This window comes from Geomonas diazotrophica, assembly GCF_019063885.1.
In the GTDB taxonomy this organism is placed as follows: domain Bacteria; phylum Desulfobacterota; class Desulfuromonadia; order Geobacterales; family Geobacteraceae; genus Geomonas; species Geomonas diazotrophica.
On sequence record NZ_CP077684.1, the window covers coordinates 3286454 to 3344124 of the forward strand.

The 57671-nt window shown below is 53.5% G+C and carries 45 protein-coding genes and 1 tRNA gene (1 of these 46 cut by a window edge); 24 read left to right on the top strand and 22 right to left on the bottom strand.

All coding sequences use genetic code 11. From position 1 onward, the window contains the following. From KP003_RS14230 to KP003_RS14250, 5 genes are all read right to left on the bottom strand, one after another. Positions 1-1715, bottom strand: the 5' portion of a protein-coding gene (locus tag KP003_RS14230) for a hypothetical protein (RefSeq protein WP_217299750.1). The gene continues 1345 nt to the left of window position 1, outside the view; the window shows 1715 of its 3060 coding nt (coding positions 1-1715); the start codon lies at positions 1713-1715; its stop codon lies beyond the left edge, outside the window. A gap of 597 nt (positions 1716-2312) precedes the next feature. Further along, positions 2313-2642 carry a hypothetical protein gene (locus tag KP003_RS14235; RefSeq protein ID WP_217299751.1) on the bottom strand — a complete coding sequence of 110 codons (330 nt, stop codon included), beginning with the start codon at positions 2640-2642 and terminating at the stop codon, positions 2313-2315. Positions 2643-2715: 73 nt separating this feature from the next. After that, positions 2716-5427 (bottom strand): CHAT domain-containing protein, encoded by a 2712-nt coding sequence (locus KP003_RS14240; protein ID WP_217299752.1) that lies wholly within the window; start codon positions 5425-5427, stop codon positions 2716-2718. Further along, on the bottom strand, positions 5427-6119 hold the full coding sequence (locus KP003_RS14245) for a hypothetical protein (protein ID WP_217299753.1): 693 nt from the start codon (positions 6117-6119) through the stop codon (positions 5427-5429). The genes KP003_RS14240 and KP003_RS14245 overlap by 1 nt, the downstream gene beginning before the upstream one ends. A 58-nt stretch (positions 6120-6177) precedes the next feature. Beyond that, entirely contained in the window at positions 6178-7200 is a 1023-nt protein-coding gene (locus KP003_RS14250; RefSeq protein WP_217299754.1) for a hypothetical protein, read from the bottom strand. A gap of 180 nt (positions 7201-7380) precedes the next feature. Between KP003_RS14250 and KP003_RS14255 the strand changes: the two genes are divergently transcribed. From KP003_RS14255 to KP003_RS14265, 3 genes are all read left to right on the top strand, one after another. Further along, positions 7381-7602 carry a hypothetical protein gene (locus KP003_RS14255; RefSeq protein ID WP_217299755.1) on the top strand — a complete coding sequence of 74 codons (222 nt, stop codon included), beginning with the start codon at positions 7381-7383 and terminating at the stop codon, positions 7600-7602. Positions 7603-7723: 121 nt separating this feature from the next. Continuing rightward, positions 7724-10567 (top strand): type IV secretion system DNA-binding domain-containing protein, encoded by a 2844-nt coding sequence (locus tag KP003_RS14260; protein WP_217299756.1) that lies wholly within the window; start codon positions 7724-7726, stop codon positions 10565-10567. Further along, positions 10564-11289: a PP2C family serine/threonine-protein phosphatase gene (locus KP003_RS14265; protein WP_217299757.1), complete on the top strand. Its 726-nt coding sequence runs from the start codon at positions 10564-10566 to the stop codon at positions 11287-11289. Before KP003_RS14260 ends, KP003_RS14265 begins: the two co-directional genes overlap by 4 nt. 2 nt (positions 11290-11291) lie before the next feature. On the opposite strand, the gene KP003_RS14270 is transcribed toward KP003_RS14265, so the two are convergent. Together KP003_RS14270 and KP003_RS14275 are read right to left on the bottom strand one after the other, a co-directional pair. After that, positions 11292-12182, bottom strand: a complete 891-nt coding sequence (locus tag KP003_RS14270) for a Swt1 family HEPN domain-containing protein (RefSeq protein WP_217299758.1) — start codon at positions 12180-12182, stop codon at positions 11292-11294. A 189-nt stretch (positions 12183-12371) separates the two neighbouring features. Beyond that, complete coding sequence (locus tag KP003_RS14275; protein WP_217299759.1) at positions 12372-12740, bottom strand: hypothetical protein; 369 nt, start codon at positions 12738-12740, stop codon at positions 12372-12374. A 629-nt stretch (positions 12741-13369) separates the two neighbouring features. Here KP003_RS14275 and KP003_RS14280 point away from each other — a divergent pair. The 7 genes from KP003_RS14280 to KP003_RS14305 all read left to right on the top strand — a co-directional run bounded on the left by KP003_RS14280 (position 13370) and on the right by KP003_RS14305 (position 17557). Then, positions 13370-13483: a relaxase domain-containing protein gene (locus KP003_RS14280; protein ID WP_217299760.1), complete on the top strand. Its 114-nt coding sequence runs from the start codon at positions 13370-13372 to the stop codon at positions 13481-13483. 165 nt (positions 13484-13648) lie between these two features. Next, positions 13649-14014: a helix-turn-helix domain-containing protein gene (locus KP003_RS14285; protein ID WP_217299761.1), complete on the top strand. Its 366-nt coding sequence runs from the start codon at positions 13649-13651 to the stop codon at positions 14012-14014. Positions 14015-14136: 122 nt separating this feature from the next. Further along, positions 14137-14631 carry a hypothetical protein gene (locus KP003_RS14290; protein ID WP_217299762.1) on the top strand — a complete coding sequence of 165 codons (495 nt, stop codon included), beginning with the start codon at positions 14137-14139 and terminating at the stop codon, positions 14629-14631. Between the two features lie 17 nt (positions 14632-14648). Beyond that, the gene (locus tag KP003_RS14295; protein WP_217299763.1) at positions 14649-15905 is read left to right on the top strand and encodes a YfaP family protein; all 1257 of its coding nucleotides are present in this window, start codon (positions 14649-14651) and stop codon (positions 15903-15905) included. A 60-nt stretch (positions 15906-15965) separates the two neighbouring features. Next, the gene (locus KP003_RS21510) at positions 15966-16097 is read left to right on the top strand and encodes a hypothetical protein (protein WP_275423195.1); all 132 of its coding nucleotides are present in this window, start codon (positions 15966-15968) and stop codon (positions 16095-16097) included. A gap of 57 nt (positions 16098-16154) precedes the next feature. After that, positions 16155-16769 carry a hypothetical protein gene (locus tag KP003_RS14300; RefSeq protein WP_217299764.1) on the top strand — a complete coding sequence of 205 codons (615 nt, stop codon included), beginning with the start codon at positions 16155-16157 and terminating at the stop codon, positions 16767-16769. A gap of 146 nt (positions 16770-16915) precedes the next feature. Beyond that, positions 16916-17557, top strand: coding sequence for a hypothetical protein (locus tag KP003_RS14305; protein ID WP_217299765.1), 642 nt, complete (start codon positions 16916-16918; stop codon positions 17555-17557). 597 nt (positions 17558-18154) lie between these two features. On the opposite strand, the gene KP003_RS14310 is transcribed toward KP003_RS14305, so the two are convergent. The 6 genes from KP003_RS14310 to KP003_RS14335 form a co-directional block, all read right to left on the bottom strand. Beyond that, positions 18155-19441, bottom strand: a complete 1287-nt coding sequence (locus KP003_RS14310; RefSeq protein ID WP_217299766.1) for a helix-turn-helix transcriptional regulator — start codon at positions 19439-19441, stop codon at positions 18155-18157. 435 nt (positions 19442-19876) lie between these two features. Beyond that, on the bottom strand, positions 19877-24103 hold the full coding sequence (locus KP003_RS14315; protein ID WP_217299767.1) for a protein NO VEIN domain-containing protein: 4227 nt from the start codon (positions 24101-24103) through the stop codon (positions 19877-19879). Positions 24104-24668: 565 nt separating this feature from the next. Then, positions 24669-27815, bottom strand: a complete 3147-nt coding sequence (locus tag KP003_RS14320) for a UvrD-helicase domain-containing protein (protein WP_217299768.1) — start codon at positions 27813-27815, stop codon at positions 24669-24671. Continuing rightward, a complete protein-coding gene (locus KP003_RS14325; protein WP_217299769.1) occupies positions 27815-30598 on the bottom strand; it encodes a PD-(D/E)XK nuclease family protein in 2784 nt (927 codons plus the stop codon). The genes KP003_RS14320 and KP003_RS14325 overlap by 1 nt, the downstream gene beginning before the upstream one ends. Positions 30599-30617: 19 nt before the next feature. Then, positions 30618-31958 (bottom strand): hypothetical protein, encoded by a 1341-nt coding sequence (locus tag KP003_RS14330; protein WP_217299770.1) that lies wholly within the window; start codon positions 31956-31958, stop codon positions 30618-30620. A 921-nt stretch (positions 31959-32879) separates the two neighbouring features. Continuing rightward, positions 32880-33989 carry an XRE family transcriptional regulator gene (locus KP003_RS14335; protein ID WP_217299771.1) on the bottom strand — a complete coding sequence of 370 codons (1110 nt, stop codon included), beginning with the start codon at positions 33987-33989 and terminating at the stop codon, positions 32880-32882. 207 nt (positions 33990-34196) lie between these two features. Between KP003_RS14335 and KP003_RS14340 the strand changes: the two genes are divergently transcribed. The 3 genes from KP003_RS14340 to KP003_RS14350 all read left to right on the top strand — a co-directional run bounded on the left by KP003_RS14340 (position 34197) and on the right by KP003_RS14350 (position 36878). Beyond that, positions 34197-34430, top strand: coding sequence for a DUF2188 domain-containing protein (locus tag KP003_RS14340; protein ID WP_217299772.1), 234 nt, complete (start codon positions 34197-34199; stop codon positions 34428-34430). A 187-nt stretch (positions 34431-34617) separates the two neighbouring features. Next, positions 34618-36378, top strand: coding sequence for a ThiF family adenylyltransferase (locus KP003_RS14345; RefSeq protein ID WP_217299773.1), 1761 nt, complete (start codon positions 34618-34620; stop codon positions 36376-36378). A 26-nt stretch (positions 36379-36404) separates the two neighbouring features. Then, positions 36405-36878 carry a Mov34/MPN/PAD-1 family protein gene (locus KP003_RS14350; protein WP_217299774.1) on the top strand — a complete coding sequence of 158 codons (474 nt, stop codon included), beginning with the start codon at positions 36405-36407 and terminating at the stop codon, positions 36876-36878. A 27-nt stretch (positions 36879-36905) separates the two neighbouring features. Here KP003_RS14350 and KP003_RS14355 read toward each other — a convergent pair whose 3' ends face one another. Then, entirely contained in the window at positions 36906-37169 is a 264-nt protein-coding gene (locus tag KP003_RS14355; protein WP_217299775.1) for a hypothetical protein, read from the bottom strand. Between the two features lie 75 nt (positions 37170-37244). Between KP003_RS14355 and KP003_RS14360 the strand changes: the two genes are divergently transcribed. After that, positions 37245-38408 (top strand): hypothetical protein, encoded by a 1164-nt coding sequence (locus tag KP003_RS14360; protein WP_217299776.1) that lies wholly within the window; start codon positions 37245-37247, stop codon positions 38406-38408. Positions 38409-38674: 266 nt separating this feature from the next. Here KP003_RS14360 and KP003_RS14365 read toward each other — a convergent pair whose 3' ends face one another. The 4 genes from KP003_RS14365 to KP003_RS14380 form a co-directional block, all read right to left on the bottom strand. Next, a complete protein-coding gene (locus KP003_RS14365; RefSeq protein ID WP_217299777.1) occupies positions 38675-39376 on the bottom strand; it encodes a hypothetical protein in 702 nt (233 codons plus the stop codon). A gap of 113 nt (positions 39377-39489) precedes the next feature. Next, entirely contained in the window at positions 39490-41406 is a 1917-nt protein-coding gene (locus tag KP003_RS14370) for a class I SAM-dependent DNA methyltransferase (RefSeq protein WP_217299778.1), read from the bottom strand. A 3-nt stretch (positions 41407-41409) separates the two neighbouring features. After that, positions 41410-42627, bottom strand: a complete 1218-nt coding sequence (locus tag KP003_RS14375) for a restriction endonuclease subunit S (RefSeq protein ID WP_217299779.1) — start codon at positions 42625-42627, stop codon at positions 41410-41412. Continuing rightward, complete coding sequence (locus KP003_RS14380) at positions 42624-45032, bottom strand: DEAD/DEAH box helicase family protein (RefSeq protein WP_217299780.1); 2409 nt, start codon at positions 45030-45032, stop codon at positions 42624-42626. Before KP003_RS14380 ends, KP003_RS14375 begins: the two co-directional genes overlap by 4 nt. A 335-nt stretch (positions 45033-45367) precedes the next feature. Between KP003_RS14380 and KP003_RS14385 the strand changes: the two genes are divergently transcribed. After that, the gene (locus KP003_RS14385; protein WP_217299781.1) at positions 45368-45901 is read left to right on the top strand and encodes a hypothetical protein; all 534 of its coding nucleotides are present in this window, start codon (positions 45368-45370) and stop codon (positions 45899-45901) included. A 121-nt stretch (positions 45902-46022) separates the two neighbouring features. On the opposite strand, the gene KP003_RS14390 is transcribed toward KP003_RS14385, so the two are convergent. Continuing rightward, the gene (locus KP003_RS14390) at positions 46023-46343 is read right to left on the bottom strand and encodes a helix-turn-helix domain-containing protein (RefSeq protein WP_217299782.1); all 321 of its coding nucleotides are present in this window, start codon (positions 46341-46343) and stop codon (positions 46023-46025) included. Between the two features lie 148 nt (positions 46344-46491). Here KP003_RS14390 and KP003_RS14395 point away from each other — a divergent pair, with 148 nt between their 5' ends. From KP003_RS14395 to KP003_RS14415, 5 genes are all read left to right on the top strand, one after another. Beyond that, positions 46492-46926, top strand: coding sequence for a hypothetical protein (locus KP003_RS14395; RefSeq protein WP_217299783.1), 435 nt, complete (start codon positions 46492-46494; stop codon positions 46924-46926). 77 nt (positions 46927-47003) lie between these two features. Beyond that, positions 47004-47366 (top strand): hypothetical protein, encoded by a 363-nt coding sequence (locus tag KP003_RS14400; protein WP_217299784.1) that lies wholly within the window; start codon positions 47004-47006, stop codon positions 47364-47366. A 363-nt stretch (positions 47367-47729) separates the two neighbouring features. Beyond that, on the top strand, positions 47730-48098 hold the full coding sequence (locus KP003_RS14405; RefSeq protein WP_217299785.1) for a hypothetical protein: 369 nt from the start codon (positions 47730-47732) through the stop codon (positions 48096-48098). A 104-nt stretch (positions 48099-48202) separates the two neighbouring features. Continuing rightward, on the top strand, positions 48203-48853 hold the full coding sequence (locus tag KP003_RS14410; RefSeq protein WP_217299786.1) for a hypothetical protein: 651 nt from the start codon (positions 48203-48205) through the stop codon (positions 48851-48853). A 907-nt stretch (positions 48854-49760) separates the two neighbouring features. Then, positions 49761-50072, top strand: a complete 312-nt coding sequence (locus KP003_RS14415; protein ID WP_217299787.1) for a hypothetical protein — start codon at positions 49761-49763, stop codon at positions 50070-50072. A 172-nt stretch (positions 50073-50244) separates the two neighbouring features. On the opposite strand, the gene KP003_RS14420 is transcribed toward KP003_RS14415, so the two are convergent. After that, positions 50245-51336: an integrase domain-containing protein gene (locus KP003_RS14420; protein ID WP_217299788.1), complete on the bottom strand. Its 1092-nt coding sequence runs from the start codon at positions 51334-51336 to the stop codon at positions 50245-50247. Positions 51337-53205: 1869 nt separating this feature from the next. On the opposite strand from KP003_RS14420, the gene KP003_RS14425 reads away from it, so the two are divergent. The 4 genes from KP003_RS14425 to KP003_RS14440 all read left to right on the top strand — a co-directional run bounded on the left by KP003_RS14425 (position 53206) and on the right by KP003_RS14440 (position 55882). Beyond that, complete coding sequence (locus tag KP003_RS14425; protein WP_217299789.1) at positions 53206-53607, top strand: hypothetical protein; 402 nt, start codon at positions 53206-53208, stop codon at positions 53605-53607. Between the two features lie 409 nt (positions 53608-54016). After that, the gene (locus KP003_RS14430) at positions 54017-54976 is read left to right on the top strand and encodes a hypothetical protein (RefSeq protein WP_217299790.1); all 960 of its coding nucleotides are present in this window, start codon (positions 54017-54019) and stop codon (positions 54974-54976) included. Between the two features lie 259 nt (positions 54977-55235). Next, positions 55236-55307: a winged helix-turn-helix transcriptional regulator gene (locus tag KP003_RS21635; protein WP_367620870.1), complete on the top strand. Its 72-nt coding sequence runs from the start codon at positions 55236-55238 to the stop codon at positions 55305-55307. Positions 55308-55528: 221 nt separating this feature from the next. Next, a complete protein-coding gene (locus KP003_RS14440) occupies positions 55529-55882 on the top strand; it encodes a hypothetical protein (RefSeq protein ID WP_217299792.1) in 354 nt (117 codons plus the stop codon). A 183-nt stretch (positions 55883-56065) separates the two neighbouring features. On the opposite strand, the gene KP003_RS14445 is transcribed toward KP003_RS14440, so the two are convergent. Both KP003_RS14445 and KP003_RS14450 read right to left on the bottom strand, forming a co-directional pair. Beyond that, positions 56066-57286 carry a tyrosine-type recombinase/integrase gene (locus KP003_RS14445; RefSeq protein WP_217299793.1) on the bottom strand — a complete coding sequence of 407 codons (1221 nt, stop codon included), beginning with the start codon at positions 57284-57286 and terminating at the stop codon, positions 56066-56068. Positions 57287-57457: 171 nt separating this feature from the next. Next, positions 57458-57534: transfer RNA gene (locus KP003_RS14450), tRNA-Met, on the bottom strand. Positions 57535-57671 lie beyond the last annotated feature (137 nt).

Sequence of the window (57671 nt, forward strand, 5' to 3'; positions counted from 1 at the left end):
CTCTCGGCTGCTGTCTGCGCTTCTTTCAACCCCGCCATGAGAGATTTCCTGACACCGCCTATGTCAAAGCCTGGAAAGGATGCGCATACAACTGAGAGCTGTAGCCCTGAGCAGTCTGCGATCAGCCGGTCGATTTTATCCTCGACGTCGATCAATGTCTGCCCAGTAACGGTACCCTCACTGCGCTGAGTCGATGGAGAAACGGGGGTGCAGAGGACCAAAAGACGAACGATCGCCTGTACCAGCTCCCGCGCCCTTTCGTTGCGCCTCATGGTGAAATCTGCCAAGAGCAGTTGGTCGATGACAAGCTGTGGTCTCTGCCCGTTGCCGCAATCGTGATCCGCAGACAGTCGGTATTCCTTTTCCCACTCAGCTATGAGAGTCAGCCCCTTAACCGGATCCGTGCCGAGCGTTTCCTCGGAGATGGCGCGCAGTTTTGACCATCTCGGATCCGGTGGGCGGTGCTGCGCTACCAGATCGATCTCAGCAATCACCGCCGCGATCAGCCGTCGGAACTCGCACCGGATCTCCAGGATCTGGGCTCCCGTCCGTTCGCCCCCGGACACCCCATCGATCTTTTGCGAAATGATCTCAGTCGTCTTGAAAAGGTCGCAGCCAGGTACGAATCTCTCCTTCAGATCGACCACACGGACAGCCTCAATCTCGGAGTACGCTTCCAGGATGTCCTTTGGATCTTCGTCCGTAATTGTAATGTCCAGTTCCATTCTGAGCTTTGCGAGTGACCCGACCGAAGCGCCTCCTGCGACGAGTTTCAACCAGAGTCCGAGTTCTTCTGCAGATTGTCGGCAAAGCCACTTCCTAACGATATGCGGCTCGTTCTCGAAACCCATGATGACAGAGACAGGCGTAATAGGCACTTTTACCTTGGCAAGGTCGTATCTGCGCAAGGCTTCCGCCATCTGCGGAAAGGCCAGGAGGGACTCTTCCAATTCGGGTCTGGCGAGGTAGTTTCTGAGGGATGGGAGGATTTTGCGCCGCTTGTCTCTTTTGGCAGATTGGGTGAAGGAGTGGAAGAAGGCCCGCAGTATTGGGTCGGGCATGTCCTTCAGGATCTGCACCAAGTCGGACTCATTGAGAGCCTCGGAGAGACCGACCGAAGCAAGGTGCTCCACGAGACCCGGCTTCTTTCGGCATAGATCCTTGATAGAATCCGAAATTTGGACACATGTTCGAGTCAGGAGATCACGGTGGAGGGAGGAAAGCTCCCCGGTATCATAGGCAGAAAGGTCGACTTTATCGCGTACGGTAGGCCAGTTGAGGGGATCTTCGGCAACCCCCACCACCCTCGTCAACTGCCATTCGACGACGGCCTCACCGATGGGGGCCGCTCCTCTGCCATCGTTGGAGTGATTAGTGACTGTCACGTTTGACGGGGCTAACACCGCAAACCGATCTTTCACGTTCGGCCACTCTATGGTGACTTCCGGGCCTCTTTCCCATCGGACCGGATCGACGGACACACCATTGCTATCGGTGCTGATGCTCATCTTGCGTCTAACGATCCATATTGGGGGAGGAACGTGTCCCGTGTTGACCAATCGGAGCTGAATTTGTAGGCGAGACGGCAGGACCTTGAAATTCACGTCTACACAGCAAGCGCTGTTATTTGTGACCAGCACATGAGATGGGAGCACTTGATCGGCAGCATTGCTGGCGATGATCCATTCCCTGGAGTTGGTATCTATGTCCTCCAAGGAGACCTCTGCCTCGCAAGAATGGCGCCTAATTAAGCTCGGGTATTCTTGGTGCCAGTCAGTGGAATATATGGTGTCAATGACGGGAATCGAGCGAGACGATCTCTGCGAGAACGTCTGGGAGATATACGGTATCTCTGACGATTGGGTACAGATGTTTAGCTGGAAACTCGGGGCATCGGGAGTGGGAAAAGACGCAAAGCGTGCGGCCTTGGGGATCTGCAGAATCAGGTGTGGGACACTACTGTTCTCATGAGTACAGTAGACCAGTACGTTATCCAGAAGCGGAGTCCGGAAGAAAATCTGCCCTATACGCAGCTCTCTAAAGTAGAGGAAGTCCATCGGTCGCCCAGAAATCAGTCACTCCAATCAATCCCGCTTATTAGTGGGTGGAAACTTATACGATATTTTTAATAAAATGTCAATAAGATAGATCCTAGGAAAGATCTCTTCTCGACTATTCTCAGTTGTCCGCGGGGTTGAGTCTGCCCCATAGTCTTAGACCTAAGCGGTAGCACAAGACTGGGTCCCTCGCACAAGGTATTGCAGCAAGGAATTCGATTCGCCCCGCTCTCGCATAGCTCCTCGCCTCATCAATCATCTGACCCTGAACAAGGCCCTGACCATTCCCGTGAAAATACGGATAAATGAGGAGAATATCGCGGCCAGAATGCTACCAGTAAAGGAGTCAGCTGCCCTTCTTCCAAAGAGTACACCCAAGACCGCTCTCAGCAGACTGATGGCGATGATTGCCACCACACCGAAGAATGCCGACGTCGGGACGTATTGAGAATATTTCCCAGCGGAAGGCATTAAAGCAACCGCAAGCGCAACAAACCCGATCAGCATGAATGCAGCCTGAAGTCTGAGAACCCTGAACATAACTCCGATGCCGACCAGCGTTATGGTTAGGACAAATATTTCCATGAATCGTTACCTTCATTTTTCAACATCATGTTTACCTCTAACGACACTATCGATAAAAAATGACAGAAAAGGCTTATCGCCAGTCTCCCATCACCACAAACGGCGCCCAATAATAGGGGTGCGCATACTCAGGCCGCGCCTTCACAGCCTGCATGGCCAGTTGCAGGGCTGAGGTCTTGCTCTTCCGATTCTTCACATAATGCCAGTAGAAGTTCTCCATCAGGTAACAGGTGGAAGCATCCGACACCTGCCAGAGGCTCAACATGACGGAAGCCGCACCCGCATAAAAGAGTCCGCGGCTGAGTCCTAGTAGTTCATCTGCGTTGGTGATGCGATTAAGACCAGAATCACACGCGCTCAGAGTGACCAAGCTGCAGTCAAGCTCCTGGTGGAAGAAGTCAAGCAGATAAGTCCTCCTTTCCTCCCCTTCACCGGGCGGCAGGTCCAGACCCGATAGAAACGGCTGCTCGTGGTCGAAAATACCGTGACAGGCGACATGGACAACGTCGCACCCGCCTCCCCTTTTTCTCAACTGCCCCAGGTGGGCCTTCTCGCCCCGATAGAGCTCCCCCCCAGGGTGAAACGCCCCGGCCAGCAACTCCCCTTCCCTCTCCACATGGGGCAGGTCGCCATTGTTCCGGGCAAAGATGAGCGCGCTGTCGCGACGGAGGCGGTTCTTCCGCAGGCAGAGCCGCAACACGGACGCAGACGGGGAATAGCCGATCTCGAATCGGTCGCAGAGAAACGCCTTCCCCTCCCGGTCGTAGAGCGCCTGGAACGGGAAGTAGTGCCAACAGAGATGGGGGGAGATGATGAGCCTGCGGCTGGAAGCAATATACGGCTCAAGGGGGCGGATCAGTAGGTCGTAAAGATCGGCCAGGGGGCGCCGCACTTCCCGGATGTAGTCGTGGGAGCGGACGTCCAGGGTCCGCCCGTCCCGCATCGCGGAGAGTAGCCCCCACACGCCGTCTCTAGCCACATTGAGCGACAGGTCGACCGCCACGGCCATGACCGGGCCGGTAGGGCCAACAACCCAGATAGTGAGGCCGTCACTGTTCTGGTAGAGGTCGAGGAGCAAAGTGTCGGGGGGGAGGGTATCCCTGATCTCTTCAGGCGTCAGAGGCAGGACCCTGGCGAGCGACCCGTTGTCCGGTTCATGGAGGTCCAGTTCGGCACAGGCTGCCTCAAAAGCCCGCTCCTTTTCGGCAAGTAGCTCCACCAGCGGGTCCTGCAGATCGTCGTAACCCGCACCTGCGCCGCGCTCGCCTGGCAGCTCTGTCTCAGGCGGTTCTGTCTCCTGCTCCTCCTGCCGCTGCATGGCCTCCAGAGTCTTCCGGATCTCCTCTATTTCGGCCAAGACCTCATTCGCTCGACGAAACGCCGCCGTGCCCCTCCTGGCTGGCAGCTCGTCGCGAAGCTGTCGCGATAGAAACTCCAGAAGCGCCCGCGATTTGGCCCTTTCCACATATGTGAGGGCTTCTTCGGGCCTGTCGAGCTGAAGGAGCGCCTCGATCATCATAAAGTAAGGCTCTCCCGTCGTATCCGCATATCCGATGCGGTGGGCCTCCCGCTTCAGCCCTCCCCTGATCACCTCCACAAGGTTGATAGCCTCCCGGTAGGCCCGGCAAGCTGCGTCCAGATCACCCGTATGCTCCTTCAAGAGGTGCCCCAACTGGTGCAAGGCCGCCGCTTCGCTGGACTTCGCTCCGATCCGATGGTAGATCTCCGCCGACTCCCGGAAGGCTTCCCTGGCCTCGGCGATTCTGCCCGTGAGCTGCCGGATGATCCCCAGGTTCCCAATGGTCTGGGACAGAAGGCTCCGCGACCCGGTCTCCCTGCTCTTCGCGAGTGCAGTTTCCAGAAGGTCCAAAGCTACCTCGATACTGTCTGCGGCTTCAGACTGTCGGAGCATGCAGATCGCCAGATTGTTAAGAACAAGGGCTTCCCGGCGGGCGTTCCCTTCCTGCTGGATAATTGCCAGTGCCTCCTCCAGAGCTTCCCGGGCCGTATCGTACTCATCAATATCCATGTAGATACCGGCCAGGTTGTTGAGCGCCATGGGGAGCGTCTGGCGTTCGCTGATGCAGTGATCCACCGCCTTCCCCGCATACTCAAGGGACTTGTCGTACTGCCCGATCTCAGCATACATGGTGCCCAGCGAGGACAACGCCCTGTTTATCGTGTTCCAGCGGTCATCTTGGCCATCAAGAATTTCCAGCGCCCGATTGCAAAGGGTCAGTCCCTGCTCAAGGTCCCCGAGGTCCCAGGAATAGACCCCCAAGCCCTGTAAAGCTTTCGCAATCGTATCGAGGTCGCCGGTCTCTTCGGCAAGTTCCAGGGCCTGATTGTAGTAGTCACCTGCCCTATCGGAGTTGCCCAACTCCCATTCGACATCGCCCAGCAGACTGCAGGAGAGGGCTTGGACACGCTTGGTTACAAACTCCACAGCGCTGTTCAGCCCGACAGACATGGTGTTGCAGCGGTAGTTGTAAAGCTTCAGGGTGTTTACCAGCAGGTCGCGTGCCTCGAAAAAGCGGCATTGTCTGTACAGGGCGAGCGCTTGTTGAGGTGTTTCGAAGACGGCAGTCAGGAAGGGTAATGCGGTGTCTTTTTCAGACGTTGGCAGCAGCTTTACGGCGTTGGTGAAAAACGACTGGTCGGATAGGATGGCCTCTACAAATTCTCTTTCGTACTGCGGAAATGAGGCGATCAGGTTCCTGAAGCCGGAATCCTCCCTGACGAGCTCCTGCATCTCTTCAGTTGTGTAGGGAGGCTTCAGGGGCATCAGCCCATCTCCACCGTGAGGGAGATTTCGCCTATCCGGCGGGCGCCGGAAGAGAGATTCACCTTGTATTCACCCTTTCTTTCTATCCTGAAGGAGACTTCACCATCCTCATCGGTGGTCATCTCCTCCAAAATCTCGGGTCCTGCCAGTTCTATCGCGATGCCGGGCATGAACTCCTCTTCTTCCCGATCATAAACGGATATCTTCAGATCAAGGCAGCCTTCTTTTCGGCATCTTTCGAGTGACGCCTGCAGAGAGATGGGAGGCGTTCCGAATTCCTGCATGATGCGAAGGGGCTCAGCCCTTTCCTCCGCTGCTGATTCCCCCCTTGCCGGCACGAATGTCGGCGTCCTTAACAGCTCCCCCGTGGTCGACACCAGTTCGAGTAGTTTCCCGGAAGCCCTGGCGACGATCTCCAGAAGGTTCCCGGTCTTGGCTCTGCCAAACCTGTCGTGCAGGGTCATCGACCTTCTGGCGAACTCTTCATCTTTTTGTCTCTCCCGTTCCACTTGGCAGCGGTAGAGCATTCTCAGACATTCATCACATTTGTCGGCATGCGCTTCAAAACGCTCGGCTTCAGGACCGGTCATCGCTTTGCCGAGATAGCGGACAAAGTCCTCTTCCCCGTAGCTCGAACAGCCAGGCTCCCTCCGTTCCATGCCGCCCGAAGATGTCTCTTTTCGCTCTGTCATGTCATTGCCTTATATGACGTATCTGTAAATGTGTTCACGCGTTTCGAAACAAAGTCGGTCATTCCCGCTTCCGCGCGAAGGGTACACCCTGTTTCTTCGCAAGTGCGTCGCGCACCCTCCCCAGGATGGTCGTTACATACTGCTCTTCAGTTATCCCGACCAGTGCGGCGATCTCCCGGTTGGACGGACGCGGAATCTTCTTCCCGACGGCAAGAATCTGTTCCCGCCTTTTCGTCTTTCGGGCGATATTTTCCCGCAGATCCTCGCACTTTCGCACCGCCTCCGGCGAGGAGTCCCGCAACGCCGCCCGCAACTCGCCTTCGAGCCGCCTCAACTGGTGCCAGAGTAAGACACCGCGTCCGAGATCCACGGATCTCTTCGCATCGCGCTCTTCCACCGAGGCGACGATCCTCTCCAGCATTTCCCGCACGGTTTGTTCGGGAAGCGGGCTGAACGCCGCGAGTTCCCCGGCCTCTTCAGGGATAAGGGGCATCGCAGCCATCAGGCTAAGACGCATGATCCAGAAATCTCTCCTGTTGTCGAGCCGGTCGATCTCGTCCAGTACGCTTCCCAGGTAACAGCGCAGGGCGCGGTCGATATCCGTCTCGTCGCATATCGTCTCTCCCAGCGTTGTCTCGGAGTCCTCATACAGAGGCTCGTCAAGAGAGCGCATCCCCTGCTCCGTCTGCTGTTTCGGCAGATTTTTCAGCCGTCCCCGCTCCTTCAGCCAGTCCCGTGCCTGATTGGCGGCGACCGTCTTCAGCCACGGGCGGATACCCGAAGGATCGCTGCACTTGGAGAGGAATCCCTCCTCACAGAATTTCCTAACGATATTTTCGTTTATGTCCCACACACTCTCTTCGAATTTGCAGTCGAAGGAATCCAGGTCAGACGAGAAAAGAAGCGTATGTTCAATGGCCTTTCTGATGTCGGGCGCAAACCTGGCGTAGAACTCTTCCCAGGCGTCCCGCCGCCCCGCGAGGCAGAGGCCAGCCACTTCCTGGTCGGAACTCCCGGAAAGAACCGTCCGGTCGACTTTTGGCTGTTCATTCAGTTTTCCGCTCTCGCCCGTTTTCTCCATCTGCCCCATCCACTGTCCGCATTGCTCAGGTTGGTTTATCCAATCCTCGCGCCATTCTAATTATTTATCTCTGTCCGTCAACCTTTTTTTGGAGTCTTTTTGCCTGTCGGCTCCTCCGCTGTCGTCTTGTTCTCTATTTGTCGTTGTTATATTCGTATCCATTCTCTCAGGAGGTCAAGTATGTCGATGTTCGAAAGAAGTTTTCCCGGCTGCGGCTGCACCGAAGCCCACTTACTCGAAGGATTCCATGGTTCCTGCCGGGAAATCCCCCCCTATCCTTACCGGCATCCGGCCTTGCTCGTCAGGAACATGGAGGTCAAGAAAGCCATGTCCCGCGAGTTGCTTGCTCAAGGGCTTTCGCATGAGGCAATCGACCACATCCTGAACCTTGAACAGAGCTAGCTTTTCCGGTTACTTCTCCCTTATTTCTCTTTTCTCATACAACGGCTTGCCATATCATGAGCGCACTGCAATTCAATGGGCACCACCTTTCAAATCGCCCGTCTTTTCCAGGAGGCCACTGATGCACCATTTCCCCTTCATGCTAGCATCCAAGCTTATACAAGGATTCGAGACCCTGGCGGCGCTCCGCGTCTCCTCGCTGGTCAAGAGCGATCTCCTCGCCGGTTCGTACTACAACGCCGCCGACAACCTTACGGCACCGCGCATCGATCCGGACCAGCTGCGCTATGCCCGGGAGTCGCTTCTTGCCGCGCTCGCCTCCTGGTCGCCGGACATCACCCAGGAACTTCGTTTCACCGTCTCCCCCGACCTGATGCACAAGGCGCAGGGGAAAATCGACATCCACCTCCTGATCCGCTGTCGCGCTAAAACGGAGGTCAAGGCCAAGGAGGCCGTCGCCTCCCGCTATCTGGCCCTCATGCCGCTTCTCGGCGCCTATCTTCCCGAAGCGGGCTGGGCGCCGGTCACGGCCGAAGACGAACTCCGCGCCTGCATCGCCCCCTTTGCCCCGAGCCACGCCGTCTCGATTCATCGCAACCGGGAGCAGGTGGTACTGACCGCCCCTCTCAGGCAGCCTTCCGTTGGCTTCACCGACAACGGCAACTTTTCAGCGAAGGGAGACGACAACGCCATCGAGCATCTCTTCCCCTGGCTCCCCTCCCACGACGACTGGCTGCGGCTCCTGGAAGCGCTGACCGGCCAGCTTGACCCGGTCCAGATCGTCATCCGCATGAAATCCGGTGCCGACGCCGCCTCCGAGAACGCTGCTCTCTTCGATCTGGTCCGGCGTTGCGAGGGGTTTCTCCTGGGGGTCGGCACGGCGCAGCTCACCCTCAACAGGCTCGTCGGCATCCTGCGCGACATCTATGTACAACGGCTGATCGAGCTTAAGGAGACCGGATTCAACATTGGCGTGTTCCTCCTTGCCACCCGTCCCATCGACTCCTCCCTGGCAAACGTCCTGGGAAGAGCGATATCGGGGATACGGCATGACAAGGGTGACAGCTCCGCCTTCCTTGGAGGGTTCGCCTTCGGCGAGGTATCGCCCGGCGAAGTCCTCGCCGCCGACTACTACTTCGACACGACTCCCTTTACCCTTGCCGAGGCGGCCTGTGCCTTCCGGCTCCCCGCCCCTCCGTCCCGTGACATCCCGGGGCTTCCCGTCAAGCGTTTCAGGACTTCGCTCGCCCAGCTCCCCCCCACCAATGCAGCCGGCTCCGGCACCGTCAGGCTCTTCGTCAACGAGCACCAGGGGATGTCGCAGCCGGTATTCATCGATGCCGAAGACAGGATGCGCCACTGCTTCATCATGGGGCAGACCGGCACCGGCAAGTCCACGCTACTGGAAACGATGATCCTGCAGGATATCCGGGCCGGGCAGGGACTGGCTGTCATCGACCCTCATGGTGAGATGGTCGATGACATCCTGGCGAAGATCCCCCGCGAAAGGGCTGAGGATGTGATCCTCTTCGACCTTCTCGACCGTGAGCGTCCCATCGGTTTCAACATCATCGAGTGGCGCACCATAGAGGAGCGGGACCTGATCATCGACGAGCTGTACCGGACCCTCGACCACGTTTACGACATGCGGCAGACCGGAGGTCCCATGTTCGAGCAGCACTTCCGGAACATGCTAAAGCTCCTCATGGGTGATAAACCGCGAAAGGGGTATGTGCCGACGGTGCTGGATTTCGTCAGGTGCTATCTCGACGAGGATTTCAGGCACTGGCTGATGAAGACGATGTCCGACCAGCAGGTGCTCGATTTTGTCCGGGAGATGGAGGCAGCGCGGGGCGAGGCCTGTATGCAGAATATGTCCCCCTACGTCACCTCCAAGTTCAGCCGCTTTGTCAACGACACCACGCTGAGGCGGATCATCGGTCAGGGACGGTCGCAGATTGATTTCGACGGGATCATGAACTCCGGTCGGATACTTCTTGTCAAGCTCGGCAAAGGGAGGTTTGGCAGCCAGGTGAGTGCCCTTCTGGCCAACATGTTCGTGGCGCGCTTCAAGTTCGCCGCCATGAGGCGTGGGGAGATGGCGAAGAAAAGCCGGCGGGATTTCTACCTCTACGTGGATGAGGCCCATAACCTCCCGCAGGACAACTTCACCGAACTTCTCAGCGAGGCCCGCAAGTACCGGCTCGGCCTCGTGCTTGCCACCCAGTACTGCTCCCAGTTGGGGGACGTATCGGGAAGAACTGGAAACGACCTTCTGGCTGCGATCTTCGGCAATGTGGGGACGACCATTCTTTTCAGGACCGGGGCCACCGATGCCGAGCGGCTGGCCAGAGGGCTCACCCCCTATTTCGACCAGCTCGACATCCTCGGCCTCCCCAACTTTCACGGCTACTCCCGAATGAACCTGAACAGGGAGGCGATAGCACCGTTCAGCTTCAGAACGGAACGGGATGAGAGCCCGGAGGACACAGAGCTTGGGGAATATATCCGCGCACTCTCACAGCTGAAATACGGGCGGGACGTCAAGATAGTGGATGCCGAGATACAACGGCGCACGAATGTAAAGCAGATGGAAGCTTCTGGCAGCGACACCTCAGATCCCACTTCGTCTCAGGATGCGGCCGACGTTCAGGCTGGAGATGCCCCTTGGAGCGGCAAACCGGAGCCTGCGTTCGTCAATCTCATCGTCCTCGACCTGGCGATCAAAGACATCGACCTCTCACCCACGACCCGCAAATGTCTCGAGTTCATGGAGATACGAACCATTGGGGACCTGGTGCGCTGGACCAGGTGCACTGTGAAATGTGAAAATGGCATGGCCGGGGACTTTGTGCGTGAAGTCGATGAAATGCTGTCCGCTCTCGGGGTATGCATGCAAGAGCCTTTGTCGGTGCGGGAGACGCCCCCCTTGCCGTCAAAAGATGTCGGGGGAGAATGGGAATGAGGCAAACCGAAACGAGAGGGTGCGCCGCAGTGTCCTGGCTCAAGAGCCCGAAGCACCCCTACGAGGACCGCTACCGGCTCCTGACGAGTGACATTGCGCTCGTCAGCCGGGCCCACAGGGGAGAGCTGTTCGGGGTATTCGACGGCATCGGCAGCGCCCCCATGGGAATGGCGGCGGCACAGGCCATGGCCGACTCCCTGGCCGACTTCTTTCGCCACGGTGATCTTTACGCTACCGAGTGGCAGGGGCTCTACAGGCTCTTGCAGCAGACGAATGTGGCTATCTTTCGCTGGGGCTTCATAGAAGGGACGGACCGGCCGCTGGGAGGGTGCGCCGGCACGGTTGCCTGGCTCCGTGAGAAGCAGCTCTCGTTATTTCATGCCGGTGATACCGTTTGCATGCTCATCAAGGAGGGACAGGAGCCGCGCCAGTTGACAAGGCTCCATGAGATACACGGCGATATTTATCGTTATTTCGGGTTGGGTAAGACGCTGGAGATCGAAGTGCAAAGCTGCAGCGTAGAGGAAGGCGACCTTATCCTGCTGATGTCCGATGGAGTTACCAAGGCCTACAGCACGACCGAGGCGGCCAATCTGGTGATGGATGTCTACAGTAAAACCGGGGATATCGCCGCGGCGGTAGAAGAGCTTGTCACCAGGTCGCGCGGCAGGAAGTCGAACGACGACATCACGGCACTGGTTATCGAGATCGCCGAGGAATGATTTTATTGTTGTTGGGATTTGGAGCTTTGATCTTCTTGCTGTTTGCCATCATCGGCTATAGAACTAACGATCAATTCTGCAAGCGTATCGATTTTTCCTATGTCGAAATTATAATTATCAACAAGATCATTTAGCTTATCATATATCTTCTCCAAAACTGCTCGTTTAACACCTGCCTCCACAAAATTATTTATTGAGTTTATCGAAAACTTGTCCATACTTCCTGTTTTTGCAGCTGTTTTAGCTAACTCATCTTCGTAGTGCTGTTTAAAAATAATAGCATATTTTTTGAATACATTAAACACATTTAGCGGGATGCCCAGAATTGCTCCATCTTTGCCAGTAAACTCATTGTTGTTTCCAAAACTACTGTTTTCTCTGAACTCTTTGTCATTCTTAAAACCATCTCTCTGCTTGGCCTCTTCCTGTCGGCTGCCCTCCTCCTGCTGCCTAGCCTTGGATCTCAAGCCTTCCTCCAGCTTCCTTCTTTCAGCAACCCTGGCTATAAGAGCAGAATCCGCTTCAATATGCTTTAGAAGCCGTTCCAACGTATCTAGAGAACGACATATGTCCTCTTCAGGATCAACTTCACCCGTGGGATGTGCCCATTGGTTGCGTATAGCTTGGATTTCTTTTAGGTACGTTCGTACAGTTGGGGGCAACGATCTTCTTTTCGAAATTTCCTTCCAATTTCTGTCAAAGATAATAATAAGTGGCTGGAGATCGAGCCCGCTTAGATCTTTCACCCGGCTTTCCTCAACTTGCCGTTTTTGATCTGGGCTCAGCACATTCAGAACACACTTGGTCCACCAAATGTCTGAAATCTCAGAAAGCACACCATGGAGAAAAACTCGTAGACTTCCCGTAGTCTCTTTGAATAGTAAATTATACATGATGCCTCCATCCGGCTCAGCAGATTCCGATGATATAGTTAGTTGAAGCTTGAATTTAGGTGCCTTGTGGGCAGTTGGGGACAACGCAATAAGCAGACCGCCTGTTTTTTGGGCCGGTCTTGGCGCTGGTTGGAAACTTCTTATCTGCTTTTTTTCAGCCTTTCACAAATGAAATACACACTCCGTAGCTTACCAGCAATTTTTAAGTTCCTCTTCGCTAAATTGCTTGTTCGATTGAATTTTGTTAAAAGGGTTATATGTGCAAACTTCAAAATAATTGTTGTCAAAAACACTTACTTTAATGCAAATACCGTAATCTGTGTCATCTGAACTCGTTACTCTGAATTTATTGCTCAAGTACCAACTGCCGCTATAAAAGCTGGTATAGTATTTTGCTCCAAAAAGACCTCGGCCCCATAGTGTAGATCCAAGTTCGTTAAGTATACGCATTATTATCGGTCCAATGTTTTGATCACGTTCAATACGCCAGCTTTCAGTAGCCTTTTTCTCAGCATCAATCTTCGCACTTGCCTTTATAATTTCATCTGTCCAGACCATACTATGCCACCCAACTTGTTTACATCAGAAGTAATATTGCCTGTTATTGAACAGTTAGAGAAGTCACCTATATAAGAAGCCAAGGCTGGTTTCCTATAAAAATAGCTTTCGGATTAGAAAGAGTGACAACTCTTGTTCATTGATGGAGGGAACTATCTCTCAATATCCTCTCCACCAGTTCAGACCCCTAACGCTTCTATCCCGGTTTCAGGTGGGCTTGCGTTCTGATGTCCCTGAGCATGATGCTGCGATAGCGCCGAATGGCGCGCTATAGGCTACCATGTACGTTAACTCCGATCAACGTAATTTTCTGCTCTTAGCTTGAAAGATTGCCGACTTGTCATCCCCTGTGACGAAGTCGAATCGGCAAGGACGGGGCAAGTCATGATTACCTTATCCAAAGGGATGACCGCAGGGCACGCGGGTGGGTACTTCTCCAGGGAGGACTACTACCTGCGGAGGAACCCGAAAGCAGCCTTTGTTGCTGCAAGGGCGCTCAGGCGCTCGGGCTCTCAGGCCCGGTCGGCCCCGAGGATTTCCGGGCTCTTTGCCGGGGGGGGGTGCCGGACGTGGGAGTGCTGGTCGCGGCGGGGCACGGGAGCGACCCATAGACTCTGAGACTTGTCAAGGTGCGCCGGGCGGGAAACGACGCCACCGTCTACGCCCCCAAGTCGGTCTCCATCGCCTACGTGGCCGGTGTCAAGGGGCTCAAGGAAGCACACGACGCGGCGGTGCTCTATTGAGAAGCACTACTGCCACTACCGGCAGGCCAAGAGCCCCCCCTTGAAGTCTCCCCACAAATAATCCTTCGTATATTTTTTTCACTGCCCTTTGTTAATTCCCCTCCGTTCCGTCGTTATTGATCTCAGATGATTTGCATTGCCTGATTCCGTGTGATGGGAAGGGATATGGACCGCAAAAAGATCGTAAGCAGTCGTGAGATCGGCAAAAGAATCAAATGCCGCAGGCTGGAGCTGTCGCTGACTCAGGAGATGCTCGCCACCATGCTGGATGTTTCCTACCAGCAGGTCCAGCGCTACGAAAGCGGCAAGGACAGGCTCAACGTGGAAAAGCTCCAGGTTGCCGCCAAGGCCCTTTCAGTGCCGATCTGGTATTTTTTCCGTCCCTCTGGCGATGAAGAAGGTTCGTTTGCGGACGACCAAGAGAAGGAGTTGGTCTGCCATTTCAGACACGCCCGCCGTGAGGTTAAGGAGCTGATGATAAATTTCGCCGTGATGGTCGCCCACTGGGACAAAGATTGGCAAGACACATGACGCCGCCACAAGTCACGCAACCCTTGCATTTCCCGCCAAAGATTCAAGCCTGGCATTGTAGTGATTTAATTATTTTCCTGTTAGCTTCTTCGACGATCTGCCCCCAACAAAGGAGGACGAACATGGTTAATCAAGTAAGCAGGATTTTCCTCTCAACTGCTCTGGTCGCGCTTTCAGCGTGCAGCAGCGGTGGCGGGAACTCAAGCAGCCCTTCCCCCAGCCAGGAGACTGCCACTGTCGCAGGCGTTGACACAAACCGAGACGGCGTAAGAGATGACATCGAGCGTCATATTTCGACGGCCCATCCGGACTCGGCAAAGACTCGCAGCGCTCTCAAACAATATGCCAAGGGAGTCCAAGCGTCTTTTGTCAATGTCTCCACGGCCAGCCAGGCAACTGCGCAGGAGTCGCAACTTCTTCGCGCCGGGGCCTGCGTCGCCGCCGCGACGGGCTCGGCTGCGGCCATGGCAGAAATTGATGCCCTAATGGCCAACACACCGGATCGAATAAAGGCACGCGAGGAGTACGAGAGGCATCTCGAAGGCAAGGTATTCACCATTCCTTCAGGGGACCCCGCGACGCTCTGCGACGTCGACCCTGCTTCGTTACCAAATTGAATGTAAAGGAGGGGTTTATGCAAATCCTGGTTCGTGCGATTCAAATTGCCGCAGTGCTCATTACTGTATTCGCCTCCGTTATCTCAGCTCCAGCCGTTTCTTCGGCGGCTGTCTCAGCCTGCGCCGCTGCCAACTACTCGATCATTTACATCAACGGCATTTGGACAACGGACGCCAGGCCTGCCGCCCTTGATCTTCAGAGGGCGGTCGGCACGACCCACAACGGGCAGACGGTGAAAGTATCGATCGCCTACAACAAGACCCACGGAAAGACGTCCGATCTTGCCGACGTATTCCGTCAAAAACTCAATGAGTATCCGGGGGTGGCGGCCGAACTGCTGATCAAAGCTCTCACATCCGGTATCGGCTCAGGGCTTCCCGACGCACTGGTCGAGTTCGCTCGCGCCTATAACATCGACAAGATTCGTGATGCCGAGAGTATCGGCTACAGCGATGAGGACCTGCGCGATATCGTCGGCTTCATCCGCGGCTCGATCACCGAGAACCAAAAGATTCTGCTCGTTCCACATTCCCAAGGCAACCTGTACGCAAACTCCGCCTACGCAGCCCTCACCTCAGGTGACGACGCGATACCGACCAGTTCCATCAAGATCTTCGGCATAGCCTCGCCGGCAGCCCACATAGCAGGTAACAGTGACTACCTGACATCAACCAATGACTTGGTGATAAACGGCCTGCGCGCGGCCAGTGGCCTGTCAGTTCTCCAGGCGAACTTCACGGTAAGCCTTACTACGAGCGACCTCAGCGGACACGGCATGACGGAGGTGTACCTCAATCCGGACCGCGAGGGCCGGGCAGAAATCATCGCCCGCATCAAGAGTGCCCTCTCCTCCCTCATTGAACCCGGTGGACAGGGGGGACAAGGACCGATCACGGTGACTCTGACCTGGGGAGCCCAGCCCGACGTCGATCTTCATGTCCTCGAGCCTGATGGCAACCATGTCTTCTACCTGAACAAACAGGGGACCGTCGGCATGCTTGATCTGGACATTACCAGCTCTTATGGCCCGGAGCATTACTTCACATCGTGCAGCACACTGCAGGAAGGTGCCTACAAGATAGCGGTCAATTACTTTAACGGAAGCAATCCCGAAGTGGCCACCGTTACCATAACCACGCCGCAGGGATCGGTGACTCGCAAGGTGCCGCTTTATGCTGCGTCCGGTGCATCTGGGGATTCGTCACCCATTATGGCCGGCACCGTGGTAGTGACCCGCAATCCGAAAGGATACTACGATTTTCAGGTCATCTGAGTGCAATAGAAACAGACTTAAGCGGGAAGGTGACTATTTCGGTAAAGGAGGGAAACGGACATGAAACAAAGATCTTTGTTGTTGCTGATTGCTGTCACGCTGATTGCGATGCTGCTCGCCGGATGCGACGAAAGCGGCGGCGGGAACCGAAACGGCACGATCCTCGACGATTCGGCGGCCACCCGTCGCTAACGGAATCGGTGAAAACGAGTCCCATCACGGAACCAATACACCCATCGGAGGAAGAAAATGAAACTGTCAAGACTTTGCGCAATTCTGCTCATGTTCACGGTGCTAAATCTGTTCGGCTGCATGACCACCAAGAACGGGAATCATGTCGACAACGCGTTCCCCTCACAGGAAACCTTCAGGGACAAGACGGTGGCAATACTCCCTGTCAAGTCACAGACCAGCCTTTCCACCGACTCTCACACCCCTCTGAAGAAGGCGTTGAACGGCAAGATCGTCGCAGCCGTAAAGACGAAGCTCCCCGGCGCCACCGTGATCACTCCTCAAAGCAGTCTGGACACCTTGAACGAGGCCGGCAAGTTGGAGGTTCTCGAGAAGCTGATGAGCGGCTATGACAGCACGGGGGCCTTTGACAAGAAGCTGACCAGCGCGATCTGTTCGGCGCTGAAAACGGACTACGTGCTCCTGCCGAAACTCAAGATCGAGCAGATGGACGCGGTGGTCGCCAAGACCTTCATCTCCTCCCTGGAAGTTTTCCTGCTGGGCAGAAACAGCGGCGACCCCTTATGGAACGGGATCGGCGACTTCAAACGGTACGGCATCTACGGCTTCGGCGGCACCGAAACCGACGAGGCGGCAAAGGAGCTGGTGTCCCTGACATTCAGCGGCAATTGAATAAAGGCTGGTTGGAAAATATCCTGTGGAGGGACGCGATGAGAAAAATTGTTATGGTAAATCTGATCGGATTTTGCTGCCTTGTCAGCACACTCTTTGCTGCAACCGGACACGCGGAAGAGGTGGCGAATTCCAGGCTGATGTTTATGGCATCTTCCAAGCCGACCAAGAGTATCATGGTGGACGGCGTGGAATACGTGCCGAAGGGAAGCGAGAAAAGTGCAAGGAACGACGACTCCGACCGCCCCAAACCGCGCCGTTCCAATTCTGACCGGTCGGGATCGGATGGCGAGATCAACGGGAAACTGGAAAACTTCGCCATGAAGGGAAAGTATGGCGCGGGGCTCGAAGTTTCCGTCGTCAACCTCGGGATCGGACCTTCCGCCGAGTACTGGATCACCGACAACTTCGTCGCTTCCGGACACTTGGGGCTGGGTAGCTTTACCACCTATGGCATTCGCGGCGATTACGTCTTCGACAAGCCGATAAAGCTCTACCAAACTTACACCGCCGAACCGTACGTGGGGCTCGGCTACACCTTCATAAAAGGGCCTGAAGAGTCATTTGCCGGCGGTTCGGTGAAGACCGAGGGCTCCGGCTTCGACGTCCATGCCGGCTTATTCATGCCGGTGCAGCACCTCTACAAGAATCTCGCCCTGCGCACCGAGATAGCCTACTCCACCGCTACAGTCGAGGCCACAGCCACAGTCGGCTCGACAAAAGCAACGGTATCTGGTGATTTCAGCTCATTCGGGTTCGGCGTCGGGATCTATTACTTCTTCAATTAGTTAACCGGGAGGGAACCAGGTTCCATAAAAGGGAGAGCCGCAGATTGCGGCTCTCCTTTTAGCGATGTTTAGCTACAATTTTTCGCTCAACCACATGCTTGCTCCGCCCCCTCATCAGCATCGATGTCATCGAAGATACTGCGTTATTTGTAGTAATTGCCATCCTAGTGCGAAGAGCGCATTAAGCCGCAAGACGCGCTGTTATTTAAGTCATGGCTAAACGTTATAGGGGCTCCTTGTTCTGCGCTCGCTGACGATCCTGGTTGTCCATATTAGAAAACCTGCTATGCGCTAGCCTTCTTGAGCTACTGTTTCGTTTTCCCCTAGAGTGCCTACAGCACTTGGCTAGGAGCCTGTGGTACCTGCCTGCTTTACCAATTGCCCCCCCCTTGTTAGCAAGACGCAGCTCCCTTGACCTCCCAGGGCGCTCGGACAATTCCCCGGACGAGACTCTTTACACCGTTAGATTAAACATGCTTGAAACATCATCGGCTTACTCTCTAGGGACTTCGAAGTCTCACCAAGGTGTAATGGCCGTCTCTTGGGCAGGTGGCTTAAGTCCTGCGTATGTATATTATGGGCAAAGCCCATAGCCTTTTAGCTTCTCAGATAATACTCTACTGCCCCCCGAGATATCCCCATTGTAGAGGCTATTTGCCTTTGGCTTTCGCCTTTCGCTCTGCGCTGAAGGATCTCGTTTTTGCGATCTTCCGCCTTGGCCAGATAATCGGCTCTGGTTACTTGCTTCCGGTTTCTCTCACGGTGACGCTCTGCCGCTTCTGCCTCGGATATAATGGTTTTCATCTGTCGCTCTTCGGAAGAACTGATTTGTAGCCAGTCGATGAGTGTTTGATTTCTAAACCGGTACCTAGGATCAACTTGCATCCCCTGGTAGTTTTGAAGTATCCCCGCATGGGCGTCTTTAGCTCTAGCAATGGCTGTCGATGAGTAGTTGTGAGCCTCTGCTAAACTCAGCCCTGGCGAGAATTCATGACAAAGCGCACGGATCTCGTCATAGACATCAACGACGAACCACGAAACAAAGCATGTGGCGAGGAAAAGGAAGGTATCGCGGTAGCCGATCTCTACACCACCGCGCAGTTCAGCAAGGGTACGGAGATCGTGAAGCCTGTCCCAATTGAGTTGCTTAGGGGAGAGTTTTTGAAGGCCTGTAGTGTTGCCTTTGCCGGTGACTCCTTGTGGTCGCGACTGTGCAATTTTCTTTTGGCGATGCTCCAAGCACAGTTTTCGGCATGCAGGAAGGATCTCCCTCGCAAGATCCTCAAAATCATGCGTTTGCCCACTTTGATAAATAACCCGAACGATTTCACCTGTTCGCTCATTTGTTGTGCCCTCCAAACGTAACACCCTGCATGCATCTTTTGCTCTAGTGTCCGCTGAAAATTTTGAAAACAACGCAACTAGATGGCCCATTATTGCATTCCAGCGAGGAAGCGCTTTTGCAGGAACCGGTTTTATCAAATACCACTTTAGATACACTCCCCTCCCGCTTGAGACTATGGCACTCGGTTCAGGGATTCCTTCAAAGTTGCAGTACTCTAATACCTGCCCTGCCACCTGCTGGGGAGTTAGATCCTTTAGTTCTGGCTGGTTGTAGTAGTCCAGGTCCAGAAACAGGAGTCCAAGGCGAGCCAAGTTTACGAGCAGGCGATTTGGCTTATAAAATTCTCCTTGCGAAATGTAGGTATCTTTTCGCGGATCTATAAGAGTCCGAATCTTGGGCAAAAAACTGAGCGGGTAACTGTGCTGTTTTTTGCCATGGTCATTGTTAGACAGGATGGAGAAGAAGCCGAATTTACAGGCATCGTGGTAGTGATCATGTTCCTGTAATGGTACAAATGATTGTAATTGCCCCAAGACCATACAGTCGGCTTCCCCCTTTGAGGCTAGAAATCCCGACAGCTGGGAATACCTCCCAGATGCGGTATTTAGGGGAATGCCTGGCGAGGCAGACAATTTTTAGGTGACGCGTGTGTGGAAGAGCGAACTTGTTTTAGCGAAGAAAAAAAAAGCCAACAGAAATGGTGAAGTGTTCAATGCTTGAAGAGGACGTATCCAGGGTTTCAACTTGGGGCACAACTTTGTGATACTTCGGAAAAACAAATCCCCGACTGCGTTTTGGAACGCAGACCGGGGACAGTTTTGAAAGGTTGGCTGTAACTACTTGACCTATTTTGAGTGTAACGAGAGATGGTTCAAATGTAACTGGCTGAGAAGGGAAGTAATTTAGCTAAAACAACGAAATCAACTCGTTGAAATTCACCTTCCGAGTGGTTCCAGTCCAATGTTTATCTAGGATTAGCCATTTACCATTTCTTGGATACCGCCGATTAGAGAAAATTTCTGAGTTTCGTTCGCACGATTCAAATCAACATAAACGGCAGGCTCAAGTGCTTCTTTTTGCCCGAGAGGATCCTGCAAAATACTCAATTGGTATTCGCGGACTCCGGACTTGTACAACCTGTAAATGAAGTACTTGCTCTTGTTATTAACTGCTGAAGTGCGTTCGTTGCCTTTCAATTCGATTGCGCCGCTTTCATGCTTGCGCCCCTTCACCTCGATAAATCGAAGTACTTTGTCGAGACCTCTGTTCGCCCCTGACTTGAATGCCTCCCTGTCCTCAACACTTCTGAAACTTAAGATATCGCAACCGAACGCCGACGTTCCAGTCAGTTGCCCAACTTGAAGCGGATATCGTGGTGGGGTGTCAGCCTCTTCAAACTCCATGGCCTTCTTCTCGCAGAACGCACCATCTGTTATACGATGAGCTGCCGTATACGTCCTCGGACCTCCCGTCATCTTATTAACTTTGAGATCCTGACGTTTCGGAACTCCAGAGGGAACGTGCGTTTCCTGATCGACCCGTAATAGGCTGTCGCCGTTTTGCTGATCAGTCGGAGAGGTTTCCTTATCAGGTTGAGCTCCGGGTTTTGAATCTGTCACATGATCAGTTGGTTGATCTTCATTTTTTAGCTCAGGCTCGCGAATCGGTAGATTCGTCGGCATAGCGGCAACTCGCGCCAAAGCATCTGTGCCTCCGAATTCTTCTATAATCTGCTCCATATTTTCGTCTGCTTCTTCTCCCCTCATCTTTTTCAAGAGGCTTTTCCTGTCCTTTCCTTTGCATAGAAACATCCTGGCAAATTCACCGCCATCGCCGATGCGAAAGATTGATGCGATAGCAGCGCCTACCGAGTCGGCAAGGAGGTCAGAAGCTATATCAAGAGGATCAGCAGGATCTGAACGTACATAAATGACATTATTTTCGATTATCCAGCCCCACACCGGCGGCACAAACTCAAAATCTCGGTCTTCATAGCGAATCACGGCGACCAATTCGAAACAGACCTTGAGAGAAAGAAGCTTCAAGGCATTCAAATGCTGGGTCTGGCTCGTTTGAGATGTGCGCAGACGGTATAAAAATGGTTTTGCTTTTTGGAAATCTTCATCTCTATCATCTGCCAGCTGAAAGCTTTTCACCCGTTGTTCGATGCCCATACGATCAATCGCTTTGACGCCGAAAACGCGATCAACCTTATCTGGACCGACCCTGAATGGTAGATCGACTATTTTCAAATTATTCAAGAGGCTGGGGGGCAAACCCTCAGAATCGGCATGTCGCAAATCGGAAACCGGGTAATAGTTCGACGCGCCTCCCGCATGTCCCCACATCTTGCCGTGTTTTATAAACTCCTCTCTTGCTAGTTGCCCATGCCCCATAGCGGAATCTGAAGCGTCCAATAGCCAGCGATATAAAGCTTTGGCCTGTCGCCCCTCAGGATCGCGCTTTGGCATTTCAACAAGACGCGCATATATGTCATCCAGTTCGAGCTCCGCCAAACTCGTCACAACGCCCGATCTGCGCCAGCCATCAAGTAAATCGGCATCCGAAACACCAAAAGTATGCATAGTCTCCGATGAAGGCTTCGGTGGGCGTGGGAAGAGAGCCTCTATGGCACGCTGCCCAACTACGCAGTCTCTCGGCCTCAACGCATCCCCTGACTCATTGGGAATCCAAGTGGAATTCTCGATCTTCCAGCGAATATAGCAGGGCAACGGTTCCTTATACTGCCTGCGGACTCGATCGGAGCTGTAGATGCTTGTCAATTCAGCGTGTGACGATTGCGGTCTGCCCCATTGATGTATGCGAGTATCAAGAGCGAGCCATGCTATCACTGCCGCATAATCGGCATCTCTGACAATCTCATTCAAACCGTCAACGCTACGAACTTTCCTGAGTGAAGCATTCTGCACCTTATCCTTAGATTGGAAGATATAATCTTCGAACCTGGCAGGGTATGCTATCTTCCCTAGTACATATCCCCTAAACCCTGTGTCCACCTCGTCAATTAATATTTCTCTCGGCCATTCAGCCACCCCAAGCCAGGATAGAAAATGGCTCAGCTCAGTAGTCTCGCAAGGGGATCCCAGTTCTATAGGATCAACTAACAGCTTTTCCGGTGCCCAGCTTTCGAACAAAGCTTGTACAATATTTCCTTGCGCACCGAACCCTCGCCCAAAGTACAGTTCATCTGCGGGACTCGCCGTCCCTGCCTGATTCGGCAAAGGAAGCGGAGATTTGTCAGGATATTCCGGTCTCCTACCCGTTTTCCCTTCGGACTGATACAAACCATACACCGTACTCCGCAACTCTTTATCGATGCTGGGTGACAGCGCAGGGTTATCCCGTTTACGCCGATTCGAAGCGGCGATCAACCTCCGAATGAGATTGGCGAGAGAATATTCCTGAACACCAAATGACGAGAGTTTTGTCTGAAGATCGCGTACATCTTGCGCTTCGAGTTGGCGCATCAACTCGATGCGCAATTCGTCATGCAGAAATCTAAGCGAAAGCCATGACGGGAGAACCGGAGGCACCCCGCTACTGGGGGAGGGAAATATTCTGACAGAATCGGGGACTGGAGTACCATTGCTGTCCAAAAGCAAAGAAGAACTGTGAGCCGATCTATCAACGCAGTTCTTGATGAATCCGGAGATTATTGCGGCTCGATCTTTTATTCGAATGTCGTTGACACCTTGAATCCTGGCCTTCAGATCAGTGCCATGCATTTCTGGCACTCCCAAAGTGGCAAAAAGCTCTTTTTCCTCCTGCTCCGAATATGAGACCACATCTGAGAACGAAGTAACTGGCAGCCACTCAGCACTTGCCCCGGTCACCAGACGCGCTTCATGCGGATAGCATGCAGTACCACTGAGAGTCGGAACAACCTTTCGACTCCTCGCAGCAGCCATCAATTGCTCCGGAAACTTCTCTCGGGTAAGATCGTTCGGGTAGCTTTTCAAGGGGAGAAGTAGCCGAAAACCGGCATTCGGTCCATCTGGATATTTTTCGGAGCGGATTTCTGCAACCGTTGCGATGAATGTCGCTAGTTGTTCGAGAACGTAACTGTTGCTACCGCATTGCTGGGTATGGTTCCGGCTTTGGTTGAGAACCAATGTCGCATGGCAAACCACGGGGAGAGGGAGATCCATCTCAGTGGGGAAATGAGAGAAAAGGGGTGACGATTTCAATTCGCTCTTGCTTTCAACATCGGGGACCGCAATCATTATTTCGAAATCCAACGGACCTTTTTGGTCTGAATCCAGCTTTTCGTCCGGGATGGTTCCAGATGTGCGGTGAACCTTCCACAATCCTAATGGCTCATCATTTTGCGTTATCATCGACAGGTTTGCATCACCTTCGGATCTCCAGGTCCTCTCCGGGCAATCTTCAGTTATAAACCGTACTTCTTTCAAGTTGGAAACGAAGAGAAGAATCTCCGGCCGCAAATTGTCAAGCTGCTTACGCGCCGCATAAAAGGCATTAGGTTGATCGAACGGCATCCCCATGACCGTGTCATATCCCTCTTCCCTCCATAATTTGCACCGCTCGAGAATCAACTTTTCCGCAGCACCACCCGCCAGATCATCGACCCTCCCGGTTTCGCAATAACTTGGAAACGGTAGAATAGGAAGGATGAGATCCTGTGGATCGCCCATTTCCTCAGAAATTCGATCGGCAAGTTCCTCACTCTGGGTTATCAACTCCGACAGTATCCGCTCAGAAAATGATCGATTGTAGGAGATGCCAAGTGCACCACTCAGAATGATGGGAGAACGTGACCAATTTAGGATGGACCGAAATCCCAAACCTTTGTTGCCGATGAAATTTCTCCGCCTGCGCCATTTTGGACTAAGGTTTGCCGTTGCCAAGGAAAGGACCCCGCCGACGGAAAACGTCGCGCCCGTATTTGCGACAACAAGCCCTTCCGGCAACAATTCTAGAACCACGCGTCCCGCAACTTGACTTTCCTGAGCCTGATCCGCTGCATTCTGCAGCAACTCAAGAATCTCTCGACCTTCATAATCGCGGGTGATTTCCTTCTCGTGTCTGTAATCCGCGATCAAATTGGCCGGCTTCGCAAGATAGGAAGCACGCGTTTTGCGCTCTTCTCCGGTAAGCCAGACAAACCACTCCTCCGCAGATCCCGGTATCCAAGAATCGTTAATGGCAGCATTCTTCATCGTTGAGTCTCCGCCCGGTGCATTTCAGAAATGACTGCTGACAGCCAGTTCTCGTGACTCTTTGTGTCGGATGATCATTTATCCAGTGAGTGCCCGTCTGCTGAGTAAGAATCTGAGTGAACATAACTATCAGGCGACTATGAAAAAAAGGCAAAAGCGGTGAGGTTCCGAAAGGACTGTAAACCGCCTTGACGCATGTCTGGATCTAACACACAACTAAATTCGCAAATATCATGCTAAAACATGGCGGTCAACCATGTTGCAAAAACATCACATCCTACAGCAGATTTTGTATCAATTGACCGTCCACTTAAACAGGGACTCTTGTTCATGCCACACACGGGGCATGCTCGGCACGATCATCGCCGGATGAAGGAGCTTGAGCGTAAACTCAGGTGCAAAGACAAAGGTCTTGCCGAAACTGCGGCGCTACGGTACCGGGTGCACCATCGTGTTAGTACAGTGGGCGCCGAAACGTAGGCCGGCCTGCCACCTCGGGGGGGCGAGTGCAGAGGTGGAGGCCACCGACGCGTCCAGCATTCAGCGTACGCACAGTTTTAGCACCCTACCCGGACATGCTTACCTTCCCGTGGCTCACCCAGTTGATGACGATACCTAAAACCTTCTTATCTGGCCACAGTGAGTACACCGCTTCACGATAAACCTCCAGTTGTGGCCGATAAAAAGCAAAAAGACTGTCAAATTCCTCGGATTGGTCACTCTTATGATCCACTATCCACAGACCCGCGGGGGTCTCTACCAGCAGGTCGATGGAACCGGCCACCACGCTGCCCTCCGCATTCTGGGCCAGGATCGGCACTTCCACATGGGCCCTTTCAGCCACCAAGAAATCTTTGAGCCAGGTACGGAAGGCTTCTATCCCGATACCGATAGCAGCTCTTCCCGCATCGCTTAGTTTTATCCCAAGAGAATCCGCCACAAGCTGCAGGCGATCGGGAGTATCCACGGAAGCTTCAAAACAGCGGTGCAAGAAGGTCCCGCGGTCAAATCCCTTGATCCCCAGATCCACACGGAGCGGTTCACCATAAGTAATGGTGTTTATCATCCCAGCTTCTGCTCCATGCTGCGAGGAGGGTGTCACGACTTCCGGTGTCAACTTACAGTACTGCGCGCCCTGCCGGATCGCCCGCCTGCCGAAGAATGGAAGTTCCGTTGTGCCCTGAGAGGTCTCATCTTCAAAACCCTCGGGGGCATGCTTTCCGCACTGCACCACGCGACAGTCGAACTTCTCCCCAAGCACGATCATCTTATTACCGTCAATCTCGACCCGGCCCGCTTGCTGTAGAATGGTCCAGTACGACGACTTTTCGGGTTCCTGGTACCGGCGGCACTCCAGGATCACCTTCTCGCGCGCCCTCGTGATGGCGACATAAATAAGGCGAAGTGCGGATTCCCGAAGTTCCGGCATCAGCGGCTCGGCAAAACGCTCCTGCGTCTCAGGAGCCACAAAGGCGGGGCTGATCTCCATACTGGCTTTATCGAGAACTGCAGCCAAGTCGTCAAAATCCTCGTACACAACCGACATTTCGGGGAAACGGGAATAAACCTCCGTGTCGGTGGCGCACACCGCGACAACCGGCCATTCCCTCCCTTTGGAGCTGTGCCAGGTGGTGAGCACAACGGCGTCCTCGTCCAGTACCCGTGGTGCCGGCTGCTTGTTATCCCGCTCCACCTTGCCGCGTAGCCAGGCAAGGAAAGTTTTCAAGCCGGTGCCATAGTACCTGCCGCTGACCAGAGCATCGACGTTCGCGCCTTGGAATTCCGCAGCTTCTCCCTGCAGCCGAAGCAGGTTGGCACGTGCCGAGGCGGCATCGGGCCAACAGCTGCAGCCATCATAGAGATCCAGTGCCTCCAATGCCGCGGCCACCAGTTCTGTCACCGTGGCCTCGACGGAAGATGGGACCAGTGCATCCAGTCTCGCCAGCACCGGGTCGTCGAGCTTCCGGCCGTCTAACAGTTCCGCTACGGCGCTCTGGAGATCGTGCCTCCCCAATTCTGTCACCGCCAGATAAAGGGCTGCATGACGATCCGTATGGTCGGCAAGGTAGCTGAGGGCATGAAAGGCGATCTGCACGGGGCGGGAATCAAACCAACCGTCCTCGTCCATGCGTGTCTTGATGCCCAATTGCCGCAGGGCCTCGGCGTACCTCTCAAGCCGCTCCTTGGCGGGACAGAGAACCGCTACATCTCCGCCGCGGATCCTCCTCTCCTTCTTGAGGCGCTTGTCGTAGATCTTCTGCTCATCATCCGCTAAAAGATCACGGATTCTGAGCGCCGTGTACTGAGCGGGTATCCGCGTGCTTCCCCGGTACGGTCCCTCCTCGAAGTCCATCACCTCCAGCGCCGTCTGATGGCTGGGATAGTTCGCCATGGGAGTGAGCTCGGTATAGGCATCCCCGAACAGCGCCTTCCCCACCTGGTTCACCCACTTCATGACTTTCGGAGTCGAACGCCAGTTACCGGTCAAAGGCCTTGTCTCATTGCGTGCTGCCAGGTTCTCGAGAAGACGCGGGTCCGCGTTCTGGAAGCCCATGATGGCTTGCTTGAGGTCCCCGACGATCACCGCAGGGACACCGCTTGAGAAAAGTGCCCACACCAGAGCGAACTGCAGGGGGTTCGTGTCCTGGAACTCATCGATGACCAGGCAGTCCACCCGCGTCTTCAACTCCTGAAGGACGTCCGGCCGCTGGGCGAGGAGGCGCTGGCTTATCGCCAGCATGTCGCTGTAATCCACGAGTCCCTTCGCCTTCTTGCCCTCGGCATACTGATTCAGGCATTCCTGGCTCACCTCCAGCAACCCCTCGACGTGTTTCATCGCCTGTTCCCGGGGGCCCGGGTGAGTAGGAAGCGCCTCGGCGGCCGCCATCACCACTTCCGCCAACGCATCGTAGCCGCCCGGGGTTTGAGCCCCCCGCTTGGAGAGCCTGAGCTGTCGCAGGCGCTGCCAGGTCTGCCAGTCTTGGTCCAGGTTCTCCGGATTTGAGGCGCGGGCCAGAGCCAGGAAGTCCTCCCTAAACTCCTTTTCAGCCGTCTTGTTCCCGGCAAAAAGAGGAGCGAGGCTCTTGGGAAAGGCTTGCAGGAGGGACGTCACCGCCCGTTGCAGCGCCTCCTTGAGAGGCTTGGCCTGCACCGTCTGCCCGTATACCCTCTCGACCATCTTCAGCGCATGCGGCGTGATCCGGGGATCCTCCTCCAAACGCCCTATGGAGCGAAGCTTCGCTATCAGTTGCAGCACCCGCTCCTTGAACTGGTCCTCGGCACCGGTACCGGTGTTGAAGTTGTAACGGTAGCCGTAGGCGGCAAGGTTCGCCAGCACATCCTCTGCCCGATCGGCTGCCGCAAGAGCGGTGCGTATCAGGACCGCCTCCTCGTCCTCATTCAAGAGACGTGGCGCCGGGGAGAGCCCGGCATCGAAGGCGAACTCGCTGAGCACCCTAAGGCCGAACCCATGAATGGTGGAGATATAGGAGCGCTCCAGCTTGAGAGCGTCATCGAGCCGCCCCCGCGAGACCAGCTCCTCGCGAATGCGGTCCTTCAACTCCCCGGCTGCGGCTTCAGTAAACGTTACGGCCACAATGCGATCCGGTTCGACCCATCCCTTGTTCACCCACTCCGCCAAAGTCTTCTGCAGCGTATAGGTCTTTCCCGATCCGGCTCCCGCCGGGATGATCGTAAGCGGCGGTATGGTCATCAAACGTTCCCCTTTTGTCGAACTTGGTCGGTGGTATCCTCACCTGCGTCTCCGGAGTCGTTCTTCATGAATAATGGTATGAGCGGAGTGTCGTCCAGGGCGTAGATGGTGATGCCAGCATTAGACTTGAACCACTCCGGATCATTCTCGTGATTTAGAGTCACCTTCCCCTGGCGCAGTTCGGCAATCCTCTCCCTGATCAACTCCATGGCCTTAGCGGAGATGCCGGCGCCCAGTTCCTCCATTCCTGCCACCTTCCCGTCGATCCAGCCACTGCTATCCGCAAGAGCGGTCTGATCATTCATAAGGTAGTACACCACCCCTATCTCGCCAGCTTGCTCCAACGCCTCCTTAAGGGCACCATCAGCAGACTTGCTGCCGCCGGTCTGGATCATGAGACGATACAGGGATGCCTGACTGTCGTACCCCTTTTTCATACGCTCGCGCCGCTGTCCGCTCCCGGCCTTCTTGTAATCGACTACGTAGAGCTGCCCTCCCGGAAGCCTCAGCAACAGATCGGCGCTGCCATGGATGGGTAGGGTATCGAGCACCCCCTTGAGCCAGACTTCATTCCCCAGAACCTCCGCCCCGATCTGGTCTAACAGCCCCCTCCAGTGCAGCGCAGCCACCTCGACCTCCTTTGCGAGGTGACGACGTTCCACATGCCACTCCGGCTCCAAGAGAAGCGGCTTCTTCCGTTCGATTGCCTGGTCGAGCAGGATAGGCACCTGCGCCCTTACCTCCGCGGGGCTCGGCAGCGGTTGGCCGGGCCTGAAGAGGTGCTCGAAAACGTGATGGGCCAAGGTTCCCTTGGAGGCGACATCCAGGGACTCCGGGCTCCACTCCCGCGGCTGTAGGCCGGCTCGGCTGAGGAGCCATGCCAAGGGCGAGACCATAAGGGTGTCGAGACTGCTGGGGGATTGCGGTTTGGGCGAGCCGTCCTCGTAACAGTGGATCGCCAGGAGATCCCGCTTGAGGAAGAGATCGTCCTTTTTCAGCTCGCGCTTCGGCAGCGGATAAGCCAGCGGGGCGGTCGGCAGAGAAACCACCTTCATTCGTTCTTCTTCCCGGTCCAGTTCCAGTACCAGCTCGTCAGGTTCGTCCGCTCCGAATACCTTGGCCAGGTAGGTGAGGGTCTGGGAGGGGCGCAGCGGTTTACCGAAGGGATCACGACGGGACATTAACAGGTTGAGTCGCTGCGACGCACAACCGATCTGCTCCCGCAGATGGGAACGGCGCCGCAGTGCCCCTGCACCGGGGGTCTCGATGGCGTAACCAGCGACCGCAAGAGCTTCGAAATCTGCGTCGGAAAAGACGGATGACACCGAGTGCTCCCGCGGATAGCGGCCGTTCACGAAACCGAGCACGAAAAGGTGTCGCACTTGGCGCCACGGGAGTTCGTGGTCAAGGAATACCGCTGCTCCCTCCCGCACCAGGGTCCCGGCCGCAGGACCAGTTACCGTTTCTGGCGCAGAGATCCTCATGAGGTCCCCCCAAGGCACCGCCCCTTCCTCCGTGAGCTCCGCTCGGCACCGTTTTATCGTAGCCAGGGCCCGCGCCACATGGACTTCCATCCCCTCAACACTATGCAGGAGCGCAGCGAATCGAAGCAGCGCTTTGGCCAAACCAGCTGCATCATCACTGCGCTTGGCCAGAAGGCGCAGCATCCGCTTTCCTTTTTCCGTCATGCACTGAGGCGCCCGCAGATCAGGTGCCCCCTCTCCTACTGCCTCCTGGGCCAAATCGTTACCGGTCTCCCGGCTCCAGGGCATGAGCGGAGAGGAAAGGAGCGCAGCAAGGGCCAGTGCGGGGGGCGGTTGTCGGCGGGTAGCAAGAAAAGAGAATACCGCCTCCTTCCCCAAGTCGCGCACCGGCTTCTCCACGGGAAGGCCAGACAGCGGCAGTCCCGCGCGGCGACACAGGAGATCAAGAGCGTCAAGATAGCACCGCTCGTCCGGTACCAGGAAGCCGAGGTCGGACGGTGCAAGTGCGGGGTCATCAGACAGGGCCTGCTGGGCCATCCCCACCGCCACCTCAACCTCTTCCAGAAAATCCCTCACCGCCAGGCACTGCACGGAAGGGTCGAGCGACGCGGTTGCCTCACCTGCTCCGAAAATGTTGCGCTGAAGAGCACCGAGTGAAGTTTCCGGTTTGGCGGCAGGAACACAAGCCATCACAGCGGTATGGAGCGCGGCAAAGCCCCCTCCGTCCGCAGAACAATCACGTGAAAGCTTCTCGAGGAGCGCCTCCTGCCAAGGGTCGAGTTTCAGGCGTACCGGATCACGGTAGACCCGCAAGAAACGGATCGCCTGTTCCGGCCCTGCCCCTAGAATCGATGAGATCACCTCAAGGTGGGGCGGGAGTAGGAAGCCCATCCGTTCATGGAGTCGGCCGAGATCGCGAAGGTGCCGGTGAGCGCGGGATGGAAGGATGCCATCAGCAGGAATGGTGAGTCGGCCGGAGGGGCCCGCGCCCTCCAGGAGAAGAGCGAGGGTCGAGGATACGGTCTCTATTGTCTCTCCAGGAGCCACTGCGAGGCTGGCGTTCCAGAATGAGCCGGAGAGCTCGCCTGCGGCGCTTTCCAGCGCATCCTGCCATGGCGATCTTGGTTCCGGCAAGAGGTACGCCTCTCGGGCGCGCTCCAGGAGCTCCTGCCAGGTGCCCACGACGAGCCCAGCAGCGCCTCCATGCTCAGCGACTGCTCGCCGTGCCGCGCGGGCGGAGGTCCTGTCAGGGAAGAGGAAAAAGTGTAGCGTCGCGTCGATGTTGAGAGGCATGGACATCTTGAATCTCCTTGGACCTTTACTTCAACATGCGTAGAATGATTCTGTCCTTGCCCAGGGTAGCCACTGAGATATCCAGTGGCTTCTCCCCGACCTTTTCCTTCAGTCGCACCCTGAGTCCCAGATCGTTGAGCTCGGAAGTGGCATCACTCTTCAGCTTCACGACGTCGAGCAACTGGGGGGCGGAGAGTAGACGCCGGTAAAAACCACGCGTTCCCTCCTTGGCAGATGCCACGAACCGCTCGATGACCTTTTCCCTCAACGACGCATGCTGATGTTGCCGAGCCAGCGCCGCAACCTGGGAGAGCTGCCCGGTGATGAAGCTCGGAAGTCCGTCGCGCCCGGCGATCCGGAACAGCTCCTCTGCCAGCTCGCCACACTGGTCCTCGCTCTCTTCTGCCTCGAGCTTGGCGCGAAGAAGAGGCTTGAGGTCGAGTCCATCGTCTCCAGACAGTCGCGGCGTCATGTTCCTGGCACGCCCAAAGAGCGCGATGAACCAGTCGCACAAGTCCTCCAGTTCCTGTTCGCTGAATCTGGACAGGAACAGGTCCACTTCCTCCCCTCTCCTGTTCCGCACCGCCTCCGGATTGCCAGCATCACAGCTTAGCCGGCTGAGCACGTCGAAATGCTCCTCGTCGTTCAGATACCTGGCCAGACCGTACATCGGCACAGGCTCCTTCTTTTCTTGGCACCGGTCCGATTCGGCATTTAGCTGCAGCTGATGGTAGGCGTCGCGCCAGGCGTGCTGGAAGTAATCGTTCTGGATCTTTTCAAAATGGGGAGCAAATTCTCCCCACACGATGAGGCCGGTATGGGGAAAGCTCTTTCGGGTCTCCATAACCTCAGCCTCCGCAAGGCTCCCGACGCCCAGGGTGGAAAGGAGGAGAAACTTCCTAGCCGGGGACTGCGGCTGGCGGATTATCGTGTTGAGCGAGTTCCAGTATCGCGCCATCTGCCCCGGCTTTACGCTGGTATCGAAGACTTTCCCCTCGATGCCGACAAAGAGTGGCAGGGAGCCGGCAGAAGTCTGGACCAAAAACGCCAGGTCCAGGTAATAGGTGCGCCCGTCCTTAGCGGGAAGCGGGAACTCGCGCATGATGGACGAGCCGGTGTACTGCTCGTGCAGGCGCAGTTCAGCCGCGAAATAAGGGGAGGCTTCCTTTGGAGACAGAAGGCAGAAATCGTCCGTCACCCCCTCTATCCCGAAGGTCAGGGTGAGGATGTCGCGAAACACAGGGCGATGGGTGCGGTAACAGTAATCGAGGCAAGATGCCAGGAAATATGTGAAGAAGTCCTCTTTTCTGCGCAGGACACCCAGGTAGACATCGAACATACGGAACTCCTGGTTGTGGTCCTTCATATCCCCTCCATCTCTTTACTATATCAATTCACATGGGAAGTTTCCTATCATACTCACAGTCATCTTGTCACGGACTATCCAGCGCTTCAGGACGTCGCCTCTTCCAATCTACCCGCATTACACGTCACTTTGTGTCGCTTACCTCCGGTACTGTTCTGTCTTAACCGATCTTATGGCTGTTTCCCGCGGGCGTGTTGTTTAGTTGCCGCAACTTGGCCATCTGAAAGTCCAATACAGCATTCCACTCCTTGAGTTCCCGGTCGGTCTTTAGACGGGGGTCTGCTCCCATCATTTCTTGAGGCACCTCCCCCGACCACTAGTTGTCGCCGCATAAACTTGAACTTCACCTGCTGAAAGGTGAATCCGGTCAATTGGAGAATCCGGTCAATAGTATCTACGTGGTTATATTGCTCAGGTGTCGGGGCATCTCTCCACCCTTCAAAGCCGTTAACTATGTCATAGGGACACGCTCGGCAGATCGGAGCCTGCAGCAGGTCGCTCCAGACAAACTCATCTTCGTCGTCCTGGTGGTTCGGGCATAGCGGGCACCGGTATTCCTTGGGCACAGAGAGGATGTTCTTTCCTTCAGGCTGATCCTTTGGAAAAGTCGTCATATTGGAAAGGAGTACCACGTGTATGCGACAAATCAGTTGCGCCTGTTAGTTACCATGAATGACAGAAGGAGTTTGAAACAGCCTTACAACTGTGGTTAATACCGTATCTTGGTCAGTTGATTTTCTTCTTCAAGCGCCTGCTCTTCAGAGGCAAGGGAAATTCTGCTCGGTGATGCGCGCGCAGAGTCGCCCGCTACTATGACCACTAGAGGTGAGAGACCTATGGCCTTAAGCTCTAACTAATGGCTAAAGACCCTCAGACAAAAGCCCGCACAACGAGGTTACGAAGGCGTTTCACGAGGCTCCGCTACTTCAACCTGATCAGGCTGACAGTTACACCGAAATCAGGATCAAGCATTGATTCTTCAACTACTTCAAGCTTCGGGGGGGCGTCTTCGAACCAAATTTTCGCCTGTACCACTGCCGTCCTGGTCTCTTTCGTAGTTGGAGGATTCATTATAAACGAGTGAGCGACAGAGCCTTCACTGATATTGGTTCTCAGGCTATATTTAAATCCGATGTCATATTTTCTCGTAATTTCGCCCCCCTTGGATGTCACGTATACTGCTTTAGAACCGTAGTACTCAGAGAACTTGTGTGCCAATGCGGTCATGGCGCACTGATACCTCTCCTTTGCCAGACGTTCAAAAACTTCAATAGATGGAACGACCCTCGCAAGATCCTTCCTCACCATTTCCCCAGGAAGCAGTAACTCTCCAGCAAATTCTCTCGCTTCTATGTCGAACTGGTCCTCTGTTTCCAGCGACCGTTGATTCGTGCCACGGCTAAAGACCTGTTTTACGTGCCAAGGAATGATCAAGTGCCCAAGAAAGATAGCGATGGTAAATCTTTCTCGTTCTTTGTAACGCAACTTCGTACTTAGTACGATAAGTGGTGCTTCACTATTTTTGTATAGTAAGCCATCCTTTCCATCGAGCTCGGCGTACAAAATATCAACGCCTAGATTAGAGCAAATCCTATAAACATCAACAGGAACATTAACCTTGAACTCTCTGATTATAAATTGAGCATATTCAACCGCAGATGTTAGGAATGGAAACTCTGAAAAGAACTTGGTTCCCGAAATTCGGAAGATTTGTTCAAGAAGTTTCTTTTTTTTCTCCTCTTCTAGCAATGGAACAGTCTGAAGTACTATTTTGGCTACCGGATCGGTTGTTTTTAAATCGGTGTCTCCAAAAAAACTCTCAACATTGATGCCTAACGCATGTGCTAATTTGACCAAAATACCGTATGAAGGTTTTCGGTGGTCTGATTCGATTTGGCTGATGAACGCAGTAGTCACATCAACTGCATCAGCAAGGGCAGTCTGGGTCAGCTTGGCCGCCTTTCGTTTCTCCGCGATCCTCTTGCCAATGGTCGCCTTTCCTTTTTCTTCGATCTTCTTGCCAGTCCTCATGGCAACTCCTCCTCAAACTGTTTTGGGCCTTGTATCACATTTCGCCTGATCGCGGTCCGAAAAAGTTGGCCCCGCGCCCGACTGGATAATCACACTTTAACACATAGTTAAATTTTTAACTAGCGGATAGTTAAATTTTTATTGACAGCGGATCTCTGAGGATGGTATATCTGCATCGTCACCAAACCATACAGGAGGATTACCCCCATGAAGAGACCCGAGCACCACGTTGTACCCAACCCTGATGGCGGGTGGGACGTCAAGCGCGATGGAGCCCAGAGGGCTTCCATCCACACGGACACGAAGCAGGAAGCCGTCCAGCGCGGAAGGACCATCAGCCAGAACCAGAACACTGAGTTCATCATTCACAACCGCGGCGGTAAAATCTCAAACTCTGACAGCCACGGCAATGATCCCTGCCCCCCGCTGGACAAACGCTAAATAGGAGAAAGAGAATGGCACACGACGACAAAACCAACAACGGCACCCCCGCAACCCCTGCAACGCCTGCCAACCCGAATGGTCCCGGCCAACCAGCAACTCCCGCCACGCCGGCCACTCCTCCTGCACATCCTGGGAACCGCCCCCCAAACCCTCCCGATCCGGGTGGCGGGAAGAGGGTCGGCTAATGGGATGGTGGGAGCGGTATCCGGGCGAGCTGGAGCGTGAAGTCGATGAGCTCCAGCTCGCTGGCATGAGCCCTGTGGCCAGCGTGAACGATGGTAAGGTGAGCATCCAAATACGCCTGCGTCTTCTTGGGGAAGAGGTTAATGGAACCATCATCTATCCTGATTTATACCCTTACTTCCGCCCCACCCTCTTGGTCCAGGGTCTGGATAGTAACCTTCGCCATTACGATCCCTGCTCAGGTCAGGTATGCCTTCTTCAGAGGGGCACTGAGCACTGGTTACCACAGACGACGGCAGCCCAGCATATTTTGCAAATGCTGCCTCACTGGGAACAGGCCGCCGTCCGGCAATATCAAGATTCGCGTATTGAGGGAGAGGATTCCCAGGCCGAACCTGCTTCCGTTTACTACCCGGCCATACAGGGCCAGTATCTTTTCATAGACAGTTCCTGGCAACTGCCTGCCAATGTCGACTCCGGTCGGATCACCATCGCCCTTCCCCACGGCCACAAAAGCATTCTTCCCAATGAAAGTTTTGCAGGATGGGTGTGTCGCATAGTGGGTGCTGAGAAGAACTCGACGCCGCTCTCCGCTCTGTCGCCCCCCCTCCTAGACTGGCTTCAACGTCAAGCTTTCACCGAGACCGTATACCCCTGGAAGAGGTTACAGAGGGCACCAGTCGCCAGCTCCGCGGGTGGAATGGCCGATACTATTGCGGCTGAAAATTCCGATGTCCATGCCTTCCTTCAGCGAGAGGCAACAATTGGTAGAAGCGGCATCTACGGCTTTTGCTTCCCAGAGGAAAACCCCTTCGGCGGATTTAGGGAAGGCTGGATTTTCCTCGCGTATCACTGCGATCTACGTAAAAAACGACTAAAACAGCCATACTTTAGCAGGTGGATCATCCGTGCCGAGTACGCTGGAGAAGGAGACCTTTTCCAGAGGGTTCCAGAGCTCCAGATACTTCGAGAGAGGACGGTTGCTGTGATTGGCCTTGGCTGTATTGGGGCGCCGAGTGCATTGGCTTTCGCCCGCGCAGGGATCGGAGAGTTAAGGTTGTTGGATGGCGACTACGTAAGTCCCGGTACGGCATGTCGGTGGCCGTTAGGCCTCCCTGCCGCTGGTGCCGGAAAAGTTCGGGTGATAAGCAGCTTCATCTCGTCGCACTACCCTTTCACCAAGATTGGCGAAGCTCATCGCGGCAAGCTCCATCGTGAAGGCCGCATGGTCATCGGGGCCTCTGATGACTTTGAACAGTGGGAGTGTTTAACAGCGCTACTTGATGGCGTTGATCTCGTCTACGATGCGTCAGCCGAGAGAGGGGTCAATGCTTTGCTTGCCGAGCTGGCTTCCTCCCGCGGCATCCCATACATCTCTGTTGCTTCCCGGTCAGGAGGCTGGGGTGGAGATATAGTGCGGATAAACCCTGATTCCACCCAAGGATGCTACTGTTGCTACCTCCACGCCTTGCACGCAGGCGACATTCCCCACCCCCCGCACGACCCAAAAGCTGGTGCGTTACAGCCCGTAGGGTGCGGGGACGTAACCTTCCAGGCCGCTGGTTTTGACGTAGAGGAAATCGCTCTGGCAGGTGTAAGAACCGCTGTTTCAACCTTATGTGAAACTTCGGCTGGAGGATACCCTCCTGTGGTAAACGACGTGGGAGTCGTCACTCTGCGCAGGGACGGGCAGATGGTCTTTCCCGAATGGCAGAGTTACCCTCTGCCAGTTCACCCATCATGTGTACGGTGCAACAAGTGAGGCGAGTTTGGATATCGCATAGGGATTTGACGGCGCTGGAAAAACTCGCCGAAGAGAAGGGCCCCCAGGAGACTGGGGGTCTTTTGGTCGGATATTTTTCGGGAGATGACAAGGACGTTGTGATTACAGGCATAACCGGACCCGGTCCAAAAGCTCAGCACGGTAGGCACTCCTTCTGTCCCGACTACGCTTCAGACCGGGTGGAAATGGAAAGGATTTTCGAAAAGAGCGACGGGTTGGCTTGGTATCTCGGTGATTGGCACACCCACCCAACCGGCCATGCCTACCTTAGCTTTCTCGACCGCAAAGCTCTAAAAAGCATCGCAAAATTTGAAGGGAACTTCGTTCCGCGACCCATTATGCTAATCCTTGGCAGAGGAGGTGGCGGAACCTCCTCTTGGGTACCGCGGGCCTGGAGAATCTACCGCCTGCCTCGAACAATCTTTGGTTGGATATGGAGATTCGACGAGCAGGAGATAACGATATTTGACGCCACGTGATATAGGTGTCTCGTTGTCACCTATCTGTCACAATTCGTCCTCTTCAAACATCCAATTTGGTTCAACATGGACATCAAACTCCCGATAGCGATTAACACAGTCGATGGACGCTTGCTGCATGTCGGCGATCGAGTGCCAGCAGGTGCGGCCTTGGTGTGCCCTTTCTGCAGCCATCCCGTAAAAAAGAACGCGGGCAGCATTCGGCGTCACCATTTCGTACACATGCCGGGCGCCAACTGCTCCGTCAGCTATGAAACCTTGCTCCATGAGGGAGCTAAAGTCTACCTTCATAGATGCCTGGAAAGGGGAGAATCGGTCGAGATACTCATCTACACGGGCGCCCTCCGTCCCAGTAAGACGCGAAGCATGCTGGAAAGCTTAGGTGTCCAGCGTTTTTCTTCCTCGTCGAAGGCGGTCTTCAAAAATGTTAAGGCAACTCATTTTCTGGAGCGGGTGGTGGCTGGAAAAGTTAAGCCCGATATTGTTTCGCTCGGAGAGTATTCTGCCGGGGGAGAGCGGGATGTATTTGCATGGGAAATCTTCGTTACCCATGAGGTCGAAGAGGAAAAAGCTAATCAACTCAGGGTTAACGGCATACCGTACATCGAACTGTCGCCCATAGAAGATGGGGCCAGCACCTACCTCTACACCATGAAGTCCTATGGGGGTATCAGTTTTATTGACGATGACACCATATTCAACGAGACCATATTCAGGGACAACAAGGCCGATATTCTTGCCGCGTTCAAGAATAATATGAATGAGGAAATTCTCAAGGAGAAACTGGAAGACGCCAGGCAATCGTGGAAGGCTGCGGCGGCAAAGACCATGCAGAGAGGCCTCGAACGACAAATAATGTTGAAGGTTAAAGACATGACGCCAGCAGATGTTATTGCTTTTGCTCAAGCCATGTCCACGGCACCCTTGGTTATCGTCCCCATTACCAGCGCACCACCCGATGGAAACAGCACGTCAGACGACAATTGGGTAAAGGTTCAAACCGTCAGCTGTGAAAAGCATAACCAGAATTACTTCGTGAAAGTGAACGATCGGCACTACTTCTTATCTGGTCTCGGTATGCTGCGAGGCCTTTATGCGGGACTTGCAAGGATGGGAATTCTGCTGGGGGTGACGGCGAGAAACGAACGGCTGAATGAGACGGTTCTTGTTGGAGCAAAACTAACGCTGCCACTTCTGGAACGGAAAGTATTTGCGGTGTGTTCAAGCCTCCTGTACCAGTACGCCGATGCTCCCACAGTCGAGGTTTTTATCTGGGAAACGAGGAGCATAAAGAGCAAGACCACCGGGCGGCATCACATGCTGGTCAATGACGGCATCCTTGTCGATTCTTACGAATGGCAACTGAAAAACATCCTCTATCACCTGCTACGGTTCACAACAGTCGAGGCGCACCTTGGGCTTAATACGGAGGGTAGGCCCCGCGTAGATGCCTTGAAGATTTGGGGGCTCATGGACGTGGAAAGGATGAAGGAGGCTATCTTAGCCGCCATGAACCTGTCCTCCAGGTAATACTACTGAGCGATCTGGAGTCCTCAACTGAATGAGGGGCCCGGGGTTATCAACTTAAAATTCAGTTTTTTGTTAAACCAAATGGTCAACCGGTGGGCACAAAGCAACAACAGCACTAGTAGAAATGGCTGGCGAGATCACGCTCCTTAGCTCATACTCATCACCGACGCTTCACCGATCAGCCAAAACCGGCGCCAGCGCTTTCGGATAGCACGATTTAACACGCGTCTTCGACTGAATTGTGTGTTTAAAATGCTCGGCTCATGTCAAGCATCTAACGGACTAAATAACCTTGAAACTCGAAACAGTTCAAAGCCAACCTCTGTATTAAATTCTGCTTTACAAGCATAAGTGTTTTCTATTCCTAGCAACTGTGCTGTCAACAACTCAAGCTTTGCCAACGAGATTTTTTGTGGATCAATGGAGAGCAATATTTTAACTGCTTTTAGACGAGAATCATCGATGGCCATATCAGAATTTAAATATTTCGCATATTGGGCAAATATTAAGGCCGAACCGTATTCAAATTCTTTATCATTATTAGACATGCGCTCATTCAGTTTATGAAGCATATCACAATCATCAGACAAAATTTGCTTAAATGCTGTACCACACAATTTAGCAACCATCCCGTCCACAAACCAATCTTGCGCCGTCAAAAATACGTGTTTGACGTTATCAATGATGCTCTCCGATGTTTCCGGCCAAAAAAATATTCCTCCAAACTGAGGGTGCACCGTTTCAGCTAAATACGCATGGCACAGTTCATGAAGAAATCCAACTAGGTTTTGCTCTGTTTTTTGGAATAACTGGTCAGGATAATAAATATTATGGATCTTACTTGTCGAGTCTGAGAATATTGAGAAGCAATATGCATCCGTATTTTTATATTCGACTACACGCCATTTAAGTGATGAGCGGGTTTTGTTTATAATGCTTTTCAATCTTTTAATGTCAACTTTTAACATACCTGTACTGAGACGCCTCCTATACTGATCATGACACGTGCTTTTGCTCCCCAAGCCGCGCAAAAGAGTTCTTGCAATTGAGATGGCCGGGCCTTGTGAGGGGGCCATGACCGTCAGTCCGGCGCCGCGAGCAAGGCACTCAGCTTGGCCAATGCATCGGCAACGATGCGGCCTTGTGCCTCAATGCCCCTGATAATCTGCGCTGGCGTGCGGTCATCGATTTTGGTGACAGCATTGGGGTTGACCGCTTTCAGGTCGAACACTGCAGCGTCAATGTTAGCGGCCTTGATTTCCAGTTCGCGGGCGGCTTTATCCTGTTCGCGGATTTGCGCATCCAGCGCCTCCAGTTCGGAATTATTGGCCTTCTCCTTTTTCAGGCGCTTGAGCTTTTCTTTCAAATCAACGACGATGGCCTTGACCCGTGCGGCCTCATCCAGCAACGGTTGCATTTCTTCACGGGCCTTGGCACGGCGTGCGGCAAAATCGATTGTCCAGGAATACCGGCTGTCCCCGTCGGGAGTGCCGCGCAGCTTGAGCATGCGGGCATAGCTGGGAAAGGGTTGGCCAGCGTCGGCCTCGCGTTTATGCCAGTCTCCAGTAAGATTTGGCGGCAGTTGCGCATCGGCCAGTATCTCTCCGTTTTTGTCAAAACCGAAATGAGCTAGGGTGAGCGGCGTCTTCTTGCCAACCTTCACATGCGACAGGTCGTAGTACCAGATTTTCTCGGTTTTCTTCCCCTTGCTGAAAAACAGGAGGTTGGTTTTTACACCAGCCCCAGCGGTGGAGAAGACGCCGCCCGGTAGACTAACAATCGCCCAGAGATCACATTCGTCCACAAGTTTGCGCTTGGTTTCAACAAAGGCGCTTTCTGTGGTGCGGAAAAGCAGGCCTTCATCCAAAACGATCGCACAGGTGCCCTTGGCAGCAAGCTCACTCAGAATGTCCTGCACGAACAGTACTTGGGTCGAGTTGACTTCAAAGGCAAAATTCTTCTGTGCGTCCTTGCCCTCCTTGCCGCCGAAAGGCGGGTTGGTCAGGATCACATCGAATTTCTTGGGGGCCTGATCAAAGAGGGCGCCATAGGTGGCGCGGCGAGTGAGTGAGTTGCCATGCCATAAGTTTGGCTGGTCAATGCCGTGCAGCACCAGATTGGCCAGCGCGATGGGGAAGACCAGATTCTCTTTCTCCCGGCCAAAAAAAGTTTCATGTTTCAGCGTGTCGATGTCGGTGCTGGTGGGGCTGCTGCCCAACTTACGGGACATGTGCTCATAGGCAACGGCCAGAAAACCGCCAGTGCCGCAACACGGGTCGTACACCGTCTTGCCCAGCGTCGGGTTCACCGTATGCACCATCGCCCGGATGACCTCGCGCGGGGTGAAAAACTGGCCGCCGTCTGAATTTTTTTCGCCCATCTTCAGCAACAGGTCTTCATATACCTGTGACAGCGTAAAGAAATGCGTATCATCCACATGGTCGATGTGAATCTCGTGCACCTTGTCCAGAATGTCGCGCAGGTTGGTTTCTGAATCGACACGCACCTTTTCAACCGCCGTCATGGTGCGGCCAATGATACGCTGTTTTCGGCTGGCATGAGGGTTGGGCAGTCCGGTGCGGGTATCAATGTCCAGGCTATGCAGGTGGGGCAGCAGCTCTTTGTTGATGAAGTCGAACAGCCTGCCGTCGCCTGCAGCAAACAGTTCCTGACGCTTCCAGCCGAAAGGCTTCCCTTCGCTGGTTTTCTGGTGGTCGGACTTGTTCGAATATGGTGCGGCCCAATCCTGCCAGCGGTAGGGGCTGCTCAGAGCCGGGGAGAAGTCGGCGCCAACGACTTCGGCCTTTTCACGGGCACGGGCTTCCTGCGCGTCCAGTATGCGCAGAAAGAGAATCCAGGTAAGTTCAGGCACATACTGTAAGGCGCTGGCACAGTTGGAGCGACGCATCACGTCACAGATGCCTTTCACGAAAGAGGAAAGTGATTGCGCAGTCGCAATAGTCCTAGGTTGTTTTTTAGGCTTCTTTATTCTTGTCATTATTCAAATCTCGAAAGCTTTGGCGAGGATGCGAGTTGGGAGGTAGTCCATCTCAGAGAGTGTTTTTAGTGCCCCATTGAGAATTACTTTTTGAGCAGCTAATTGCTCATTAATTTTTCTGACTAACTTGTTTTGGGTCGACCTATCAGGCATGCAGATATGAAAAGCCTTCAGTGTAGGCATGTATATGGTTTTATGGGTCGCACCAGTGGCTAGCTCTCTCACATGTGTACGAGCGGCAATGAGCGCATGCATCAAAAATTCAGGGTTTAGCCGATCTGTGCAAATCCAATTGGCGAAGTCCTGACTAGTTGCCATGGGCTTTCTCATAATTGCAACGAAGCCGACTGACGCTGTCCTTGAAAAGCATACTGTACCTTCGGGAAGTATGCGGGCTGAGGAATTGGCAACACCTGCATCGTTTGTTCTCAATTCGGTTTCTTCAACCCATTTGCCATCAAGCCTACGGATTTCCGTCAACGAAAGCCACGACACGTCTCCACCCCACCAATCAGGTCTATCTCTGCTTGGTGTGTGACCACTTTCAAGACGAGCAACTTCATCTAGCTTTACCCATGACCACTCGCTTGGTGGCTCAACAAAAGTGGGAGGGACAGTAATCGGAAGCAGCCTATGAAAGGCATGTCTGTAAATAGACCTGTAGAGTGCGTCAGATTCGGCTTTGACGGCCTGTGCCGCCAGACGGGCTTTTCCCACTTCAGCCAATTGAGCTTTCAGGCGGGCGGCAATCGCTTTTTGCTCGTCCACACTCTTTGGTAACCATATCAGCATCCCCTCAACAACCGACTTGTTGATGTTGGGGTCTTTGCGGTTGCCCTGGCTGAACTGCATCCATTCGGACCTGAGATACATCAACTGGTAGTGTAGAAACTCTGAATCGAAACAATCAGGATTCGGCAGCACAGATGCCACGGCTTGGTTGGTGGCCGCATTGATGCGCAGCACTCCGGATTTCCCTATGGTCCCAGCTCCACCATACATGGCAACCATAACTGTACCGGGCGGATTCACATCACCTCGGATTGAACGAAGTCCCTCTTCAGTTATGGTTTCCTCTGTTTCGTCTACAATCCCGTTATTCAAGTCCAGCGTTTTAACCCACGGGATTGCTCCCCTATAGTACCTCTCTACTCCGCGGGGCGGTGTGCCTCCGGCAACAACCTTAGCAATATCACCAATGCGTGTAGTTCTCTCTCTCATACAGCAAACAGCCTCCCCTTTGCCTCGTGCATCACTTGCACTGGCTTACCCAACACCCGCAGCGCATCTAATCCGCCCGCCAGCTTGATCTCCGGCACCTCCCACAACGCCGGCGTTTCCAATGCTTCGGTTCCTCCCTGGGCGAACTGGTGGCCAACCCCCTTGAGCACGATTGCAGCCTTACTGTCCATGCCAATAAACCAGCTCTGGTTGTGACTGATGAACAGGGCGCCGCGTTCAGGACGTTTGAGGGCACGGGCGTGGTAGCCGTGGTGGCCGAAGAAGTCGTATAGGTCAAAGTCGTCCATCTGGTCGATTTCGCGGATCACGTCCGGGCTGAAGTTGTCCCCCAGCAGGTGGTTGATCAGTTGGCGGCGCTTCGGCTGTTCAATCCAGAGGGCTCGAAATTCATCGAGATTGTGGGCCTCCTGCAGCACCCGCTGGATCACTTCGCGGCGGTATTCGTCCACTGGAATCGGGGTATCGCGGCCGTCGCGGCTGGTGAGGATGAAGCGTCCTTGCGGGGTCACCGTTACGTAATACCCGCCGACCTCGGCAACGCTGGGCGGCTCGGGGTCGTCACCGCCACCGGGGCCTACTCCACCACCGCCACCTTTGCCCCCCCCAGGGCGCGGCGGATTTGTGATGAAGTCGGTGCCGAACAGCTTGGTGACGTCGGTGTAATCGTAGAGCCAGAACTTGTACTTTTCGGTCTCTTCGTGGATGCGGGTGCCGCGCCCCACCATCTGGTAGAACTTGATGGGCGATTGCAGGTAGCGGAAGAATACTACGGCGTTGAGACGTTCGATGTCAACGCCAGCTTCGAGCAAATCCACCGTGCAGGCAACGAAGGCGCGCTCGCCCGAGCCGCGCATGGGCTCGATCATGTCCGAACCGTTGTTGGCCCCGCCCATGCACTTGAAGGCGTAATGATCCTTGGGCGCCTGGCCCTGCTCCTTGCACCAGCGGGTGTAAAGGTTGTTCATCTGCTGGGCCACGCGGTCGGCATGGATCTCCCGGGTGCAAAAGATGATGATCTTCTGTTCCGGGCCACCGTTCTGGCAGAGCAAGGCAAAAAGATCTTCGCACATCTTGGGGGTGCGCAACTCGATGAACAGCTCGTCGTCGAAGTCTTTGCCGGTGTATTCCGCCTTGGTCAGGTCCGTCTCGGTCAGTGGTTTGCCAGTGCGAATGTCCTTCACGCCGGCCTTGAGGATTTCTTCCCTCGTGAACACCCGGTTGTCGATGCTGGACTTCCGCTTGACGATTTCGCAAGCGGCAAGATAACCGTCCTCCTGCGCTTGAATCAGGGTGTATTCGTAGACCGGCTCACCAAAATATTTGAGGTTGTTCGCGGTGATCTCCTGATCTTCGGGAGTGGCGTTTTTCGATTCATGCAACTTGCGCGGGGTGGCGGTGAGACCGATGTGAATTGCATTCGGGTTACGCTTGAGCACTTCCGACCATCGGCCCCAAGCCGAACGATGGCACTCGTCAATAATGATAACGCTGAAGGCATCCTCGCCGTAGTGTTCACTCAAGAAGCTGGCAAAACCTTCATCATCATCTAGACCAAGAGTCTGGTAGGTGGCGATATGGATACGGGCGTTCTGAGCGGCGTTGCCACCCTTTTCGGTCCTGACGATGCGAGCGTTGTCGCCAAAGGCCGCTTTGAGTTTGGTGTAGGCCTGTTCGCGCAACTCATCTCGGTCGCAGAGAAACAGCGCCGGTCTAGGAAGCTGCCCTGCTTGGCCCAAGCGCCACAGTAGGTTGGTGGCGATGATCGTCTTGCCCGCACCGGTGGCAAGCGTGAGCAGTACGCGAGAAGGCTCGTTGTTCTGGCGACAGCAAATGATTTTTTCGAAAACGGCGCGGATAGCAGCATCCTGGTAGTAGCGGCTCTGTGACCATGCAGGGCTGTCGGCCTGAAACAAAATAGCCGCCTCGGCCGTGCTCACATCAATTCCGGTATCTTTGGCATATCTTGCGGTCAGATCCGGATGTTGAGGAAAGTCGGCAAAGGGAAAAGGTCCCCCTTGCAGGTTGGTGTAGAAATCGAACTCGCCGTAGCGGTGGCCATTTGTGGCAAAGACATACTTCACCTCGAAACGCCGACAATCGGCATATCCCTTCGCCTGCTGCATTCCCTTAAGCGGGTCTTCCCCCTCCCTTTTGGCTTCCAGTACTCCGACCGGCAGTGATTTTGGCATGTCACCAACCTGAACACAGAGGAGGTAATCCGTGCGGCCAGAACCTTTGCGACGGCGACCTTTGGGGCCAGTGGGTTCCACCGGTGCAGGTGTAAGAATGGTTTCGAGCGTAATTTGATCCCTGCTGACATAGCCTTTTTCTCGAAGCACGGGGTCAATGAGGTGGTACCGAGTATCCGCTTCATTCATGCTCATAGCTATTTCTCTCCGCCGTATCACTCCCGAATATCTCAGAAAGCTCCTTGGCATAGTGCCCCCTGGGGTCGGGCAAGCCTGAGACCGGTTCGACTTTTTCAGGTTCACGTCCAGACGCACTATACAGCAAACGCAATCTACGGCAAAGAAATATTCCTGTAATTACGATACATTCCACTCAACATCCTGCAACACAACCGAGTCTCGCCTCTCCTACCAGACAAGATTTTCATAGCGCAAATGAAGAGCCCTGCCAATTTTTGTCTGCCCTCACACGCATTTCCCGTATGTAACCCATAACCCGGTGTGCATGACACACCAAAAAGGAGATTTCTATGCGGATATCTATCACAGACATCACAGAAGACAAAATCGCAGTAATGGCACCCTTCAACGTGCTCATGACCGAAAGAGCTCGTGAATTGGAAGGGAAATGGCAACAGCAGTGGATCTTCCACAAAAGCAAAGAGGCGGCAGTTCAAGCGGCTCTGGACGAAATCTATCTACTCCCTACTAACCGCTTTGTTTCCATTCGGATAACAGCGAAAACGACCATCACGTCTGAGGGCAGCATGGTTTGCTTTTTTGGGTTCCCAGTGGCTAAAAAAATAACGCAGGCAAAAGTCCCGATTCCTTGCCCTGGTGTAAAAAGGGTGAGCGCAAAAATGTATTGCTCAGCCTCGAAGGTAACCATCGAGAAAGGTAGCATTTTCGTAATGCACGAGATGTCCCTTAAGTGGCTAGATATGCAGTCGGCAGAATGGGAAATAGAGCAGTTTGGTGAGGCAACGTCAGACGATGAATCGTTAACAGCGGATATTGAGCGGATGGAACAACGGCTTGCGGCCCTGAAACAGCTAAAAGCTTGAATTGAAATGCGGCGGGGCCAGGCCCCGCCGCTCCATTCTGGACCCTCAGCTTTAAATGCAGCCGCGCGGACTTCCTGCGCGGCTTCTTAAGATAGCAGCCCCTTATAACTACACCTTTTAATTACTTGCAGAGGCAGTCTAGGAGGAACTTTTTGACTTCATTACTGGGCAATAACCTGAATGCCTGGATCAACTTTTGTTCATCCTTTGAAAGGGTAGACGGTGGTTCGTCAAACAACTCACCTACAGAAATGCCAAGAACCTGTGCAATTGCTTGAAGTCTGAGGGAGGTCATCTGAGATCGCCCGGCCTCGTACTGTTGAATCAACTGGCTTGAGACGTCGAGCGCTTCCGCCAGCTGCTCCTGGGTGATTTTTTTGCCTTTTCGGAAACTCCGGAGACGAGCACCAAGGTCTTCGTTTGACAGAATTTTAGATTTCATAGAGTTCTAGTCCTTTGTCGGCAGAATACAGAAGGACCGGAACAGGATACACACACTATCACTTTATTTTAATTGATTTTTTCAAGTATTACTTGTATCATCACTTCGGTCTGAATGAAACTGAAGAACGGGGACAAATATGAGTGGCATGGAGATGAAAGTTAACGCCCTAAGACGTCACAGTGATGGCCGACATTGCGGGTCTTACAACCCACATGCCGGCTTCAACAACAAAAGATCCGTTTTAACTGTTTTGCCTCTCACGGCATTGGGATTTTGTGTTCCTACTGTTGTGCTAGGAATAGCCGGCGGAGTAGCCTTTTACGGCTTGTTGTTGTGGATTGGGGCATCAACAGAATTTGTTTTTGAAAGCGGTTGCAAGGTTTTCACAGGGCTGATTTTTCTCTTTGCACTTTTTGACGGTGTCCCATTTCGTTTAATAGATAGATTGAGAAATGGCATGGAGATTATTGAAGCAATAATCGATGGTTGGTTTGCCACGGATAAGAAGGCGGTAGCTTGGGGCCCTTGGTGGTATTACATGGACACAGACAACACTTTTAAACGTCGGATTAATAAATAGATACGTGAACCCATGAAAGTAGCCCCCCCGAAGTAGAACCTTCTTTCCAGATTTCGCAATAAGCAAGGTGATAATAAATGGAAAAGCTAGAAAGTAAAAAATGCACCAAAGTCGTTCCATTGTTTTTCTTCCTCACTGGGGCTATGAACATTCTGGCCGGGAAAGGGGAAGTCGGAGGATTTTCGTTGTTTGTGGCTTTTCTCGCATTTTGTTTTTGTGTCATGATCGACAAAGTAAACGAAATTCCAGCCGCAGCGCCTTCTACTGGCTCTAACACACCGTGGTCTGATGATGAAATAGGGAGCAAGCCGAAAAAAAAGTTTATGGAGTACAAAGATGCTAATGAGGGAGTGGCTGGCGCTCGTAGGGAGATCGTTGGCCCAAGGGCTGATTTCCAGGTTACTCCGAGCAGATTTTTCGCAGAGGACAGAAATTTATAGTTTGGATATAAGAAGCTAGGCCTAGGTGGGAACCGACCCGGAGTGGCGCAAGAGTTTTTTTCGGTTATCTGCATTGGACTCTAGCTGTTCTCAAGTATCACCGCCGACTCCCCCTAATCCAATCCCTGCTAAGAGTGCATGAATGCAACGAGGATTTGCGAGGGGAGCTTCGAGTGGATATCGGCAATTAGAGATAAACGTCATAGCCATCAACGCGAGGAGCGCTCACTGGTTCATCGGGGAGGCCACACAAACCAAATGATCTGGGCTGCAGTTCTGGCGAGGAACGTACAGACAGAAGGCCAGCGCTCGACAGTTATCCTGGTTTTCAGCGTATCCTTCATAAGCTAGAGGAGATTGGCAATGTTCAAATTAAAAATGGCAGCGAATGTAATTTTGGTATCCGCGATCGTTATGTACGGAACCTGGAAGTTTTGCCAGATTGGCATGGCGGGGGCGTTTTTCTTAATGGTCTGCGTCCCGATTTTGTTTGCTCTCTGGGTTGCCAGGGTGATTTGGGCAAGCTTTCAGCCCGGCGCAAAAGACCAGGCACAGAGGATGTCTGAGGCAATGATTGGGGCTGCTGCACGCTTACAGGCAAAGGTTGATACGTTAGACAAACAGCAGGAATGCGAAAACGATGAATGGAAAGCCTTCACGGCCACAGATCCTTGCAGCATAGAAGCCATGGCTGGCATCGCGCCTTCACCAGATATCCCCGATCACCATTAACAATAAAGAGGAAAGGCCTCGGCTGTTGCTCCGAGGCTATTCCTTTTACAGAAACAAACCTCTTCTTGAAAGGAAGAGCAAGACATCATCAAGGGAATTTCCATTTGAAAAACAACATTTTCAAGCTGCTCCCCCTTGTCGCTCTGTTTTGTCTCACCGGCTGCAATAGCACCCGCAACGTTGCCATAACTCCTCTTGGTGAAATCGATAACGAGTTCAAAAACATCGCGAATGGCAAAGTTCACATTTACCCGGTCACGCAGAGCCCTACCATCGTCAAGAACAAGGACGGCCACACCAGCCTGTCGCAGGGTTGGACTACCAGCAGCAAAGCTGAGCCGGACTACGTCACTGACGCCGACCTCTCCACCATCATCTCGGAGAGATCTAAACAGGCTCTGGAGGAAGCTGGCTACACCGTCACCATGGGGCCTGAGGCTCCCAGGGATGCTGTGTTGACGCTGCAGGAGAACATCCTTGGCGTTTTCGAAAACCCGACGACTCCCCTCCTGATGAACATGCTCACGGTTTACGCGTTTGGCTTCGTCGGTTCGTCTTCACATCCTGTCGGTGAGATATACGTGAATGTGACCCACAAGGATGCCAAAGGCATGGGAAAGTCGGTCATCGTGAAAGGAAGGGGGAAGAGCTCCGCTCACCTGACTAAACAGAGCGGATTCGACAGGTCAATGAAATTCGCTTTCAAAGATTTCCAGGAGAACCTGGTGAAGGCGACCCGCAACGCACTTCCCTAGCTGGAAGGTCCCAAGCACGACACCTTTCGATGGAACCTCAACACCGGCGCCCCGTAGGTGGTGGCTCAAAATGCTCAGCAGCTTCAAGTGGCAGCTGCTGTCAGAGATACACCCCCCTCTTTTGGGGATTTTTTGCACTTAGAAGATGTATCGAAAAGTGATGTTTATGGAACAGTTGACACAACCCCAAAAAATCGAACGCATCGTCTGCTGGATCATAAATCGGATCACCGTAACGCTTCTAGCGTCGATGGTAGCAATTACGCTCGCGGGGTGGCTGTCTGTCGTTATAATCCTGGCCCCAACAGCCCCCGAGCCCACCCGGATCCATGCGGCGAGGGTGACCTGGGCATACATCACCGCCGGGGACATTCTCCGGAAGGAATGAGCGTGTTCAACAGCGGTGGATGGAACGTCAAATACAGGTTCACGTGAATGGGTGTAACGGTAGCCGACGAGAACAACCACTTTGAACCAGTTGCAACCATTTACAACCACTTCTGAACCACCAGAGAACCACTTACAACCATTTTGAACCACTTTGAACCATTTGCAGGGGCGGCTTTCGTTACTTACTTTCACAACAGGGAATATTACATTGAGACGTGTTACTTTAGTACGATGGGTTCTCTGTCTTCTGCTCGCCGGCGGCCTGCTCTTTTCGCTGCTCCGCTCCGGACAAGCCTGTTTCCATAGATCTGCTTCCCAGGTACGCCTAGTCGCGTACCAGGGGACTATCTGTGCCGTGATCGGCAAGGAAGGTAACAATTACGTCCTCGAACCGGTGGGCGGTGGTGCCCTCCTGATAGCTCCCGCTAAAGCCGTACACAGAGCAGCATAACCCCGCTCGATACACTCTCCCCCAGCCGCAAATAAAAATAAAAGAACCGATAGACAAGGAGGACACATGCAGGCAAATGCAGAAATGGCAGAGGAACTGAACCGGTTGGACAAGGAGATCGAGGCGCTATTGAGCGAGCAGTCCGGCGCATTCCAGGAGTACATGAAAATAGCCCAGGCCCTCCGGCGGGCACTGCGCCAGACGGTCCAACTAGCCGATCAGGAGTGGATTCAACGAATTACCCGCACCACCAAGGATCTGAAGGCGGCTATGACCGCCGTCGAGATCAACGCAACCGCACTGGAGTTCGTTGGGCTCCATGCCGAACGAACTGGGCGACAGCACCTTGAAGGTGTCCAGGATCCGACAGCCGATTAAACGGTCCTACTCAACCGGCGAGGCTTATAATTGATGAGCCACCGGCGGTTACAGCCCCCCCTCATAGTTCCCAGCTGAACACAAAAAAGCCGTTGCCCCTAATGTTGGGACAACGGCTTTTTTCACATCGGCGAGGTCTGAGGTGTAACCAGCGCCCTCCCGTTCAAATTTTTCAATCGATGTAGTAGTGAATTTTTCGAGGATCTGAGTGTCCTTTGTCCTCAACGATGGCTTGGTCATCCCATCCTTCAGACTGCAACAATTGCGCGTCCCAATGCCGGTCCGCATGGCTGTGGCACAAGGTTTCTTTCGTCCCCCCGCAGCGCTCCTGAGCCTTACTGTATTGGGCACGCCCCTGCTCCAGGGTAAACCGGTCCGGGATCAGAGACATATGCTGTCTATGTTCGGCTCTATTCCCGCGAATATAGGCCTGGACGCGATCCACCGCCTCACTACGCGCGCTGTTGTAGATTTCGCATGGACGATTCCGGCCCCCTTTTGCCCCCTGAACGATAAGATACCGCGTCTCTTCTTCCACAAGCCCAAGACGGTCGCGGAAAGTCGGGCCATAACGTTCGGCGAGTTGCCGGACCGTGACCTCTTTCTCGTCACCACATTTCCAGGTAGCAAAATATTTCCCGTCTTTCTTTACGAGAACATCACGGGACCTAATACGCTCCTGCTCTCTAAGCCCGAACGCTAATCCCAGTTGAGCAGCAACTCCAATCCACGTTGCCTGTCCATCCATACGCTGCTGAAAGGCGGCGCGATCGGCTTCCCACCTGGTCGGGAATTTTATAGGGCGTTCCAGATCCTCTCGAGTCACCTTAAGCCCATAATATTCGTAATCTCGAAGCATATGGCCTTTTCCAAGAACAAGGAGTACCTTCCTGAATTGCCCCAAAAGATCCTTGATACTTTTGTCCGTGAGGGGCCGGCCGGTATGCTCTGACACATATCGATTCATAAGGTAATGGACATACCGTTCCACATGAGGCGCCTTCATCCCCTTGCCGGCAAAACTTGAGAGCCCTTCATACCTGCGCATGTATTCTCCGGCTTTATTAAGCGCCTCGTGGAATTTCTTCGCAGTCCCCTCAGCCATGGTATGCATAGACGATGACATATACTCCCCCCGAAATTCTGCCTGTGGGGTGCGGTACTTCCTCCCCGATGGTCCTCCGGGTTTCGGCGCTGGAAGCACAGTCTGTGCAGAATGAATCCTTCCATTCTTACCTTTGATCTTTATTTTAACCTTTGCCATGAGACATCTCCTTTCCGTGGGTTAGTAGGGCAACTGCCGTGATCTCAGAGCCCAGAAGGCACTCAGATCACGGCAGTTCTTTCAAAATCGGAGAGTGGTCTGCAAAATCCCTTGCGGGACCCATTAGCTTCTCACCCAATGGTGAGGCCTCGGTCACGGTGTAGTCCGTGTTTGCCATTCCCCTTTAACCCAAGTCGGCAGGGGCCGCGCGCAAGCGGCATGGTGTCTTAGATAATGAGGAGAATTCTTCAGGCGCAGTTCCTGAGCTCCCAATCACCTACGATACGGCGGTTCTACTTCTTCGAAGGATGCGATTCGTTTGAACGGCGTGTAAATGGCCGTCATACAAGAGCTTCCCCCCGGCGCTCTTTCCCTACGTCGGCAGTAACCGCGTTCGGGAGCACCACCATTTTGCGTTCAGGCAACATCTAGCTGTTGCCTGAATCATCTATGTAATCACCGACGCGGTTACTGCCGACTTCTGAAAAGAGCGCCGGGGATTCCGGGCAGCTCAAGAGCGGCAGCGTCTGTGTTGTGTTTCTACATCTAAGGTGTCGATGAATTGCGACTTCAGATGTGTCTTCAAATTATCTGGGATATCCTGCTTCGGTGCGGTTTCAGAGGTGGGTGCCTCTTGATCTGATCTCGGAACAGTCAAGAGTAACATTGCCTCGGTGTCTTAATTCAATGGGGGGACTCTAAGACTTTCGGGCAAGGTAGGGGGTGGGTACAAGGAGTACCCTTGGACACGCGCGGTTCTAGGTCCATGCACAGCACGATCAACTTGATTGCCCCGCGCAATACGAGACCGCGGTGCCTGAACGACGTTCAGCCGAGCGACACAAGGCAGTTCCTCAATATTGCAGGAATTAACGAGCGGAGACCTGTGCACACAGACAAGCGTAGAGCAACATTAAGATTGCGGCCGCACAGCGGCGCCAGATAGACGCATCGTTGGTAGCCATGGGATAGGTGCAGCAACCCACCACAATTTCAGGTAGGTGGTTGCTGAATCGATAAGACTGCTGGTGTCATCCAGATGCGGGATTCTGCAGCAGGGGGTAATCGCCAACATTGGGCGATGTGTCTCCATCTAGACAGATGGAGAAGGCCTCACGGCAAGCATAGTTTCATATTCAAAGACATACACAGAGTTGTCAAGATAATTTTCAGAAAAATAATTTTTTATATTATTCCCTATTTTGTCTGCCCCACCAGGCATTCTCCTCCAAATAATCAGCGGAGGAGACACATGAAAGCAAATCGTAACGTCAGGTCACTCGGTGAAAATCATGAAACACAATACATTTCTCCTAACAAACTTGCAGAACGATGGGACTGTTCACGAAGTTCAGCAGACCGTGCTGCGAAGCAAGGCAAATTACGGAGATTATACTTGGGCTCCGGCAAAAACGGTAACATTCGCTACCTGCTCTCCGAAGTAGAGGAGCTTGAGCGAAGTCGAACCGTCTGACAAGAAGCCACTAGTAAAAAAGTTCCGCCGGCCATTTGCTAGGCGGAAAATAAGTTGATGCTAGAGGCCAATTCCATTGTCAACTGTCTACTGGCGCTCTGCTCACCACTCAGCTTGCATTTGCTCAGTTCTGTCCCCCCACACTAAGAGCACGGCGTCTTCTTTCCAGCATTCTATAAATCCCTCGCCATATTTTGACGCCATATATTTGGCGTCAAAACTCTCAGTCTTATCGCAAGTTGTACCAAGTGTGATCGTTTGTCTGAGCAAAGGCGTTGTCGCGCAGTCAAGCGACATCTCGTGTACTAAACAAAGCCTTAAAACGAAAACAACAGATGGCACGATATTGGCAAAACCAATCTTGCTAGGAGTGAATAACTAACCAAGGAGAATGCATGAAAAGAGTACTAATCTGCAGTGGTGTCGGCAAATCAATGATACGTTTTAAAACCGGTGAACTTGTTTGGGCTGTGGATTACATCGAAGAACAAGATCTCAGAGAACAAGGGTTCATTTTAATGGAAACTTTAACGCCATTGCTCGGGACTGGAATGATAGTTGCCCCTGTTATTCCGTGCAGCCACTGCCAACACTACTTCAAAGCCATTGAAGTCTGTGCCCTTTTTGATCCCGACAATGAAGACAACGATAAAGGACGGCCTAATTGCATTCCAGTCAACGTTGACGCGACATGTTCTAGTGTAATTGCGGCATTTATGGCTGCAGAACCTGCGACAAGAGAGCTGATCTACCGTCTCAATTTCGTCGAAAATCGCGAAGTTCTGGAAACCAACTAGAGGCACAGTAAAATAATTTTCCACTGCAACGCCACAGCCACTCCTGGGTCTGGGGGAGAAAAATTACCTGTTCTCCCCTGACCTTCCCCACCAGACCACACGCCCTGTACTTCTCCAGGTAAACTCACAGCTCTAAACAAATGGGATGGCGGTTTTACACTTTCCCAGCCGAAGGCAGCGCCTGTTGGTGCCAAGCAGGCACTAGCCGTCTTCAGGCAAAGTCCATTTATTTCTCCCCAACCAATCCTCCGCCCTCTCGCACTACACACTAAACTTTTTTCCTGCGTTATCTCCGGCACTTAGGAAAAATACGTCCATATCTGCCTTAAAAGTGTCTGCCCAACCAGGCATCTCCCTACACGCGCAGTTGGGAGGTCCCCAGCTGTCGATCTTAGCGGGGGAACTGAAGATGAGCGCGGCGCAGCAAAAACAGTTGCCATTACAGCCTAAAGAATATGAAAACTATCACGATCCTACTAAATTTGGCTTCTTTTCACTGCTTTCTAGAAACGACGCTGGCAACACCCAGCGCAGCTACCCTCTCCCACTTCTACATGAAGTTCCTACTCTCATAGACCCACGTAGGGACACCTATATCTCGCAAGCAGAATTTAACAAGCCAAATCGAAGGATTGTGAATCTTGCGCGTATAGGTCTTCTGTTTGTGGACCTAGACTACTACCACCACGCAGAACTCAAACATTTAACTCCACAACAAGTTGCAAGCCAAATCATTGATTTTTGTAATTTTGAGGGGATCCCCGAGCCAAGCGCCATAGTGTCAAGTGGCCGAGGCTTATACTTGAAATGGTTCTTAACCAAAGCTGTACCAGCGCAAGCTCTGCCTCGTTGGAATTGCACGATGACAATCCTGGTGACTCGCTTTTCAGGCTTTTCAGCTGATCCACGCGCGAAAGATGCCAGCAGAGTTTTGCGATTGGAATCCACGATAAATGAGAAAACCGGTAAGCTGGTGCGAGTTATTCACTACAGCGGACAAAGTTACGATTTTGAAGACCTTGCTCGGGAGTTGCTTCCCGTAAGCCGCGAAGAATGCAGGGAGCATCGTAAGAATCAGATTGAACAGGCGCATCTCAAACTGATACAAGGCAACGGCAACAAGACTGGGCTTCAAAAGCTTTCACCCATACAGCTAAATTGGGATCGGCTACGTGATCTGCGTAACCTGGCAGAATTGCGAGGTGGCGTGGAACCCGGCAGCCGAGATACATTTTTATTTTTGGCCACTTGCTTCATGTCATGGGTAGTCAGTGACATCTATCATGAAGTCGAAGAGCTTTGTCGCCAATTTTGCACCTGGTCTAACCCTAGCAGAGGCCCGCAGCTACACATCAACTGCCCTCAATAGAGCTAAGGATGCTCTTGCCGGAAAACTCGAGATTTACCAAGGCATGCCTGTAGATCCAAGGTATAGGTTTAAAAACCAGACCATCATCGATTGGCTTCAGATTACATCCTGCGAGGAACGACAGCTAAAGACAATCATTTCAAAGACAGAGGCCGCGGAACGTCACCGGCAGAGAAACCGGAAGCACACTTCTAGAGCGAACTACTTAGCCATTTCTGAAGATCGAAAATGCGAGGCTCTCGAGCTAAGAGCTAAAGGCATGAGCCAAAGGCAAATAGCCACTGCGCTGGGCGTATCACGCGGTGCTGTAGAGAATTACTTGAGAAAATAAAAGGCTATGGGGCTACGCCCACTATACATACGCAGGACATAAGCCAGCAAGACAGAGCTTTCTCTCTTGCCATCTGTGGACCGTTTTTTGTGTCGACAACGATCGCGGGAAAGTGATCGGCATAACTATGGAATACCCGATCTAATCGGAATGGTGTCGAAATAGTCTGCCCTCGCTGGCATCTATCCATGTAGTCAGTAAACCTATGAGAAGGAGATACCATGCTGACAAAAGAAATGTTACAAGAGGCTATAACAACGGCGACTGGAAGCGGACTTTCCGTTATCGAACAAAAAGCTTTCAGAAGGACCGCCGTTGGCTGGAGGGCCCGACCAGGATGCCTGACGAGCTATTATTCGGGAGGGGAGAGAGTAATTTGTGGCATACTGCTTGTCCTATTTTGGGAACTGTACGGCTCCAGTCAGGGGGTAGTGATTCCGGATGAAGCAACTTACGAAAATCACCCGGTCGATCTGGTATGGCCTGGTGCATACTATTTTCTCAAAGCTTTGGACAACTTGACGAATGAAAAGGCATGGACAGCTATCAGAGAGTTGTTGCCTGGAAAAAGGTAAAACGTAATGAGCGACTGATGACCGCGCCCCACCCTCATGAACTTATCCTTTTGGGCTGCATTTCCGTAGGATGTGAAGATTAGTCAACGATCGGCAACGACACTGGGAGGCCGTCCAATTTCCCCCCAGCCATTCCTGGCTGGGGGGAAATTAACTCGCAGATTGCACCACATGCTTGACCAATTAAGGCTTTGAAATTACAAGGCGCAGTTGAGGTCTTCCGCTCTCTATCTGAACTTTGAGTGGAGCATGTACCAGCGGGGTTGCAGTTGCGCCGCGTTTCGGGAATTCAACGCAGTCGATGAGGCTGTCAGGGAGAAGTGCAATGTAATGTCGCTCACAGATTTGTACTGAGTTCCCCATTAGCTTGCTGATTTTTTGCAGGGCAGTGCCCGCCATTGCTAGCTGCGAACCAAAGGTATGCCTAAATTCATCGCAGCCCCACCGCAGGCCATTCGCCTTATTTACTGGCGCCAAGGCGCGCCCTGAGAAGTTGTCTGGGTCCCACCACCTCCCCCCCGGTGAAGGAAAGAACCAATCACCATCAGACGCGCGCGGCGTGTAGTTCTCCAGGTAGGCCCTCAGTTCTGAGGAGATCGGAATAACGCGGTTTTTGCCGTTTTTAGGTTGCCAGCTGCGTCCCAGCACGACCTTGCTGTGAATTCTTATAAACCCAACCTCAAGGTCGACGTCGTTTTTCTGCAACCACATAGCCTCCTCTCTCCTGAGACCGGCGAAAATATACACGGCGACCATAACCTGTAACTGCGACGTATCCTGCAGCACCTGCAGCTGCTTGGCAATATCTTCAAGCGTGAGAAAAGCTACAACGGGTGCCCCCTCGCGCCAACGTTTAATCTTTAATGCTGGATTGTCACCTCCAGGGAACTTGATCCCGTACACGTCAATCGCCCAGGAGAACATTTTTTGTAGGATCTCCCGGTACCTGTTCCCAGTCTTGGGAGCGGCGCAGTTTCTGGTCATATGTTCAGCCAGCCATTCGGACATTATCCTGGCAGTCAAGGCCTCGAAGCACGACGCCTCAAGTGGCAAAAGATGCACAGACTTCACCTTCTTTCGTGCCTGCACTGCAATCTTCCTGTTCTTAACCTTAAGGGGTGCACACACCTCCCCGAACATGATCCGCATTGGTGAAAGATCCCGGTTCACACTCCTTGCATCCCGGTAGGAGAGCATATGTTGGATGTACGCCTCAAGGACAACCGGAATTGAGGTCTTGGTCGGGAATGGTGTGTCGCTACCGGCATCGAGCTCGTCCTCAAGCTTCCTGAGCCTTGCCTTCGCAATCTTCAAATCATCAGTGTCCAAGCTCTTACGATGTTTCTTGGCCCCAATGTAGTACATTGCATAATACGTGGTTCCGCGTCGGTAAATTCCTGCCATTTTGCCCTCCGTGGCATCTTTCCCGAAAGATGCCACGCAAGGCAGACAAAACCGAAAAGTTCGGTAATGCCTTTTCCAAACTATCACCGCGACTGAATCCATGGTACACAACTTGGTGCACATGGAATGAAAAAAGGGGTCAGCCTATACGGCTAACCCCTTGTAATCATTTGGTTGCGGGGACAGGATTTGAACCTGTGACCTTCGGGTTATGAGCCCGACGAGCTACCAGACTGCTCCACCCCGCGTCATTGAGTCCCAACTTGTAACACACCCCTCCGGGCGCAGTCAACCTTTTTGTTGCAAAAAGTTTGACCGCGGCAAAATCCCCACTCTTCGATCCGGGTCGCCCGGCTGCACCGCCTGCGCATGGCGAGAGCCCGCC

Excerpts from the sequence above, each read along its gene's own strand:
- KP003_RS14235 (WP_217299751.1), bottom strand. The coding sequence starts at position 2,642 with ATGGAAATATTTGTCCTAACCATAACGCTGGTCGGCATCGGAGTTATG.
- KP003_RS14240 (WP_217299752.1), bottom strand. The coding sequence starts at position 5,427 with ATGCCCCTGAAGCCTCCCTACACAACTGAAGAGATGCAGGAGCTCGTC.
- KP003_RS14245 (WP_217299753.1), bottom strand. The coding sequence starts at position 6,119 with ATGACAGAGCGAAAAGAGACATCTTCGGGCGGCATGGAACGGAGGGAG.
- KP003_RS14250 (WP_217299754.1), bottom strand. The coding sequence starts at position 7,200 with ATGGAGAAAACGGGCGAGAGCGGAAAACTGAATGAACAGCCAAAAGTC.
- KP003_RS14255 (WP_217299755.1), top strand. The coding sequence starts at position 7,381 with ATGTCGATGTTCGAAAGAAGTTTTCCCGGCTGCGGCTGCACCGAAGCC.
- KP003_RS14260 (WP_217299756.1), top strand. The coding sequence starts at position 7,724 with ATGCACCATTTCCCCTTCATGCTAGCATCCAAGCTTATACAAGGATTC.
- KP003_RS14265 (WP_217299757.1), top strand. The coding sequence starts at position 10,564 with ATGAGGCAAACCGAAACGAGAGGGTGCGCCGCAGTGTCCTGGCTCAAG.
- KP003_RS14270 (WP_217299758.1), bottom strand. The coding sequence starts at position 12,182 with ATGTATAATTTACTATTCAAAGAGACTACGGGAAGTCTACGAGTTTTT.
- KP003_RS14275 (WP_217299759.1), bottom strand. The coding sequence starts at position 12,740 with ATGGTCTGGACAGATGAAATTATAAAGGCAAGTGCGAAGATTGATGCT.
- KP003_RS14285 (WP_217299761.1), top strand. The coding sequence starts at position 13,649 with ATGGACCGCAAAAAGATCGTAAGCAGTCGTGAGATCGGCAAAAGAATC.
- KP003_RS14290 (WP_217299762.1), top strand. The coding sequence starts at position 14,137 with ATGGTTAATCAAGTAAGCAGGATTTTCCTCTCAACTGCTCTGGTCGCG.
- KP003_RS14295 (WP_217299763.1), top strand. The coding sequence starts at position 14,649 with ATGCAAATCCTGGTTCGTGCGATTCAAATTGCCGCAGTGCTCATTACT.
- KP003_RS21510 (WP_275423195.1), top strand. The coding sequence starts at position 15,966 with ATGAAACAAAGATCTTTGTTGTTGCTGATTGCTGTCACGCTGATTGCG.
- KP003_RS14300 (WP_217299764.1), top strand. The coding sequence starts at position 16,155 with ATGAAACTGTCAAGACTTTGCGCAATTCTGCTCATGTTCACGGTGCTA.
- KP003_RS14305 (WP_217299765.1), top strand. The coding sequence starts at position 16,916 with ATGGCATCTTCCAAGCCGACCAAGAGTATCATGGTGGACGGCGTGGAA.
- KP003_RS14310 (WP_217299766.1), bottom strand. The coding sequence starts at position 19,441 with ATGGTCTTGGGGCAATTACAATCATTTGTACCATTACAGGAACATGAT.
- KP003_RS14315 (WP_217299767.1), bottom strand. The coding sequence starts at position 24,103 with ATGAAGAATGCTGCCATTAACGATTCTTGGATACCGGGATCTGCGGAG.
- KP003_RS14320 (WP_217299768.1), bottom strand. The coding sequence starts at position 27,815 with ATGACCATACCGCCGCTTACGATCATCCCGGCGGGAGCCGGATCGGGA.
- KP003_RS14325 (WP_217299769.1), bottom strand. The coding sequence starts at position 30,598 with ATGTCCATGCCTCTCAACATCGACGCGACGCTACACTTTTTCCTCTTC.
- KP003_RS14330 (WP_217299770.1), bottom strand. The coding sequence starts at position 31,958 with ATGAAGGACCACAACCAGGAGTTCCGTATGTTCGATGTCTACCTGGGT.
- KP003_RS14335 (WP_217299771.1), bottom strand. The coding sequence starts at position 33,989 with ATGAGGACTGGCAAGAAGATCGAAGAAAAAGGAAAGGCGACCATTGGC.
- KP003_RS14340 (WP_217299772.1), top strand. The coding sequence starts at position 34,197 with ATGAAGAGACCCGAGCACCACGTTGTACCCAACCCTGATGGCGGGTGG.
- KP003_RS14345 (WP_217299773.1), top strand. The coding sequence starts at position 34,618 with ATGGGATGGTGGGAGCGGTATCCGGGCGAGCTGGAGCGTGAAGTCGAT.
- KP003_RS14355 (WP_217299775.1), bottom strand. The coding sequence starts at position 37,169 with ATGAAGGTAGACTTTAGCTCCCTCATGGAGCAAGGTTTCATAGCTGAC.
- KP003_RS14360 (WP_217299776.1), top strand. The coding sequence starts at position 37,245 with ATGCTGGAAAGCTTAGGTGTCCAGCGTTTTTCTTCCTCGTCGAAGGCG.
- KP003_RS14365 (WP_217299777.1), bottom strand. The coding sequence starts at position 39,376 with ATGTTAAAAGTTGACATTAAAAGATTGAAAAGCATTATAAACAAAACC.
- KP003_RS14370 (WP_217299778.1), bottom strand. The coding sequence starts at position 41,406 with ATGACAAGAATAAAGAAGCCTAAAAAACAACCTAGGACTATTGCGACT.
- KP003_RS14375 (WP_217299779.1), bottom strand. The coding sequence starts at position 42,627 with ATGAGAGAGAGAACTACACGCATTGGTGATATTGCTAAGGTTGTTGCC.
- KP003_RS14380 (WP_217299780.1), bottom strand. The coding sequence starts at position 45,032 with ATGAGCATGAATGAAGCGGATACTCGGTACCACCTCATTGACCCCGTG.
- KP003_RS14385 (WP_217299781.1), top strand. The coding sequence starts at position 45,368 with ATGCGGATATCTATCACAGACATCACAGAAGACAAAATCGCAGTAATG.
- KP003_RS14390 (WP_217299782.1), bottom strand. The coding sequence starts at position 46,343 with ATGAAATCTAAAATTCTGTCAAACGAAGACCTTGGTGCTCGTCTCCGG.
- KP003_RS14395 (WP_217299783.1), top strand. The coding sequence starts at position 46,492 with ATGGAGATGAAAGTTAACGCCCTAAGACGTCACAGTGATGGCCGACAT.
- KP003_RS14400 (WP_217299784.1), top strand. The coding sequence starts at position 47,004 with ATGGAAAAGCTAGAAAGTAAAAAATGCACCAAAGTCGTTCCATTGTTT.
- KP003_RS14405 (WP_217299785.1), top strand. The coding sequence starts at position 47,730 with ATGTTCAAATTAAAAATGGCAGCGAATGTAATTTTGGTATCCGCGATC.
- KP003_RS14415 (WP_217299787.1), top strand. The coding sequence starts at position 49,761 with ATGCAGGCAAATGCAGAAATGGCAGAGGAACTGAACCGGTTGGACAAG.
- KP003_RS14420 (WP_217299788.1), bottom strand. The coding sequence starts at position 51,336 with ATGGCAAAGGTTAAAATAAAGATCAAAGGTAAGAATGGAAGGATTCAT.
- KP003_RS14425 (WP_217299789.1), top strand. The coding sequence starts at position 53,206 with ATGAAAAGAGTACTAATCTGCAGTGGTGTCGGCAAATCAATGATACGT.
- KP003_RS14430 (WP_217299790.1), top strand. The coding sequence starts at position 54,017 with ATGAGCGCGGCGCAGCAAAAACAGTTGCCATTACAGCCTAAAGAATAT.
- KP003_RS14440 (WP_217299792.1), top strand. The coding sequence starts at position 55,529 with ATGCTGACAAAAGAAATGTTACAAGAGGCTATAACAACGGCGACTGGA.
- KP003_RS14445 (WP_217299793.1), bottom strand. The coding sequence starts at position 57,286 with ATGGCAGGAATTTACCGACGCGGAACCACGTATTATGCAATGTACTAC.